Annotated in this window: 43 protein-coding genes (1 of these 43 running past the window's edge); 24 read left to right on the top strand and 19 right to left on the bottom strand. The window is 68.3% G+C overall.

All coding sequences use genetic code 11. From position 1 onward, the window contains the following. Positions 1–43, bottom strand: the 5' portion of a protein-coding gene (locus IE88_RS0111305; RefSeq protein ID WP_081871622.1) for a winged helix-turn-helix domain-containing protein. Its footprint begins 1,847 nt before the window's first position; 43 of the gene's 1,890 nt are visible here — the first part of the coding sequence; its start codon is at positions 41–43; the stop codon falls past the left edge of the window. A gap of 141 nt (positions 44–184) precedes the next feature. Here IE88_RS0111305 and IE88_RS0111300 point away from each other — a divergent pair, with 141 nt between their 5' ends. The 3 genes from IE88_RS0111300 (at position 185) to IE88_RS0111290 (ending at position 3,109) form a co-directional block, all read left to right on the top strand. Further along, on the top strand, positions 185–829 hold the full coding sequence (locus IE88_RS0111300; protein ID WP_031554520.1) for an exopolysaccharide biosynthesis protein: 645 nt from the start codon (positions 185–187) through the stop codon (positions 827–829). A 139-nt stretch (positions 830–968) separates the two neighbouring features. Next, entirely contained in the window at positions 969–1,838 is an 870-nt protein-coding gene (locus tag IE88_RS0111295; RefSeq protein ID WP_031554519.1) for a manganese catalase family protein, read from the top strand. Positions 1,839–1,933: 95 nt separating this feature from the next. Further along, positions 1,934–3,109 (top strand): putative manganese transporter, encoded by a 1,176-nt coding sequence (locus IE88_RS0111290; protein WP_081871621.1) that lies wholly within the window; start codon positions 1,934–1,936, stop codon positions 3,107–3,109. 7 nt (positions 3,110–3,116) lie between these two features. On the opposite strand, the gene IE88_RS0111285 is transcribed toward IE88_RS0111290, so the two are convergent. After that, complete coding sequence (locus IE88_RS0111285) at positions 3,117–3,707, bottom strand: TetR/AcrR family transcriptional regulator (RefSeq protein ID WP_051881996.1); 591 nt, start codon at positions 3,705–3,707, stop codon at positions 3,117–3,119. A 142-nt stretch (positions 3,708–3,849) separates the two neighbouring features. Here IE88_RS0111285 and IE88_RS0111280 point away from each other — a divergent pair, with 142 nt between their 5' ends. The 4 genes from IE88_RS0111280 (at position 3,850) to IE88_RS0111265 (ending at position 10,789) form a co-directional block, all read left to right on the top strand. Further along, positions 3,850–5,043 (top strand): efflux RND transporter periplasmic adaptor subunit, encoded by a 1,194-nt coding sequence (locus tag IE88_RS0111280; protein ID WP_036767132.1) that lies wholly within the window; start codon positions 3,850–3,852, stop codon positions 5,041–5,043. An 18-nt stretch (positions 5,044–5,061) separates the two neighbouring features. After that, on the top strand, positions 5,062–8,241 hold the full coding sequence (locus IE88_RS0111275) for an efflux RND transporter permease subunit (protein WP_031554513.1): 3,180 nt from the start codon (positions 5,062–5,064) through the stop codon (positions 8,239–8,241). A gap of 4 nt (positions 8,242–8,245) precedes the next feature. Further along, positions 8,246–9,742: an efflux transporter outer membrane subunit gene (locus tag IE88_RS0111270; RefSeq protein ID WP_051881994.1), complete on the top strand. Its 1,497-nt coding sequence runs from the start codon at positions 8,246–8,248 to the stop codon at positions 9,740–9,742. A 63-nt stretch (positions 9,743–9,805) separates the two neighbouring features. Beyond that, positions 9,806–10,789, top strand: a complete 984-nt coding sequence (locus IE88_RS0111265; RefSeq protein ID WP_031554509.1) for an aldo/keto reductase — start codon at positions 9,806–9,808, stop codon at positions 10,787–10,789. On the opposite strand, the gene IE88_RS0111260 is transcribed toward IE88_RS0111265, so the two are convergent. From IE88_RS0111260 to IE88_RS0111250, 3 genes are read right to left on the bottom strand one after another with little or no spacing between them, the layout of a single operon-like run. Then, positions 10,773–12,158: an efflux transporter outer membrane subunit gene (locus IE88_RS0111260; protein ID WP_202900494.1), complete on the bottom strand. Its 1,386-nt coding sequence runs from the start codon at positions 12,156–12,158 to the stop codon at positions 10,773–10,775. The genes IE88_RS0111265 and IE88_RS0111260 overlap by 17 nt on opposite strands. Next, the gene (locus IE88_RS0111255; RefSeq protein ID WP_031554504.1) at positions 12,155–15,244 is read right to left on the bottom strand and encodes an efflux RND transporter permease subunit; all 3,090 of its coding nucleotides are present in this window, start codon (positions 15,242–15,244) and stop codon (positions 12,155–12,157) included. Before IE88_RS0111255 ends, IE88_RS0111260 begins: the two co-directional genes overlap by 4 nt. Then, positions 15,244–16,329 carry an efflux RND transporter periplasmic adaptor subunit gene (locus IE88_RS0111250; RefSeq protein WP_031554502.1) on the bottom strand — a complete coding sequence of 362 codons (1,086 nt, stop codon included), beginning with the start codon at positions 16,327–16,329 and terminating at the stop codon, positions 15,244–15,246. The genes IE88_RS0111255 and IE88_RS0111250 overlap by 1 nt, the downstream gene beginning before the upstream one ends. Before the next feature lie 167 nt (positions 16,330–16,496). Between IE88_RS0111250 and IE88_RS0111245 the strand changes: the two genes are divergently transcribed. Continuing rightward, positions 16,497–17,456: a glutathione S-transferase family protein gene (locus IE88_RS0111245; protein WP_031554501.1), complete on the top strand. Its 960-nt coding sequence runs from the start codon at positions 16,497–16,499 to the stop codon at positions 17,454–17,456. Here IE88_RS0111245 and IE88_RS0111240 read toward each other — a convergent pair. Continuing rightward, positions 17,453–18,367: a sugar kinase gene (locus tag IE88_RS0111240; RefSeq protein ID WP_081871619.1), complete on the bottom strand. Its 915-nt coding sequence runs from the start codon at positions 18,365–18,367 to the stop codon at positions 17,453–17,455. The genes IE88_RS0111245 and IE88_RS0111240 overlap by 4 nt on opposite strands. Then, on the bottom strand, positions 18,355–19,605 hold the full coding sequence (manD, locus tag IE88_RS0111235; RefSeq protein WP_272945608.1) for a D-mannonate dehydratase ManD: 1,251 nt from the start codon (positions 19,603–19,605) through the stop codon (positions 18,355–18,357). Before manD ends, IE88_RS0111240 begins: the two co-directional genes overlap by 13 nt. 131 nt (positions 19,606–19,736) lie before the next feature. Between manD and uxaC the strand changes: the two genes are divergently transcribed. The 12 genes from uxaC (at position 19,737) to IE88_RS16625 (ending at position 35,189) form a co-directional block, all read left to right on the top strand. After that, positions 19,737–21,155, top strand: coding sequence for a glucuronate isomerase (uxaC, locus tag IE88_RS0111230; RefSeq protein ID WP_031554498.1), 1,419 nt, complete (start codon positions 19,737–19,739; stop codon positions 21,153–21,155). Beyond that, positions 21,155–22,141: a TRAP transporter substrate-binding protein gene (locus IE88_RS0111225; RefSeq protein ID WP_031554497.1), complete on the top strand. Its 987-nt coding sequence runs from the start codon at positions 21,155–21,157 to the stop codon at positions 22,139–22,141. The genes uxaC and IE88_RS0111225 overlap by 1 nt, the downstream gene beginning before the upstream one ends. Continuing rightward, on the top strand, positions 22,134–22,781 hold the full coding sequence (locus IE88_RS17430; protein WP_051881990.1) for a TRAP transporter small permease: 648 nt from the start codon (positions 22,134–22,136) through the stop codon (positions 22,779–22,781). Before IE88_RS0111225 ends, IE88_RS17430 begins: the two co-directional genes overlap by 8 nt. Further along, positions 22,772–24,052 (top strand): TRAP transporter large permease, encoded by a 1,281-nt coding sequence (locus tag IE88_RS0111210; RefSeq protein WP_031554494.1) that lies wholly within the window; start codon positions 22,772–22,774, stop codon positions 24,050–24,052. Before IE88_RS17430 ends, IE88_RS0111210 begins: the two co-directional genes overlap by 10 nt. Before the next feature lie 2 nt (positions 24,053–24,054). Continuing rightward, positions 24,055–25,545 carry a mannitol dehydrogenase family protein gene (locus IE88_RS0111205; RefSeq protein ID WP_036767109.1) on the top strand — a complete coding sequence of 497 codons (1,491 nt, stop codon included), beginning with the start codon at positions 24,055–24,057 and terminating at the stop codon, positions 25,543–25,545. Next, positions 25,542–27,689 carry an alpha-glucuronidase family glycosyl hydrolase gene (locus tag IE88_RS0111200; RefSeq protein WP_031554490.1) on the top strand — a complete coding sequence of 716 codons (2,148 nt, stop codon included), beginning with the start codon at positions 25,542–25,544 and terminating at the stop codon, positions 27,687–27,689. Before IE88_RS0111205 ends, IE88_RS0111200 begins: the two co-directional genes overlap by 4 nt. Before the next feature lie 123 nt (positions 27,690–27,812). Then, entirely contained in the window at positions 27,813–30,470 is a 2,658-nt protein-coding gene (locus tag IE88_RS0111195; RefSeq protein ID WP_051881988.1) for a glycoside hydrolase family 3 C-terminal domain-containing protein, read from the top strand. A 150-nt stretch (positions 30,471–30,620) separates the two neighbouring features. Then, positions 30,621–30,941 (top strand): four-helix bundle copper-binding protein, encoded by a 321-nt coding sequence (locus IE88_RS17425; protein WP_031554488.1) that lies wholly within the window; start codon positions 30,621–30,623, stop codon positions 30,939–30,941. A gap of 73 nt (positions 30,942–31,014) precedes the next feature. Then, positions 31,015–32,214, top strand: a complete 1,200-nt coding sequence (locus IE88_RS0111185) for a permease (protein ID WP_031554487.1) — start codon at positions 31,015–31,017, stop codon at positions 32,212–32,214. A gap of 63 nt (positions 32,215–32,277) precedes the next feature. Next, the gene (locus IE88_RS0111180; RefSeq protein ID WP_238319301.1) at positions 32,278–33,066 is read left to right on the top strand and encodes a glutaredoxin; all 789 of its coding nucleotides are present in this window, start codon (positions 32,278–32,280) and stop codon (positions 33,064–33,066) included. A 147-nt stretch (positions 33,067–33,213) separates the two neighbouring features. Beyond that, the gene (locus IE88_RS18390; protein WP_162178342.1) at positions 33,214–33,663 is read left to right on the top strand and encodes a TonB-dependent receptor; all 450 of its coding nucleotides are present in this window, start codon (positions 33,214–33,216) and stop codon (positions 33,661–33,663) included. Further along, positions 33,657–35,189 (top strand): TonB-dependent receptor, encoded by a 1,533-nt coding sequence (locus IE88_RS16625; RefSeq protein WP_051881984.1) that lies wholly within the window; start codon positions 33,657–33,659, stop codon positions 35,187–35,189. The genes IE88_RS18390 and IE88_RS16625 overlap by 7 nt, the downstream gene beginning before the upstream one ends. Before the next feature lie 3 nt (positions 35,190–35,192). Here IE88_RS16625 and argC read toward each other — a convergent pair whose 3' ends face one another. The 6 genes from argC to IE88_RS0111145 all read right to left on the bottom strand — a co-directional run bounded on the left by argC (position 35,193) and on the right by IE88_RS0111145 (position 41,132). Continuing rightward, positions 35,193–36,113, bottom strand: a complete 921-nt coding sequence (gene argC, locus IE88_RS0111170; protein WP_031554480.1) for an N-acetyl-gamma-glutamyl-phosphate reductase — start codon at positions 36,111–36,113, stop codon at positions 35,193–35,195. Beyond that, entirely contained in the window at positions 36,110–37,429 is a 1,320-nt protein-coding gene (locus IE88_RS0111165) for an acetylglutamate kinase (protein ID WP_051881982.1), read from the bottom strand. Before IE88_RS0111165 ends, argC begins: the two co-directional genes overlap by 4 nt. After that, positions 37,426–38,475 carry an acetylornithine deacetylase gene (locus tag IE88_RS0111160; protein ID WP_031554478.1) on the bottom strand — a complete coding sequence of 350 codons (1,050 nt, stop codon included), beginning with the start codon at positions 38,473–38,475 and terminating at the stop codon, positions 37,426–37,428. Before IE88_RS0111160 ends, IE88_RS0111165 begins: the two co-directional genes overlap by 4 nt. Continuing rightward, positions 38,472–38,828, bottom strand: a complete 357-nt coding sequence (locus IE88_RS0111155) for a hypothetical protein (RefSeq protein WP_031554477.1) — start codon at positions 38,826–38,828, stop codon at positions 38,472–38,474. The genes IE88_RS0111160 and IE88_RS0111155 overlap by 4 nt, the downstream gene beginning before the upstream one ends. Before the next feature lie 118 nt (positions 38,829–38,946). Next, positions 38,947–40,134 (bottom strand): argininosuccinate synthase domain-containing protein, encoded by a 1,188-nt coding sequence (locus IE88_RS0111150; protein ID WP_031554476.1) that lies wholly within the window; start codon positions 40,132–40,134, stop codon positions 38,947–38,949. After that, the gene (locus IE88_RS0111145; RefSeq protein WP_031554470.1) at positions 40,131–41,132 is read right to left on the bottom strand and encodes an N-acetylornithine carbamoyltransferase; all 1,002 of its coding nucleotides are present in this window, start codon (positions 41,130–41,132) and stop codon (positions 40,131–40,133) included. Before IE88_RS0111145 ends, IE88_RS0111150 begins: the two co-directional genes overlap by 4 nt. Positions 41,133–41,337: 205 nt before the next feature. On the opposite strand from IE88_RS0111145, the gene argH reads away from it, so the two are divergent. Then, the gene (gene argH / locus IE88_RS0111140) at positions 41,338–42,759 is read left to right on the top strand and encodes an argininosuccinate lyase (RefSeq protein WP_031554468.1); all 1,422 of its coding nucleotides are present in this window, start codon (positions 41,338–41,340) and stop codon (positions 42,757–42,759) included. Here argH and IE88_RS0111135 read toward each other — a convergent pair. From IE88_RS0111135 to IE88_RS0111125, 3 genes are all read right to left on the bottom strand, one after another. Then, positions 42,756–43,934: an aminotransferase class I/II-fold pyridoxal phosphate-dependent enzyme gene (locus IE88_RS0111135; RefSeq protein ID WP_031554465.1), complete on the bottom strand. Its 1,179-nt coding sequence runs from the start codon at positions 43,932–43,934 to the stop codon at positions 42,756–42,758. The genes argH and IE88_RS0111135 overlap by 4 nt on opposite strands. Before the next feature lie 76 nt (positions 43,935–44,010). After that, entirely contained in the window at positions 44,011–47,217 is a 3,207-nt protein-coding gene (locus IE88_RS0111130) for an efflux RND transporter permease subunit (RefSeq protein WP_051881980.1), read from the bottom strand. Beyond that, a complete protein-coding gene (locus IE88_RS0111125) occupies positions 47,214–48,467 on the bottom strand; it encodes an efflux RND transporter periplasmic adaptor subunit (RefSeq protein ID WP_162178341.1) in 1,254 nt (417 codons plus the stop codon). The genes IE88_RS0111130 and IE88_RS0111125 overlap by 4 nt, the downstream gene beginning before the upstream one ends. Positions 48,468–48,543: 76 nt before the next feature. Between IE88_RS0111125 and IE88_RS0111120 the strand changes: the two genes are divergently transcribed. Further along, complete coding sequence (locus IE88_RS0111120; protein ID WP_162178340.1) at positions 48,544–49,989, top strand: efflux transporter outer membrane subunit; 1,446 nt, start codon at positions 48,544–48,546, stop codon at positions 49,987–49,989. Positions 49,990–49,993: 4 nt separating this feature from the next. Here IE88_RS0111120 and IE88_RS0111115 read toward each other — a convergent pair whose 3' ends face one another. Further along, a complete protein-coding gene (locus IE88_RS0111115; protein WP_031554455.1) occupies positions 49,994–51,850 on the bottom strand; it encodes a mechanosensitive ion channel family protein in 1,857 nt (618 codons plus the stop codon). A 116-nt stretch (positions 51,851–51,966) separates the two neighbouring features. Here IE88_RS0111115 and IE88_RS0111110 point away from each other — a divergent pair, with 116 nt between their 5' ends. Further along, positions 51,967–53,085: an endo-1,4-beta-xylanase gene (locus IE88_RS0111110; RefSeq protein ID WP_031554453.1), complete on the top strand. Its 1,119-nt coding sequence runs from the start codon at positions 51,967–51,969 to the stop codon at positions 53,083–53,085. 3 nt (positions 53,086–53,088) lie between these two features. Beyond that, positions 53,089–54,585 carry a UxaA family hydrolase gene (locus IE88_RS0111105; protein ID WP_031554451.1) on the top strand — a complete coding sequence of 499 codons (1,497 nt, stop codon included), beginning with the start codon at positions 53,089–53,091 and terminating at the stop codon, positions 54,583–54,585. A gap of 42 nt (positions 54,586–54,627) precedes the next feature. Here IE88_RS0111105 and IE88_RS0111100 read toward each other — a convergent pair whose 3' ends face one another. Together IE88_RS0111100 and IE88_RS18385 are read right to left on the bottom strand one after the other, a co-directional pair. Beyond that, entirely contained in the window at positions 54,628–55,617 is a 990-nt protein-coding gene (locus IE88_RS0111100) for a glycoside hydrolase family 43 protein (RefSeq protein WP_031554449.1), read from the bottom strand. A 37-nt stretch (positions 55,618–55,654) separates the two neighbouring features. Further along, the coding region (locus IE88_RS18385; RefSeq protein ID WP_031554446.1) for a hypothetical protein at positions 55,655–57,671 on the bottom strand (2,017 nt) is incomplete at its 5' end.

The following is a 57,671-nucleotide window of genomic DNA, read 5'->3' as shown; positions in this document are numbered from 1 at the left end:
GCGCTCCCACCGGCGCCTCCCTGCGAAGTCCCTCGGCGCGCATCCTACTCCGATGCGCGGGCCTTGTAATCCGCGCCTGGCAGAAGGCGCCAGGGCAGGCGCACCGAAAGGCGCGTCCGGACCGAGCGGCAGCGCCATGTTCCGCCGGAAGGAACCAAGGCTCCCCGCCACCCGTTCATCGGTCATGTCCGAGACAGCGCAACGCGACCCAGACGAGACGACGACCGGCATCCTCGAAGAGGTGCTGCGGATTGCGCGGCGCGACGAGGACTCCGGCGGGAGCGCGGGCAAGGGCCGCTTCGCGGTGGGCGACGTCATCGAGACCTTCGGCGAGCGCGCCTTCGGGCCCTTCCTGATCGTGCTGCCCCTGATCGAGATGTCGCCCGTGGGCGGCATTCCGGGCATTCCCACCTTTCTCGCCCTGATGATCGGCCTCGTCGCCGCCCAGCTCGCCCTCGGCCGCGAATGCCTGTGGCTGCCGGGCTTCATCGAGAGGCGTTCGGTCAAGGCGGAGCGCGTGACCGGCGGGGCGCCGAAGCTTCGCCGGATCACCCGGTGGATCGACCGCCATACCAGCGCGCGCTGGCATCACCTCGTCGGCAAGGCTGGCACCAAGGCCGCCGCCACCATGATCATCGCGCTCTGCCTGACCGTCCCGCCGCTCGAACTCGTGCCGTTCGCCTCTACCGCGCCCATGGCGGCGATCCTCGCCTTCGGCGTGGGGCTGCTCGCCCGCGACGGACGCCTGATGGCGCTGGCCTTCGGTCTGAGCGCGCTGGCCCTCGGCGTCGTCTTCTACGTTGTCTTCGGCAAGCTCCTGGGGAGCTGAAGGCCGCCCGTCCACACGCCCTCGTGTCCGCAGTCCCGCCCCCGCAGGCGGAACATCCGTGGCCGGATTTCGTTGCGGAGGGGTCGTTGTCTTAAAATGGGACAACGACTTCTACAGAAGCGAAACCAGGAGTCGTGCGATGTATTTCCATGACAAGCGTCTTCAATACCCCGTGAAGGTCGACAATCCCGATCCCGTCTATGCCCGCGCCCTGCAACAGGCGATCGGCGGGATCGAGGGAGAGATCCGCGTCTGCCTCCAGTATTTCTTCCAGGCCTGGGGCGCGCGCGGACCTTCGAAATATCGCGACCTCCTGCTCGAGACGGCGACCGAGGAACTCGGCCATATCGAGATGCTGGCGACGGCGGTGGCCATGAACCTCGAAGGCGCGCCGATCTCGGAGAAGGAAGAGGTCGCCAAGGATCCGATCGACGGCGCGGTGCTCAACGGCATGAATTTCCGCCACATCCTCTCGACGGGCCTCGCCGCGCTGCCGGTCAATGCCGACGGCGTGCCCTTCGACACGAGCCACGTCTATGCGAGCGGCAATCTCGCAGCCGACATGTTCGCCAATGTCACTGCCGAATCGACCGGCCGCACGCTGGCCGTCCGGCTCTACAACATGACCGATGATCCGGGCATGAAGGACATGTGGAAGTTCCTGATCGCCCGCGACACCATGCACCAGCAGCAATGGCTGGCCGCGATCGAGGATATGGGCGGCATCGAGAAGATGATGCCGATCCCCAACAGTTTCGATCAGGCCGAGGAGAACCAGGACGTCAACTACACCTTCATGGGCACGTCCCGCGACGGCTCCGAGCCGGTGCAGGGCCGCTGGTCCTCGGGCAAGTCGATGGACGGCAGGGCCGAGTTCAAGTCCGAGGCGATGGAGCCCAAGGGCGAAGAGCCCAAGCTCTCCCCGCCCAAGCCCGGGGGCGGCGCGCAGAAAGAGCAGATGTCGATGGTCCAGCAGGGCGTCGAGATCGCCAAGAACGCGCTGAGCTGACCCGCGGCGCCGGGGCAGGTGCATGCCTGCCCCGAACCGACTACATTCTCCAAGCGTTCCTGCGGGACCGCCGATCCCTTCCGACGCGAGCCGCCATGTCATTGACGCCCCCCGCCCCCGCCTCGAGCGCCTGTCCCGGGCTGGCCGTCGGCTGTCCGGCCGAGCGGGCGCTCGAAGCCGGACCGGGCGGGCGGCGCCGCGGTTTGAGCCGATGGCTGTTCCTCGGCGGCCTTCTGGCGCTCGCCGCGCTCTGGCCAGAGGCGCGCCAGGTCGCCGCCGGGGCGCTGGCCGATGCCTATATCGCGGTCTCGGTCTTCGTCGCCGCCACCCTGCTCATCCTCTACGCGCTCGAGCGGCGGGCGGGCATTTCCCTCTCCGAAGTCCTGACGCGGCATGCGCGCTACGAGGTGCCGATCGCGGCGACGCTCGGCGCCCTGCCCGGTTGCGGGGGCGCGATCGCCGCCATCGCGCAATATACGCGGGGCCATCTGAGCTTTGGCGGGGTCGTCGCGGCGCTCACCGCTACCATGGGCGACGCGATGTTCGTGCTGCTCGCCGCGGAACCGGGCACGGCGGTCCTCGTCCTCGTCCTCTCGATGATCGTGGGCCTCGCTTCGGGCCTGGTCGTGAACGCGCTTCACGGCCCGGACTTCATGCGCCCGCCCCTGCGCGAGCCGGCGGAGACGTGCGGCTGCGAGACTGGATGGGGCCGGCTGGCCTTCGCCGACCGGCTATGGCTCGTTCTTCTGGTCCCCGGCCTGTTCCTCGGCGGCGCCAACGCGCTCCAGATCGAAGTGCCCTGGGCCCTTCCCTTCGGCGTCGCCGCAGGGCTCCTCGCCCTCGCGATGTGGGGCCGCAGGGGCGGCGGTCAGATGAATAGCGGCCGCACCGTGCGATCGGTGATCGACGATACGAACTTCGTCACCGTCTGGGTCTTCGCGGCCTTCCTGTCCTACGAGATCGCCGTGATCGGCTTCGAACTCGATCTCGGCGCGGCCTTCGCGGCGGCGGGCTGGCTCGTCCCGCTGATCGCGGTTCTCGTCGGCTTCATTCCGGGCTGCGGGCCGCAGATCGTGGTGACGACGCTCTATATTTCAGGCGCGGTCCCGCTTTCGGCGCAGCTCGGCAATGCGGTCTCGAACGATGGCGACGCGCTCTTCCCCGCGCTCGCGGTCGTCCCGCGCGCCGCGGCGCTGGCGACGCTCTACAGCGCGGTGCCCGCCCTGATCCTCGCCTATGGCTGGTGGGCCCTGGTGGAAGGCGGGGTCTGAAGACGGCTCACTCCGGCCGGAAGAGGTCCTCGGTGATCCGGCGGACCAGCGGCAGGATGGCGTCGCGGTCGAGATCGGGATTGCGGATCGCCCGGATGCCGAGCCCCTGGATGAGGGCGACGAAGACCTCGACGCGGTTGTCGAGGTCGGGAATGTGCCCGTCCTTGAGCAGAACGGCCTTGAAGTTCTCGTGCAGCGTGGCCTCGGCCTCGCGGATAATGCAGGCCACAGCGTCGTTCCGCGTCGCCTCGGCGGTGATCTCCAGCGTCAGGGACGACCAGAAGGGATCGGTCGTCGAGGCGATGCCCTCGGCCAGGCCGTTCACCACGCCGCTCGTTCCTTGCGCCTCTGCCTGATGGCGCTCGAACGCCGCCAGCTTCTCTTCGACATGGGCGCGGATGATCTCCGCGATCATCTGCTCCTTGCTTTCGAAGTAGTGATAGATGAGCCCCGGGCTCATCTTCGCCGCGCGCGCGATCTGGGCCATGCGCGCGCCGTGAAAGCCGCTCTCGACGAAACAGCGCTCGGCCGCGTGCAGCAGCTTGGTCCGCCTGTCATTCCCGTCCGCGCAGATGGCGCTCTGCGATCCCTGCCCCATCACATCCTCCCGACTGGATGACGCAGTGCAGCAAACGGACTTGCGCAGCGCGTCACTCTCTATTAGCTCCCGCCGTGTAGAACGAACGTTCAATCGAAACAAGTTCGCCGCCATGGGCGGCAAGAGGGGAAGGTCTTTCGCCATGACGAGCCGCAAGAGGAAGAGCCCGCTTCTGCTGGCCGCAGCCGCGCTGAGCCTGGTCGCCGCCTGCGCCGAAGGCGAAGGTCAGGCCCCCGAGCAGGCCGCGATGCAGGCGCCGCAGGCCCCCGTCGTGACCGCCGAAGCGGTGACGGCCGAGAAGGCCAGTTACCAGGTGACGCTGCCCGGCCGCGTCACGGCCTCGCGCGTCTCGCAGGTCCGCCCCCAGGTCTCTGGGATCGTGACGGAACGGTTGTTCGAAGAAGGCGAGAAGGTCGAGGCGGGCGCTCCGCTCTTCCGGATCGAGCCCGTGACCTATCAGGCCGCCTTCGACAGCGCGCAGGCGCAGCTCGCCCGCGCGGAAGCGGCCGTCGCCGCGGCGGAGGGGCGCGAGGAGCGCTTCTCCGGCCTCGTCGAGCGCGGCGGGGTGAGCCGCCAGGACTATGACGACGCCGTCGCCGCGGCCAAGGCGGCCCGGGCCGATGTCGCTCTGGCCCGCGCCGCGCGCGACCAGGCGCGGATCGACCTCGACCGCACCACCGTCAGCGCGCCCATTGCCGGGCATATCGGCCGGACCCTCGTCACCGAGGGGGCGCTGGTCAGCGCCGGCCAGGCCGAGCCACTCGCCGTGGTGACGGCGCTCGACCCGGTCTATGTCGACATCACCCAGTCGAGCGCGGCGCTTCTCGACTGGAAACGCCGCATCGCCGCCGGCGCCCTCGCGGCGGAGGAGAACGGCCGCCTGCCCGTCTCTCTCCAGCTCGAGGACGGCACGACCTACGAGCATCAGGGCGAGCTCGCCCTGACCGAGGTGAATGTCGATGCGGGATCGGGCTCCGTCACCCTGCGCGCGGTCTTCCCCAACCCGCAGGAGATTCTTCTGCCCGGCATGTTCGTGCGGGCGGTGATCGAGGAAGGCGTGGACGAGGATGCGATCCTCGTGCCCCAGGCCGCTCTGAGCCGCACGCCCGAAGGCGAGGGGCAGGTCATCGTCGTCGACGAGACCGGCCAGACCCGCCCCCAGACCGTCGCGACCCAGCGCGCGGTCGGCAATGAGTGGGTGGTGACCGGCCTTGAGCCCGGCACGATGATCGTGACCAGCGGCTTCCAGCATTTCCGCCCCGGCGACACGGTCTCCGTCCGAGGCCCGCAGTCGCAGCGCGCGCAGGGACGCGTCGCTTCGGCTGCCCTCTTCTAGATTTCCGGGAGCTCTTCCTTGGCCCAGTTCTTCATCCATCGCCCCGTCTTCGCGTGGGTCATCGCGATCGTGACCATGCTCGCGGGGGTTCTCGCCCTGCGCACGCTGGCGGTCGAGCAATATCCCGAGATCGCGCCGCCTTCGGTCACGCTGGCGGCGAATTATCCCGGCGCTTCGGCGCAGGCGGTGGAAGACGCGGTCACCCAGGTGATCGAACAGCAGATGACCGGCCTCGACGGCTTGCGCTATATCAGCGCCTCGTCGGGCGCGGACGGCACGATGAGCATGACGCTCACCTTCGAGTCCGGCACCGATCCCGACATCGCGCAGGTCCAGGTGCAGAACCGTCTCGCGCGCGCGACGCCCCTCCTTCCCGAGGCGGTGCAGCGCCAGGGCGTCACCGTCAGCAAGGCGCGCGCCGGCTTCCTCCTCATCCTCGCCCTGACGAGCGATGCTGAGGGCGTGACCTCCGGCGATCTGGCCGATGCGATGGCGAGCGACATCGAGGACGCCATCGCGCGGGTCGAGGGCGTGGGCACGACCCAGCTCTTCGGCGCGCAGCACGCCATGCGGATCTGGCTCGATCCCTACAAGCTCGCCGGATACGGCCTGTCGCCGCAGGACGTGGTCACCGCCATCCGGTCCCAGAACGTTCAGGTCACGGGCGGCCAGATCGGCGCCGGCCCGAGCATGTCCGGCCAGCAGATCAACGCCTCGGTCACGGTGCAGTCCCTGATGGAGACGCCGGAAGAATTCCGCGCCATCCCCCTTCGGACTGCCGAGAGCGGCGCGCAGGTCACCGTCGGCGACGTCGCGCGGGTCGAGATCGGCTCCGAGAACTACAATTCCGTTGTCCGCCTCAACGGCAAGCCGGTCGCCGGCATGGGCGTCAATCTCGCCACGGGCGCCAACGCCCTGCGCACCGCGGAACTGGTGCGCGAGCGCGCGGCGGAACTCTCCGAATTCCTTCCCGCCGAATACGATCTCGTCTTCCCGGTGGACACGACGCCCTTCATCGAGGAGTCGATCCACGAAGTGGTGAAGACGCTGTTCGAGGCGGCGTTCTTCGTCTTCCTGATCATGTTCCTCTTCCTGCAGAAGGTCCGCGCCACGCTGATCGTGATGATCACCGTGCCGGTGGTCCTGCTCGGCACCTTCGCCGTGCTGCTGGCGCTCGGCTTCACCATCAACACGCTGACCATGCTCGCCATGGTCCTGGGCATCGGCCTTCTCGTCGACGACGCCATCGTGGTCATCGAGAACGTCGACCGCCTGATGGAGGAGAAGGGCCTGTCGCCGCGACGGGCCACCGAGGAGGCGATGGCCGAGATCACCTCGGCCCTCGTCGGCATCGGCGTGGTGCTGTCGGCCGTCTTCGTGCCCATGGCCTTCTTCGGCGGCACGGCGGGCGTGATCTATCGCCAGTTCGCCGTGACCATCGTCACGGTGATGGCGCTGTCCGTTCTGTTCGCGCTGGTCCTCACCCCGGCGCTCTGCGCCACCCTGCTTCGCCCCGCCGCCAAGGAGCGGGGGCTTGCGCCCGGCAGCTGGGCCTGGCGCGCCGCCCTGCCCCTGCGCCTGTTCAACAGGGCTTTCGGCGCCACCGCGCGCGGCCATGAGCGGGGCGTCCGCGCCGTGATCGCCCGCTCGGGCCGCTTCGCGCTCCTCTTCGTGGCGCTTGCGGGAGTGACGGCCTTCGCGCTCGCGCGCCTCGAAAACGCGTTCCTGCCCGATGAGGACCAGGGCCAGATCTTCGTTCAGGTGACGCTGCCCGCCGGCGCCACCTTCGAGCGGACCCATGCCGTCCTCACCCGGGTCTCGGAGCATTTGCGGACAGAGGAGGCCGAAGCGGTCGAGGCGGTGTTCACCGTTGCGGGCTTCAACTTCTCCGGCAACGGCCAGAATGCCGGCCTCGCCTTCGTCCGCCTGAAGGACTGGGAGGAGCGCGAGGAGGACCATCTCTCCGCGCAGGCCGTCGCGGGCCGTGCCATGGCCGCCTTCTCGCAGATCCAGGAAGCGCAGGTCTTCGCGATCACGCCGCCCTCGGTGCCGGGCCTCGGCCAGTCGAGCGGCTTCGACCTCTATCTCCAGGACCGGGGCGGGCGCGGCCACGAAGCGCTGACGGGCGCGCAGATGCAGCTGATCGGCGCGGCCAATTCCGACCCGCAGCTCGTCGCCGTGCGTCCGAACGGCCTTCAGGACGTGCCCCAGCTCGACGTCGACATCGACTACAATCAGGCGCTGGCGAGCGGTCTCGATCCGGATGCGATCAACACCACGCTCGCGACCGCGCTCGGCGGCGTCTATGTCAACGACTTCCTCGAGGAGGGCCGGATCAAGCGCGTCTATGTCGCCGCCGACGCGCCCTATCGGGGCAGCCCGGAGGATATCCTGGTCTGGCGCGTCCCGGGACCGAACGGCTCGCTCGTGCCCTTTTCCAGCTTCGCGCAGGTGGGCTGGACCTATGGCTCGCCGCTCCTGCAGCGTTATAACGGCGTCCCCTCCGTCGGCATCACAGGCAGTGCCGCGCCGGGCGTGAGCTCCGGCGTCGCGCTGGATAGGATCGAGGAGCTCGCGGACGCCTTGCCCCCCGGCTTCGATGTGGCCTGGACAGGGCTTTCGGCCGAGGAGCGCGAGGTCAGCGGCCAGGCCCCGCTCCTCTATGCGCTGTCGCTGCTCGTCGTATTCCTCAGCCTCGCTGCTCTCTATGAGAGCTGGAGCGTGCCGGTCTCGGTCATGCTGATCGTTCCGCTGGGCGTCCTCGGCGCGGTGGCGGCGGTCTATCTGGCGGGGCTGTCCAACGACATCTTCCTGCAGGTCGGCCTTCTCGCCGTGATCGGCCTGTCGGCGAAGAACGCCATTCTGATCGTCGAATTCGCTAAGGCGATCGAAGAAGACGAGGGCAGGACGCCCGCCGAAGCGGCCATCGAGGCGGCGCGCCTGCGCCTGCGGCCGATCCTGATGACCTCCTTCGCCTTCGGCCTCGGCGTCGTGCCCCTCGCGCTGAGTTCCGGCGCGGGCGCGGGCGGGCGGTCGGCGATCGGCATCTCCGTCTTAGGCGGCACGATCGCGGCCTCCGCTCTCGGCGTCTTCTTCACGCCGCTCTTCTATGTCCTGGTGCGGAAAGTCTTCGGCCGGAAGCGGAGCGGGCAAGCTCCCGCCTCCGATGCGCCGACCCTCGCACCGGCCGGAGTCTGACCCCATGCGCAAGACCTTCGCACTCCTCCTCTCCTGCAGCGCGCTGACCGCCTGCGTGAGCCTCGACCCCGACTATGAGCGGGGCGCGATGCCGGTGCCGGCGGCCGCGGGCTATGAGGACATCGCGCCGGGCGAGGTCGCGGACCGGCCCGCCCTCGCCTGGGAGACCGTGTTCGAGGACGAGACGCTGGCGCGCCTCATCGTTATCGCCCTTAAGAACAATCGCGACCTGCGGGCCGCCGCGCTCAATGCCGAGCGCGTGGCCGCGCTCTACCGCGTGCAACGCGCCGAGCTCGTGCCGAACCTCGCAGCCGGGGGCAGCTATGGCTATGACCGCTTCGGCCCCGATGCCGCAGCGGGCCGCTTCGGCGCAGGCGCGGTCGCGAGCGAGGAAGGCGAAATCGTCGAACCCGACGCCGTGACCATCGAGCAGTTCGGCCTGACCGCAGGGGTCAGCGCCTATGAACTCGACCTTTTCGGCCGGGTGCGCAGCCTCAGCCGCCAGGCTCTGGCGCAGTACTTCTCGACCGAAGCCGCGCAGCGTTCCGTGCGCGTCTCGCTGATCGGAGAAGTCGCGAACACCTATCTGCAGCTCGCCGCCGACCGGGAGCTGCTGCGCATCGCGCTGGAGACGGTGGACAATCAGGAAGAGGCGCTGGAGCTCACCGAGATGCGGCTTGAAGGCGGCGTCGGCACGGCCGTCGATGTCGGGCGGGTCCGCACCTCGATCGAGCGGGCGCGCGCGGATGCGGCCGAACTCGCCGCGCAGGTGCGCCAGGACGAGAACGCGCTGCGCCTGCTTCTGGGCACGCGGACCCTGCCCGATCTGGATCCGGCGGGCGTGAGAGAGGTCGCGCTGCGCAGGGACCTTCCCGAAGCGGTGCCCTCGGAATTGCTGCTCGCGCGGCCGGATGTCGTCTCGGCCGAATACGACCTTCTCGCGGCCAATGCGAATATCGGCGCGGCGCGAGCGGCGTTCTTTCCGCGCATCCAGCTGACCGGCAGCGGCGGCGTTGCGAGCACAGAGCTCGACAGCCTCTTTTCGGGCGATACGGGCGTGTGGAGCTTCGCGCCGCAGATCAGCCTGCCGATCTTCACCGGCGGCGCGCTGCGCGGCAATCTCGCCGCGGCGCGCTATGACCGCGAGGCGGCGCAGGCCCGCTACGAAGGCACGATCCAGACCGCCTTCCGCGAAGTGGCCGACGCCCTCGCCGTGCGCGCCACCATCGATGAGCGTCTCGCGGCGAGCGAGCGGCAGGCCCAGGCGGCGGCCGATGTCTTCGCGCTGGCCGAAGACCGCTTCGAGGCGGGCATCACGGATTACTTCGCCGTGCTCGATGCGCAGCGGGAGGACTATACCGCCCGCCGGGCCCTCGTCGCGGCGCGCCTCGCCGAAGCGACCAATACGGTGGCGGTCTACAGGACGCTCGGCGGCGCCCTCGATGCGCCGGCACGGACCGGCGATGCGCCCGCTCCCATGGCCGTGAGCAGCCTGCGGTAGAGAGGCGCACCGCGCCGCTCTACATCCTCTCTGAACGCGCATGCGACAGAGAAAGGATACGGCATGAAGACGAGGACGCTTGGAAAGACCGGCTACGCCGTCAGCGAGATCGGCCTTGGCTGCTGGCAGCTCGGCGGCGAGTTCGGTCCGGTCAGCGAGGATCAGGGCCGGGACATCCTCAAGGCGGCGAGCGAAGCGGATATCACCTTCTTCGATACCGCCGATGTCTATGGCGACGGGCGGTCGGAACGGCTGGTCGGCGAGCATGCCGGAAGCCTGCCCGAGCGGCCGGTGGTGGCCACGAAGGTCGGACGAAGCCCCGACCTCTACCCGGACGGCTACGGCTCGGCGGACGCGATCGCCGACCACCTCAAGCAGTCGGCGGACAGGCTGAGGACGGATACGCTCGACCTCGTCCAGCTTCACTGCGTGCCGCCGCGCGAGCTCGAGCGGGGCGCGATCTTCGAGACCATGAACCGCCTCCAGCAGGACAGGCTGTGCCGGTTCTGGGGCGCGAGCGTCGAGACGCTGGACGAGGCGCGCACCTGCCTGTCCGAGCCCGGCTGCGCGAGCCTGCAGCTTATCTTCAACATCTTCCGGCAGGATGCGGCGGACGAGGTGCTGCCGCGCGCGCATGAGGGCGATGTCGGCATCATCGTCCGCCTGCCGCTGGCGAGCGGCCTTCTGACCGGCAAGTTCACCAAAAGCTCGTCCTTCGATGAGAGCGACCACCGCAATTTCAACCGCGACGGCGAGGCGTTTTCGGTCGGCGAGACCTTTTCGGGCCTGCCCTTCGAGCGCGGCGTGACGCTGGCGGAGACGGTGCGGAGCATGCTGCCCGAGGGGCCTTCAATGGCGCAGTCGGCGCTGCGCTGGATCCTCGATCACCCGGCGGTCAGCTCAGTCATCGCAGGCGCCTCGAAGCCCGAACAGGCCAGGAGCAATGCCGCCGCATCGACGCTCGAGCCGCTGACGCCCGAGACGCACGAGGCGCTCCGCCGCCTCTATGACGAAGAGGTCCGCGAGCTGATCAAGGTGCCGGTGTGACGGGATCGGGCACAGCCGTTCCGAGGCTGCGGTAGAGGTCGGCCACGGAAGAGGCGAGTTCCGCCTCCGAGTTCACGAAGGCCTCCCTGCTCGCGATCAGCTGGCGCTGGGCGTCCAGCACCTCGATCAGGGTGGATAGGCCTTCGGTATAAAGCGCCTGGAGCTGGGTGAAGGCGCGCTCGCTGGCCTCGACCGCCACGGCGAGATCGTCGCGGCGCTCCCGCGCGCTTTCGATGGAAACGAGGGAGACCTCGACCTCCCGCAGGGCATCGAGCAGGACCTGCCGGTAGATGAGCAGCGCGGCATCGGCGCGCGCCTCGGCCGCCCGCACCTCGGCCCGCCTGCGGCCGGCATCGAAGAAGGGCACGTCCAGGACGGCGCCGATCGCGGCGATGACGCCGTCGGCCGCGCCGCCCGACCCGCCGAGATCCGCCGTGATGCTGCCCGGCAGGCTGAGCGAGGGGTAGAGGTCCGAGATTTCCGCGCCCACGAGCGCCGTCGCCTGCAGGAGCTGCGCCTCTGCGACCCGCAGGTCGGGCCGCGCGCGCAGGAGGTCGGCAGGCACGCCTGCGCCCGGCCCCTCGCCATAGCTCGGGATCGTCGCCTCCGCATTGGGTTCGACCAGCACGCCTCGGGGCTGGCGCCCGGTCAGCACCGCCAGGGCGGCGTCGGCCTGCACCCGGGAGGCGGCGAGAGGCCCCCTCTGGGCCCGCGTCTGGGCGAGGTCGGCGAGCGCGCGCTGCACGTCGAGATCGGCGGCGAGGCCCGCTTCGGCCCGCAGGCGGACGATTTCCAGCGTGCGGTTCTGAAGCTCGAGCGAGGTTTCGAGAAGCGCGAGCCGCGCATCGGTGCGGCGCAGCTCGAGATAGGTGTTCGCGACCTGCGCCGCGATGAGGCGCCGGGCATCGGCGACGCCGAAGGCCTGCGCCGCCGCCGCGGCGCGCGCGGCCTGAAGCTCTCGGCGGAGACCGCCGAAGAGGTCGGGCACGAAGCCGAAGGCGAGGCCGCCCTGAGCGCTTTCGCTGTCGGGCGCGTCGCCGGACAGGGCCGTGCTGGCCGCGCCTTCGGCAAAACCGTCGAGATCGGGAAAGAGATCGGAGCGTTCGGCCCGCACGAGCGCGGCGGCCTCTTCGAGCCGCTGCTCGGCGATGCGGATATCGAGATTGCCCGTGAGGGCCTCCTCGATCAGCTCGGCGAGGCGCGGGTCCTCGAAGCCGGTCCACCAGGGATCGGTCGCCTCGGAGGCATAGGCGAGCTCGGACTGATAGCGTTCCGGCAGTTCGAACTCAGGCAGGCGCGGCTCGGGGCCCACGGCGCAAGCGGCGAGGCCGGCGCAGCCGGCAAGGAGTGCGAACGCCGCCAGCCTCACTCCGCCGGCGCTCCTTCGGCGGCGCGCAGCTCTTTTTCGAGGCGCTGGCCGCTTTCGGCCTTGGGACTGCTGAAGCGGGCGAGACCCAGATAGATGATCGGCGTCAGGAACAGGGTGAAGATCCCGGCAAGGCCCAGTCCGCCGAAGACGATCCAGCCGATCGACGCCCGCGCCTCGGCCCCCGCGCCGCTCGACAGGATGAGCGGCAGCGCGCCGAGCACGGTGGAGATCAGCGTCATCACGATGGGACGCAGCCGGATCGATGCGGCCTCGGCCACCGCATCGCGCACGGAACGCCCTTCGCCGCGAAGCTGGTCGGCGAATTCGACGATGAGAATGCCGTTCTTGGCCATCAGGCCGATCAGCATGACAAGGCCGATCTGCGAGAAGATGTTGAGCGACACGCCGGTCAGGAACAGCGCGTAGACGGCGGCTGCGAGCCCGAAGGGCACGGTGAAGAGGACGACCAGCGCCGAAGTCACGCTCTCGAACTGCGCGATCAGGACCAGGAGCACGATGACGAAGGCGAAGCCATAGGTCAGCAGCAGGTCGTGCGAGGTCTCCTCGAGGCTCGCCGCCTCGCCCTGAAGGAGCATGTCGATCCCCTCTTCGGGGAGGACCGCATCGGCGAGGCGCTCCATCTCGGCGACCGCTGCTTCGAGCGGAGTGCCCGTCGCGATGTCGGCCTCGACCTCGATCGCCCGGCGCTGCTCGGTCCGGTCGAGTTCGGCCGCCACGCCCTCCTCGACCAGCGTGGTGAGGCTGGACAGCGGCACCAGTTCGCCGGTGTCGGCGCGGACATAGAGATTGCGCAGGTCGGACGGATCGGTGACGGCCCCGGTCTCGGCCTCGAGGAAGATGGGGATGGCCTGGTCGTCGACATTGAGGTCGACGAGGTCCTCGCCGCCGACCATGGCGCGCAGGGTCACCGACAGCTCGTCGAGCGGCACGCGCAGATCCGCCGCCCGCTGCCGGTCGATGCGGATCGACAGCTGCGGCTGGGTCGGCTGATAGGAGATTTCGGGGTTGGACAGGATGTCCGACTGCGTATCGATAGCGTCCGACAGGGCGCGGGCGGATTTGTAGATCGTGTCGTAGTCGCCGCCCGTCAGCGCGACTTCGATGCCGCTGCGCCCGCCCCCGACATCGAGGCTGCCCCGGCCGAACACGCTGACCCGAGCGCCGGGAATGCGGCTCATCGGCTCTTCCAGAGCCTCGATCAGCTCCTGCTGGGAGATGTCGCGCTCGTCCCACGGCGCGAGCGGCGCGGTCATGCCGATGCGGTTGGGATCGTAGCGGCCGACGATGGTGAAGAGGCTCTCGATCGTTCCGTCCTCGACATAAGGCCGCAAGACCGCCTCGATGGCGTCTGACTGGCGCTCCATATAGTCGAGGCCGACGCCGTCGGGGCCGGTCGCGAAGACATAGATCGTGCCGCGATCCTCTTCGGGGACGAGCTCCGCTTCGAGCTGGGGATAGAGGAGAACCGCGCCCCCGGCCGCGAGCAGCGCGACCCCCAGCGTGACGAGCGGCCGCCCGAGGCAGGCGCCGAGCGCCCTGTCATAGGCGGATTGCCCCCACCCGCCGACGCGCGCCAGCGGGCGCGGCAGCGCCTTGCCGCTGACGTCGAGGCGCGAGGAGAGCGCGGGCACCAGCGTCAGCGCGACGAAGGAGGAAATGATGACGGCGAGCGCGAGCACGAAGCCGAATTCGCGGAACAGCCTTCCCGCCTCGGAGGGCAGGAAGGAGATCGGCACGAAGACCGAGACGAGGACGGCCGTCGTCGCGACCACGGCGAAGAAGACCTGGCGCGTGCCGATCACGGCCGCCGCCCGCTCTCCCATGCCTTCGGCCCGCTTCCGCTGCACGTTTTCCAGCACCACGATGGCATCGTCGACGATCAGGCCGGTGGCGAGGACGAGAGCCAGAAGGGTGAGGAGGTTCACCGAAAAGCCCAGGAGGTAGATGCCTGCCAGCGTGCCGATCAGGGCGACGGGAATGGTGGTCGAGGGAATGAGCGTCGCCTTGGCCGAGGCGAAGAAGAGATAGATCGTGGCGACGACGACGCAGACCGTGATGGTCAGGCTGGTCAGCACCTCCCGCACCGAGCCGCGGATGAATTCGGAGTCGTCGCTGGTCACCAGGATGTCGAGGTCGTCGAAGCGGGCATTGAGCTGCCGGACCTCGGCCCGCACCGCATCGGCGATTTCGATCGTGTTGGAGCTGGCCTGGCGGACGACGCCGAGCCCGATCACCGACTGTCCGTCGAGCCGGACGAAATTCGTCGCATCGGCGGGCGCGAAATAGGCCTCCGCCACATCGCCCACTTCGATCTGGTCGCGGATCACCACCGCCTTGACGAGTTCGGGCGTCGCCGCCGTCGCCTCGGCGCGGACGAGGAGCTGCTGGTCCTCGGACAGGAAGCTGCCCACCGGCACGTCGAAGGGCGCCTGGCGCAGGGCATCGGCCACGTCCGAGACGGTCAGGCCGAAGCGGCTGAGGCGAAGGGGATCCAGCACGACGCGTAGCTGGCGTTCGCGCGCGCCGAACTGGCCGACGCTGGCGACGCCTTCGATGGCGAGGATCTCGGGCACGATGTCGTTGTCGATGACCCGCGTCAGCTGCTCGGTATCGAGGGCATCCGACAGGACGGCGAGCTGGATGATGGGGCTGGCATCGTCATCGGCCTTGCTGATCGTCAGCTGCTCGACCCGGTCGGGCAGCTCGCGCTGCACGCGGCTCACGGCCTCGCGCACATCGCTGGCGGCCGTGTCGAGATCGACGCCGGGGCGGAATTCCACCCGGATGCGGGAATTGTTCTCTTCGGAGGAGGAGCGGATTTCCCGCACGCCCTCGACCCGGGCGGCGGCGCCTTCGAGGATGCTGGTGACCTCGGAATCGACGGTTTCGGGAGCGGCGCCTGGATAGGTGGCATTCACGCCGACCACCGGGCGGTCGACATCGGGCAGCTCGCGCACCTCGACGCCGAAGAGCGCGGCGATGCCGCCGATCACGATGAGCAGGTTCAGAACGGTCGCAAGAAGCGGCCGTTCGACGGCGATCTGAGGAAGCCCCTGCCCGCGCATCAGCCGCCCGCAGCCGCGCCGGACGCGCCCGCGGAGGATGCGGGTTCGCGCGCGACCGTCCCGTCCAGAAGCTCGACCGCGCTGCCCTCGCGCACCTTCTGCACGCCTTCGGCGACGACGAGCGAGCCTTCGGGCAGGGGAGCATCGACGAGGACCGTGCCCTCGCGGCGGGAGACGATCGCGACCGGAACGCGGCGGGCCTGCCCGTCCTCGACCGCCCAGAGATAGGCGCCGTCGCTGCCCCAGACGATGGAGGCCTCGGGAATGGCCGGATAGCGCGCGCCGGGGGCGGCGAAGGCGACGCGGAAGCTCATGCCCGGACGCAGGCCGTCATCGCCGTTGTCGATCGCGGCCCTCGCGGTGAAACTGCGGCTGACGGCGTCGATGCGGCTGTCGAGGCCGATCACTTCGGCCGAGCGGGCTTCGCTTTCCGCGCCGAAGGGCCGCACCTGGACGGCATCGCCGACCGAGAGCCGGCCGAACAGCTCTTCGGGAACGGGAAAATCGACGAAGAGGACGCGGCGGTCATCGAGGCGGGTGATCTCCGTCTCGGGCGTGATCCGGGCGCCCGGATCGATGTCGGTGAGGCCGAGATAGCCCGCGAAAGGCGCTCTGACCGTTCGGCGTTCGAGCGCCAGCTCGGCCTGCTGAAGCTCGATCCGCGCGGCTTCGAGCGTGGTCCGGGCTTCGCTGATCGCGCTGTCGGAGACCGCACCCGTATCTTCGATGCGGCGGTAGCGCTCGAGAAGCTGCTCGGCCTCCTGCGCTGCGACGCGCGCGAGGTTCACGGCGAGCTGCTCCTCGTCGCGTTCGAGCCGGAGAAGCGGCGCGCCCGCCTCGACGAAATCGCCGGTCTCGAACAGGACCTCCTCGACCTCGCCGCCCGTCTCGGCATTGACGATGGCCGAGGCCCGCGCGCGCGCCGTGCCGACCGCCTCGACCTGCCGCGCATCGGCGGCGTAGCGCACCGCATGCGGGACGATCCTGGTGGCCTCAGGCTCAGGGCGCTCGGCCGCCTCCTCTCCGCCGCCGCAGGCAGCGAGACCGAGCGCGAGGAGCGCGAGAAAGGTTCGTTGAAGACTCATCGAAACAAGACCTAGTGCAAGCATCCCCCACTGGCCACGGGACAGCCGCCTTCCTCTCAAATCGGTACAGGAGACGGCAGAGGAGTCTCTGCGTCACGGGTGCGCAGGGGGGAACTCGAAGCCCCTTCCGGCCGTCTCCGCCGGGACTGCGATAACGGAGAGCCAGAATGGGCGGCGTTCTTCAGGACGGAGAGTGGAAGACCGAGGAAAGCTTTGCCGGAGAGGATGGCCGCTATGACCGTCAGCCGAGCCGGTTCCGGGACTGGGTGACCAAGGATGGCAGCCCCGGCCCGGATGGGCAGAAGGGATATCAGGCCGAAGTGGGCCGCTATCACCTTTACGTGTCCTATGCCTGCCCCTGGGCCCATCGGGCGCTGATCCTGCGGGCGCTCAAGGGCCTCGAGAAGATGATTCCGATCTCGGTCGTCAACTGGCTGATGCGCGGGGATGGCTGGACCTTCAAGGATGGACCCGGCGTCAGTCCCGACCCGATGGGCCATGAGAAACTTCACCAGATCTATCAGAAGGCCGATCCCAACGTGTCGGGCAAGGCGACCGTGCCGGTCCTGTGGGACAAGAAGACCGGGACGATCGTCAACAACGAGTCCTCAGAGATCATCCGCATGCTCACCCGCGCCTTCGACGATCTCGGCGCGAAGCCGCTCGACACCTATCCGGAGGCACTCAGGGACGAGATCGACGAGGTCAATGACCGCGTCTACTCCACCGTCAATAACGGCGTCTACAAGGCCGGCTTCGCGGAGACCCAGTCCGCCTATGAAGACGAGGTCGGCCCCCTCTTCGACAGCCTCGACTGGCTGGAAGACCGCCTGAAAGGACAGATCTATCTCGTCGGCGGGCAGCTGACCGAGGCGGATATCCGCCTGCTGACCACGCTGCTGCGCTTCGACGCGGTCTATTACAGCCACTTCAAGTGCAATATCCGACGCATCGCGGATTACGAGAACCTGCACGCATATGTGCTGCGCCTCGCCGCCTTCCCGGAAATCAGGGACACGATCCACATGGACCACATCAAGGGCCATTATTACGGCAGCCATCGGAGCATCAATCCGACCGGCATCGTGCCGGTGGGTCCGGACCTCGATTTCGAGACGGCGTCCTAGGAGGCATCCTTCGGCAGGATCGCGCCGGGCACGAGCAGAACGGCGCCGGCCTGGGCGTGTCCCGCGAGCGCCGCCGCCTCCGGGGCTTCTCCGCGCAGGCGGGCGGCGAGATAGGCGCCGTTGAAGCTGTCGCCCGCGCCGGTCGTGTCGAGCGGCGCGATCCGCTCGGGCGGCGGGCACCAGCCGCCTTCGAGCAGCACGCCGTCGGGGCCGCGCTTCACCGCGACTTCGTCTGCGCCCCAGCCGACCCAGCGCTCGAGAGTGGCTTCGGGCGCCGCGTCACCGAAGAGCGCGGCGTCGTCCTCGAAAGTGGGGAGGGCGAGAGACACGTAAGGGGCAAGCGTCCGCATGGCCCGCTCGGCCTCGGCGCGGGCGGACCATCCTGCGGGCCGGTAATTGGTGTCGAAGGCGACCGCCCCGCCCTCCTCGCGGACGGCGCGGGCGAAGCTGACGAGGCGCGTTCGGTCGGCCTCGGAGAACAAGGACAGGGTAATGCCGGACAGATAGAGGAGCGGCGTACGCTCGGCCGTCCGCAGGGCCTCGTCGCAGCCCGGCGTGCCGAAGAAGCCGCGCACCGCGCTTGCCGAACGCCAATAGGTGAAGGCCCGCTCGCCGTGCTCGTCCAGCGTCACGGCATAAAGGCCGGGCACCCCGCCCTTGCGCCGCAGGACATAGCGTCCAGCCAGCCCCTCGGCCCTGAGCGCCTCGGAGATCCGGTCGCTGAAGGCCTCGTCGCCGAGGCAGGTCATGTAGGACGTGGCCGCCCCGTTGCGGGCGAGATAGACGGCGGTGTTGAAGGTGTCGCCGGCGACGCCGAGGCGGCAGCTCGCCGCCTCGACGCCCGAAAGCTCGATCATCGCCTCGCCGAAGACGACGGCCGGGTTCTGCGGGGTCGGCGCTACCAGTTCCAAAGCGTGCCGTCCTTGAGCCGCGCGACGGGCAGCTGCTTGGGCTCGTAGGGGTATTTCGCAGCGAGGCTCTCATCGAGGGTGACCCCGTGCCCGGGCGTCTCGCCGCAATAGAGATAGCCCTTCTCGAAGCGGTAGTCGTGCGGGAAGACCTCGTCCGTCGCCTCCGTGTGCCGCATATATTCCTGAATGCCGAAATTGGGCACCCAGCTGTCGAAATGCAGCGCCGCGCCCATGCAGACGGGCGAGAGGTCCGTCGCGCCATGGCTGCCGGTGCGGACCTGGTAGAGCCCCGCCAGATCGGCGATCCGGCGCAGATGGGTGATCCCGCCGGCATGGACCACGGTGGCGCGGATATAGTCGATCAGCTGCTCTTCGATCAGCGTGCGGCAGTCGTGGATCGTGTTGAAGATCTCGCCGACGGCCAGCGGCGTCGTCGTATGCGAGCGGATCAGGCGGAAGGCTTCCTGGTTCTCCGCAGGCGTCGCATCCTCGAGCCAGAACAGGTCATAGGGTTCGAGCGCGCGGCCGAGCTTGGCTGCTTCCTGCGGGGTCATGCGGTGATGGCCGTCATGCAAGAGCGCGACCTCAGGCCCCACGGCCTCGCGCGCCTTCTCGAACAGTTCGGGCACGAAGCGCAGATAGGCGCGCGTGTCCCAGATCTGCTCCTCGGGCAGGGCGTCGCCCGCGGGCTCGTAGAACATGCTGTCCTTGGAGACGCCGTAAGCCGTATCGAGGCCAGGCACCCCCGCCTGCAGGCGGACCGCCTCATAGCCCATCTCGCGATAACGGGCGAGCTCTTCGAGGGTGGCCGGAATATCGCTGCCGTTGGCGTGGCCGTAGACGAGCACGCCGTCCCGGCTGCGTCCGCCCAGGAGCTGGTAGAGCGGCATGTCCGCCATCTTGGCCTTGATGTCCCAGAGCGCGGTGTCGACGGCGGCGATGGCGGACATCGTCACCGGGCCGCGCCGCCAATAGGCGCCGCGATAGAGGAACTGCCAGATATCCTCGATCCTTCCTGCATCCCGGCCGATCAGGTTCGGGCAGACATGGTCCTCGAGATAGCTCGCCACCGCGAGTTCGCGGCCGTTCAAGGTGGCGTCGCCGATGCCCGTCACCCCGCCCCTGGTCTCGATGACCAGGGTGACGAAGTTCCGCCCCGGCGAGCAGACGACGACGCGCGCTCCCGTGATGGTGCGTTCGCCCGCATGTCCTTCCGAAATGTCGCCTTGGCTGGGCACGGTCCGCTCCCTTCGGTTGACAGGTGATGTTAGCGCTCACTTAAGTGGGCGAGACGTCGCAGCCGGACCGGGTCCGGTCAAGCGCCGCACCTGCCGAGGCCGCAGAAGCCAAACGACACGAGGAGATGCCGATGACCACCCCACTCCGGCTGCACCCCGACCGGCTCTTTCCGGCCGAGGAGACCCAGCGCGGCATCGCCAGGCGCCTTTACGGCGAGGTCGCCGAGCTGCCGATCATCTCGCCCCACGGGCATACCGATCCCGCCTGGTTCGCGAAGAACGAGGCCTTTCCCGATCCAGCGCAGCTCCTGATCGTGCCCGATCACTATGTCTTCCGCATGCTCTACAGCCAGGGCGTGCCGCTCGAGGCGCTGGGCGTGCCGAGCGAGGACGGAACGCAGGTCGAAACGGACGGGCGCAAGATCTGGCGCCTCTTCGCCGAGCGTTACGACCTCTTCCGCGGGACGCCTTCGCGCATGTGGCTCGACTGGGTCTTCGCCGAGGCCTTCGGCATCGACGTGCGCCTGACGGCCGAAACCGCCGATCACTATTACGAGGTCATGGACGCGGCGCTGAAGACGGACGCCTTCCGGCCGCGCGCCCTGTTCGACCGCTACCGCATCGAGGCGCTGGCGACGACCGAAGGCGCGCTCGACCCGCTGGAGCATCACCGCGCGATCTCGGACAGCGGCTGGAAGGGCCGGGTCATCACGACCTACAGGCCCGACAGCGTCATCGACCCGGACCAGGACGGCTTCGCGGACAACCTCCGCGCTTTCGGCGAGGTGACGGGCAAGGACACGCAGAGCTGGCAGGGCTATCTCGCCGCGCACCGCAAGCGGCGCGCCTATTTCAAGGAAGTGGGCGGCGCGACGGCGACCGATCACGGCCACCCCACCGCCTTCACCGCCGACCTGCCGCAGGCCGATGCCGAGGCGCTGTTCGGCCGCGTCGCCTCCGGCAAGATGAAGGAAGGCGACGCCGAGCTCTTCCGTGGGCAGATGCTGACCGAGATGGCGCGGATGAGCCTCGATGACGGGCTCGTCATGCAGATCCATCCCGGCGCCTTCCGCAACCACAACAAGGCCGTCCTCTCCCGCTTCGGCAGAGACAAGGGTGCGGACATCCCGGCGCAGACGGACTATGTCACGGCGCTGCGGCCCCTGCTGAATGCCGTCGGCAACGAGCCGGACCTCAACATCGTGCTGTTCACGCTGGACGAGGACACCTATGCGCGCGAGCTCGCGCCGCTGGCGGGCCACTATCCCGCGCTGACCCTCGGGCCGCCCTGGTGGTTCCATGACAGCCCCGAGGGCATGCGCCGCTTCCGCGAGCGCACGACCGAGACGGCCGGCTTCTACAACACGGCCGGCTTCAACGACGACACCCGCGCCTTCCTGTCCATCCCCGCCCGGCACGACGTCGCGCGGCGCATGGACTGCGTCTTCCTTGCGCGGCTGGTCGCCGAGCACAGGCTGGGAGAGGACGAAGCGGCGGAGGTCGCGCGCGACCTCGCGCATGGCCTCGCCAAGCGCGCCTACAAGCTCTGATGCTCACGCGCAGAGCGGTTCTCGCGACCGGCGCGGCCTCGGCCGGCCTGGCGGCCTGCGGGCAGGCGGACCGCCCGCTCTATGCCGCGGACGCGCAGGCGGTCGACTATCCCACGACCAAGGCGGTCGAGGAGATGGGCCGCCTTCTGGATGAGCGCACGGGCGGCCGCATCCGCTTCAAGGTCTTCGGGGGCGGCCAGCTCGGCCCCGAGCGCGACACGCTCGAGATGACGATGTTCGGCGGGCTGGACCTCAACAGGATCAACACCGCCCCCCTCAACCCGATCGCGCCCGAGACGCTGGTTCCCGCCTTGCCCTTCGTCTTCCGCTCGGTCGCCCATATGCGCGCGGCGATGGATGGCGAGGCGGGGAAGCGCATCCTCGAGAGCCTTGAGCCGCACGGGCTCAAGGGCCTCTGCTATTACGACTCCGGCGCGCGCAGCTTCTATAATGGCCGCCGACCGGTCGCGGAACCCGGCGACCTCCGCGGATTGAAGATCCGGGTGCAGAACTCCGACCTCTATGTCTCGATGGTGGAGGCGCTGGGCGCCAATGCCACCCCGATGAGCTTCTCGGAGGTCTATGGCGCCATCGCCAAGCGCGTCGTGGACGGGGCGGAGAACAACTGGCCCTCCTATTACACGACGCGCCATTTCGAGGTCGCGCCCTATTACACCCTGACCGAGCACGTCATGGCGCCGGAGGTTCTGGTCATGTCCATGCGCCGCTGGCGGAAGCTTTCGGACGCGGACAAGGCGCTCGTCCAGCAGGCGGCCCTCGACAGCGTGCCCTTCATGCGGAACCTCTGGGACGCGCGCGTGGCGGAGGCGAAGGCCGCGGTCGCTGCGGCGGGGAACGAAGTGATCGAGATCGCGGACAAGACGCCCTTCCAGGCCCGGATGGAACCCGTCTATGACCGCTTCGTCACCCCAAAGCTGCGCCCTCTCGTCGAGGCCATCCAGGCGACCGAGGTGCCGCTTGCCTGACGGAGAGCCCCACAAGGCCCGCGAGCCCGCAGGCGCGCGGCGGCACGACGCCGCCTCCCTGGCGGGCCAGTCGAGCCCCGCGACCGAGAGCGCCGGGCATTCCGTTCCGCTCGGCCATGACGACCGGCATCCGGGCCCCTACACGACCGGCCCCGCCGCCCGCGCCTCGCGCCTCGCCTCGCTTGCCTGCCTCTGGCTGGCGGGCATCGGGCTCTGCATGATAACGCTGATCATCATCTACCAGGTCTTCATGCGCTACGTGCTCTCGGCCAGCCCCGCCTGGTCAGAGCAGCTTGCCCTCTACGTCCTTGTCTGGACCGTGCTGGTCGCGGCGGCGGCGGGCGTGCGCGAGCAGTTCCATATCCGCATCCAGGCGGGGCAGGACGCGCTCTCTCCCAGGCGGCGCAAGATCGCCCTGAACGCCGCCCACCTCGTCACCGCGATGATCGGCGTCTTCCTCGCGATCTACGGCTTCCAGCTCGTCGGCGCGCTCTGGGGCTACGCCATCCCGACCCTGGGCCTGCCGCGCGGTTCGGCCTTCCTGCCGCTGCCGCTGGGCGGCATCCTCATCGCGGCCTTCTCGCTCGAACACGTCCTGGCGCTCCGCCACGGCAAGGAGGTCGAACCCCTATGGCGCTGACCATCCTCCTCGTCTCGCTCGGCCTCTTCCTGGCGCTCGGCGTGCCGGTGGCCTTCGCGCTCTTGGGCGCCTCGGTCCTGACCTTCTTCTTCCTCGACGTCGCGCCGGTCATCGCGGTCCAGCAGCTCGCCTCGGGCATCAACGTCTTCACGCTGATGGCGATCCCCTTCTTCGTCTTCGCGGGCGACCTGATGTACCGCGCAGGGATCGCCGAGCGGCTGGTCCGCCTCGCCGATGCCGGGCTCGGCCGCACCCAAGGGGGCCTCGGCCAGGTCGATGTCGGCGCCTCCATGCTGTTCGGCGCGATCTCGGGCTCTGCCGTGGCCTCCGTCTCCGCGCTCGGTTCGACCCTGATGCCGATGATGGAGGAGAAGGGCTATGACCGCGACTATGCGGTGAACGTGACCTCCACGGCGGCCATTCTCGGCCTGATCATCCCGCCCAGCCACAACATGATCATCTATGCCGCGGCCTCCGGCATCGGCGTGTCGATCGGCGACCTCTTCGTCGCCGGCATCGTGCCGGGCCTGATGGCGGGCGCGCTGCTCGGCACGGCGGCCTGGCTCGTCGCGAAGAAGCGCGGCTATCCGCGCGGCGCTTTTCCCGGCTGGCGCGCCTTCGGCCTCGCCGCCATCGCGGCGATCCCCGGCCTTCTGACCGCGCTCATCATCGTGGTCGGCATCCTCGCCGGCGTCTTCACACCGACCGAAAGCGCTGCGGTGGCGGTGGGCTACACCGTCCTCGTGGCCACGCTCGGCTACCGAACGCTGGGCCGGGAGGGTTTCGCCCTCGCCGTGACCGGGGCGGTGCGCACCACGGCCATGATCATGTTCATCATCGGCTCGGCCGCCGCCTTCGGCTGGCTCCTCGCCCTTCTGGAAGGGCCGACGCGCCTCGCCGAGCTCGTGACCACGATCACGGACGAGCCCGCCCTCGTCCTCCTCCTCGTCCTCGTCGTTCTCCTGATCCTCGGCACCTTCATGGACATGGCGCCGCTCATCATCATCACGACACCGATCTTCCTCCCGCTCATGATCGGCTTCGGCATGGACCCGGTGCATTTCGGCATCGTGCTCATGCTCGCGCTCGGGATCGGCCTCGTCACACCGCCTGTCGGGGCGGTGCTCTTCGTCGGGGCGGCCATCGGCAAGCTTCGCATCGAGAGCGCGGTCAAGACGATCTGGCCCTTCTATCTCGCCCTGATCGTCGCGCTCCTCCTCACCGCCTACGTTCCCGCCCTGTCCCTCTCGCTTCCGGCATTGTTGAACTGATCATGCGCCTTTCCGACGACACGCTCTCCGCCCTGCCCGATCGGGTCCAGCGGCCCGGCTATGACCGATCCGCGCTGCGCCCGCGCATGGTCCACCTAGGCGTCGGCGCCTTCCACAGAGCCCATCAGGCGGTCTTCACCGACGAGGCCATCGCGGCCGAGGGCGGCGAGTGGGGCGTCACCGGCATCAGCCTGAGGAGCCGCACGGCGGAGGAACAGCTCGGCCCCCAGGACGGGCTCTTCACCGTCGGCACGCGGGAAGGCGAAGACGAGCGCTTCCGCCTGATCGGCAACCTTCTGGGCATCGTCACCGCGCCTGACGCGCCCGAGGCGGCGCGCGGGGCCCTTGCCGATCCGGAAGTCACCGTCGTCACGCTGACGATCACCGAGAAAGGCTACGGCATCGATCCTGCGACGGGCGCGCTCCTGACCGCGCAGGACGATATCGCCGCCGACCTTCGAAGCCCGCGCACGCCGCGCTCGGCCATCGGCTATCTCGTCGAGGCCTATCGCGCGCGGCGGGAGGCGGGGCATGCGCCCTTCACCGCGATCTCCTGCGACAACCTGCCTTCGAACGGCGAGCGCCTGCGCCAGGCGGTGCTGCAATTCGCAAAAGCGGTCGATCCGGATCTCGCGGCCTGGATCGAGCGGGAAGCGGCCTTCCCCGAGACCATGGTCGACCGCATCGTGCCCGCCACCGCGCCCGACGACCTCGACCGCGCCGAAGCTGCGCTCGGCATGCGCGACGAGGGATACGTGAAGACCGAGCCCTTCCTGCAATGGGTGATCGAGGACCGCTTCTGCGGGCCGCGCCCGGCCTGGGATGCGGGCGGCGCGCGCATCGTGTCCGAGGTCGCGCCCTTCGAACTCGCCAAGCTGCGCCTTCTGAACGGGCCGCATTCGGCCATTGCCTATCTCGGCTATCTGTCCGGGCACGACTTCGTTCACCAGGTCATGGCCGATCCGGCGCTCGGCCCCTTCGTGCGGGACCTCATGGAAGAAGAGATCGCGCCGACCCTCTCAGCGCCGGATGGCATGCCGCTCGGCCCCTATATGGGAGCGCTGCGCGAGCGCTTCGAGAACTCCGCCCTCCAGCACCGCACATGGCAGATCGCCATGGACGGCAGCCAGAAGCTGCCCCAGCGCCTTCTGAACACGATCAGGGACCGGCGCGCAGCCGGCGCGCCCTATGACCGCCTGGCGCTCGCGGTCGCGGGCTGGATTGTCTACGCGACGGGGCGCGATCTCCGCGGCGAGGAGATCGACGTGCGCGATCCGCTCAGTGAACGGACGGCGAAGATCGGCGCCGAGGCGGGGCGCGACCCTCAGAAGCTGCTGGAGGGCTTCCTCGAGCTGGGCGGCGTCTTCGGGACGGATCTGCCCGAGGACGAGGCGTTCCGCGCGGCCATACTCTCGAAGCTGAAGACGCTGCTTGAGAGCGGAGAAGATCCGGTGCAGCGCGCCTGCGCCGAAGTTTCGGGAGGAAAACGATGACCATCATGCAGAAGCTTCGGCGCCCTTCCCTCATTGCCGCCGCCCTCGCCGCGCTGGCGGGGCAGGCCGCCGCGGAGGACGGATACGATCTGTGGCTGCGCTATGCGCCCGAAGGCGTGGCGGAAGGCGTCTCGGCGCCCAAGGGTCTCGCTTTCGCCTGCGAGGCACCGGGCATGCTGCTCGAAACCGCCGCGGATGAGCTGTCGCGCGGAATGGGGGACCTGTTCGGCGAGGACCTGATGCGCCTCGATGCGCCAGCCCCCGGGGCGCTCCTGCTCGCGAGCGAGAACTGCTCGGACCGGTTCGCCGGAGAGCTGCCGGCTGAAGCGGCGGTCGGCACCGAGGGCTATGTCCTGCGCGCGGCCGAGGGCGGCGGCGCGCTGATCGCGGCGCGCGGCGATGCGGGCGTCCTCTACGGCGCCTTCTCGCTTCTGCGCCGGATCGCCTCGGGCGAAGAGATGGCGGGCCTCGACGTCACCGAACGGCCGGGCACGCAGCTCAGGGTCCTCAACCACTGGGACAATCTCGACCGCACCGTCGAGCGGGGCTATGCCGGGTTCTCCCTTTGGGACTGGCACAAGCTGCCGGACTACAAGGATCCGCGCTATACCGATTATGCCCGCGCCAATGCCTCGATCGGCATCAACGGCACGGTGCTGACCAACGTCAATGCCGACGCCACCGTGCTGACCGCGCCCTATATCGAGAAGGTGGCGGCGCTCGCCGAGGTCTTCCGGCCCTACGGCCTCAAGGTCTATCTGACCGCCCGCTTCTCCGCCCCCGTCGAGATCGGCGGGCTCAAGACGGCCGACCCCCTGGACCCGGAGGTGCGGGCGTTCTGGAGCGAGAAGGCGGACGAGATCTATGGCGCCCTGCCCGATTTCGGCGGCTTCCTCGTCAAGGCGAATTCCGAGGGCCAGCCGGGCCCGCAGGATTACGGCCGCAGCCATGCCGAAGGCGCCAACATGCTGGCCGAGGCCGTCGCGCCCCATGGCGGCGTCGTCATGTGGCGGGCCTTCGTCTATGCCGCAGAAGAGCCCGAGGACCGGGTCAAGCAGGCCTATACCGAGTTCACGCCGCTCGACGGTCAGTTTGCGGACAATGTCCTGGTCCAGGTCAAGAACGGCCCACTCGACTTCCAGCCGCGCGAACCCTTCCACCCCCTCTTCGGCGCCATGCCGGAAACGCCGCTCATGCTCGAGCTGCAGATCACCAAGGAATATCTGGGTTTCGCGACGCACCTCGCTTATCTCGGCCCGCTCTGGAAGGAGGTGCTGGCCGCCGACACCTATGCCAAGGGCGAAGGCTCGCCCGTGCGCGTCGTGGTCGATGGCAGCCTTCACGACTATCCCCTGACGGGCATGGCGGGGGTGTCGAATATCGGCACGGACCGCAACTGGTCCGGCTCGATCTTCGATCAGGCGAACTGGTACGCCTTCGGACGACTGGCCTGGAACCCCGGGGCCTCGGCCGAAGCCATCGCGAAGGAATGGCTGGCGCTGACCTTTTCCGCCGGTGAAGAGTTCCAGCGGACCGCGCTCGACATGATGATGGGCTCGCGAGAGGCGGTGACCGATTACATGACGCCGCTCGGCCTGACCCACCTCATGGCGACGGGGCATCATTACGGCCCCGGGCCCTGGGTGGACGATCTCGGACGCGCGGACTGGACGCCCTATTACTATCACCGGGCGACCGAGGAGGCCGTCGGCTTCGACCGGACCGGGAGCGGTTCGGACGCTGCCTCGCAATATGCCGATCCGCTGGAGGAGCGCTTCTCGGATGTCGGGACGACGCCCGAAGAGCTGCTCCTGTGGTTCCACCGCCTGCCCTGGGACCACGAGATGGAGTCCGGCCGCACGCTCTGGGAAGAGCTGGTCGTCCATTACGACCGGGGCGTCGCAGAGGTCGAGGAGATGCAGCAACAATGGGCGAGCCTCGTAGGGAAGATCGACGAGGAGCGCTACGAGCAGACGGCGGACTTCCTCGCGATCCAGCGGGACGAGGCGCAATGGTGGCGCGATGCCTCCCTCGCCTATTGGCAGTCGGTGAACGGGCTCGATCTGCCCGCAGGCGCCGAGCCGCCGGAGCATTCGCTCGAATACTATCAGGCGCTGTCCTTCCCCAACGCGCCGGGACACTGACAGCGGCGTGATGGCGTCCGCAGCGCAAAGGCGTTGCGGACAGGCCTGTTACCGCTACCATCCTTCCATATCGCCGCCGGAGCCAACCGGCGGCAGGACGAGGAAACGTTCCGGAGGGATATCATGACGGCGACCAGACTTCTCTTGGGCGGCACGGCCGCGCTCGCGCTCCTTTGCGGCGGCATGCAGCCTGCGGCGGCGCAGGACGAAGGGGCCGAGGCAGCGTCCGAGCGGCCCGCCTATCTCGATACGTCGCTCTCGCCGGAGGAACGCGCCCGCGACCTCGTCTCCCGCATGACCCTCGAGGAGAAGGCGGCGCAGATGTATGACAAGGCGCCCGCGATCGAGCGCCTGGGCGTGCCGGAATATAATTGGTGGAACGAGGCGCTGCACGGCGTCGCGCGGGCGGGCCACGCCACGGTCTTTCCGCAGGCGATCGGCATGGCCGCGACCTTCGACGAGGACCTGATGCTCGACATCGCCTCGACCATCTCGGATGAGGGCCGTGCGAAATACCACCACTATATCGGCGAGGACGTGCGGGCCATGTATGGCGGGCTGACCTTCTGGTCGCCCAATATCAACATCTTCCGCGATCCGCGCTGGGGCCGGGGCCAGGAGACCTATGGCGAGGACCCCTTCCTGACCGGCCGCATGGCGGTGAACTTCGTCAACGGCTTACAGGGCGACGATGACGAGCACCTCAAGACGGTGGCGACGGTCAAGCACTACGCGGTTCATTCCGGCCCCGAACCGAGCCGTCACCGCGACGATTATTCGGCCTCGGACGCCGACCTTCACGAGACCTATCTACCGGCCTTCAAAATGGCGTTCGACGAGACCGAGGTCGAATCCGTCATGTGCGCCTATAACGCCGTCTGGGGCGCGCCGGCCTGCGGGTCCGAGCGGCTGATGGTCGACCTTCTGCGCGACGATCTCGGCTTTGACGGCTATGTCGTCTCGGATTGCGGCGCGATCGGCGACTTCTATTACGACGAGGCGCACGACTATGTCGAAACCGAGGAAGAGGCCGCCGCCCTCGCCGTGAAGATGGGCACCGACCTCAATTGCGGCGACTGGAACGGCTCCAAGTTCGACGCCCTTCCGGCCGCCGTCGAGCAGGGCCTGATCGACGAGGAGACCATCGACCAGGCGGTCACGCGCCTGTTCACCGCCCGCATGAAGCTCGGCATGTTCGACGATCAGGCCGACGTCCCCTTCGCGGACATCCCCTTCGAGGAGGTGGCGAGCGAGGAGAACCTGGCGCTCTCGGAGGACGCCGCGAGAGCGTCTCTCGTGCTCCTCAAGAATGACGGCATCCTGCCGCTCGACCCCGGCACGCGGGTCGCGGTGATCGGTCCCAATGCCGATAACGAGCAGGTGCTGCTCGCCAATTACAACGGCATCCCCACCCAGCCCGTCACCGCGCTCGAAGGCGTGCGGGAGAAGGCCGGCCAGCAGAACGTTACATATGCTGCCGGCTCGGCGCTCGCCGGCGATGTCCTGACGACCTACGAGCCCGTTCCGCCCAGCGTCTTCTTCCATGAAGGCGCGGACGGCGAGATGCAGCCCGGCCTCGCGGCGGCCTATTACGCCAGTCCCGACCGCTCGGGCGAGCCGGCGGTGGAGCGGATCGACGGGAACATCGACTTCTACTGGGAGCGCTCGCCGGTCACGGACGGAATCAATGACGAGTTCGGCGCGAGCTGGAGCGGCGTCATCGTGCCCGAAGAGGATGGCGAGTACCGCTTCAAGGTGTCCCGCTGGGCCGAGGCGACGGTGGATGGCGAGCCTGCGGACGGAGAGACCTTCTCGCTGGAGGCCGGGGAGCGTTATCCCTTCGAGATGACGTTCGGCCTCGACAGCGGTTGGACCCGCGACGCACTCGAAAAGTTCGCGCATCTCGAATGGACCCGGACCGATACCGACCTTCGCGCGGAAGCGATGGCGGCGGCGGAACAGGCCGATGTCATCCTGTTCTTCGGCGGGATCGACGCGAATCTCGAAGGCGAGGAGATGGACGTCCAGATCGACGGCTTCCTCGGCGGCGACCGGACCAGCCTCGACCTGCCCGCGTCGCAGCAGGAGCTGCTCGAAGAGCTGGAGGATACGGGCAAGCCGCTCGTCCTCGTCAATTTCTCGGGCAGCGCCATGGCGCTCAACTGGGCGGAGGAGAATGCGGACGCGATCGTCCAGGCCTTCTATCCCGGCGAGAAGGCGGGCACGGCGATCGCCGACCTCCTCTGGGGCGAGTTCTCGCCTTCGGGCCGCCTGCCGGTCACGTTCTACAGCTCGGTCGACGACCTGCCGGCCTTCGGCGACTATTCGATGCGGAACCGGACCTATAAATACTATACCGGCGAGCCGCTCTACCCCTTCGGCTACGGGCTGAGCTACACCTCCTTCGACTATGACGACCTGGAGGTGCCGCGCCGACCCGATGCCAGCGGCACCGTGCCGGTCTCGGTCGAGGTCACCAATACCGGCGAGCGGGCCGGCCGCGAGGTGGTGCAGCTCTATATCGAGCATCAGGACCGGGCGAACCCTTCCGTTCCCATGCGCGAACTCGTCGCCTTCGACGTTGTCGAGCTTGCGCCGGGCGAGAGCCGGACGGTTGACTTCGAGCTGTCGGCGGACCGCCTCGGCTGGTTCGCCGAGGATGGCAGCTTCGTCACCCCGGACGGCACGCGGGCCCGCCTGACCGCGGGCGGCGGCCAGCCCGGCACCGAAAGCACGAGCGGCAGCGCCTCGAAGCGCATCCGCTTCGCCAGGCAGGACTGACACCGCTCCGCCTCCGCACCGAAAGGCCCCGGATCCAGGAAATCCGGGGCCTTTTCATATCCAGATATTGACGCCTTCGCCGGAGCCGGAGCGGAACCCCTGCCGCTCCCATGTGTCGGCGAGACTCCCGCCTGCGACAAGGAGTCCCTCATGGATAAGTACAAAGCCGCGATCGACGCCTGCACGGACTGCATGACCGCCTGCTCCTGGTGCCTCGACGAATGCATCGGCCAGCCGAAGATGGAGCGCTGCGGCAAGACCTCGCGCGACAGCATGCTGTCCAATGCGCTCACCGCCCAGCTCCTCGCCGTCGATGCGCCGGGCCTGCAGCCGCAGGTGAAGGCCTGCATCGAGATCTGCAAAATCTGCCTCGCCGACTGCGAGAAATTCGAGGACGAGCACGATCACTGCCGCGCCTGCGCGGAAAGCTGCCGCCGCTGCATCGAGGCGCTGCAGAAAGTCGCCGCATAAGCGGCCCGCCCCGCACCCGAAGACCGGCCAGGAGCTCTTTCCGGCCGGTCACTGCTTCTGAGCCGGAGGGCCGATGGAGACCGGATTCCTGCAAACCTGGCACAGCGCTGCGCTGACGGCGATGGGCCTTTTCTGGACCGCGTTCTGGGCCTTCGGCCTCGGCTACGTCATCTCCTCGATGATCCAGGTCTTCGTGACGCGAGAGCGCATGCAGAAGACCATGGGCGAGGACGGCCCCAAATCGGTCGCGCTCGGCACCTTCTTCGGCTTCGTCTCCTCCTCCTGCAGCTTCGCGGCCCTGTCCGGCACGCGCGCCCTCTTCGCCAAGGGGGCCGGGCTCGTGCCCTCCCTCGCCTTCCTCCTCTCCTCGACCAATCTCGTCATCGAACTCGGCATCATCATCGCCATCTTCCTCGGCTGGCAGTTCGTGGTCGGCGAATATGTCGGCGGGATCCTGCTGATCCTCCTGATGTGGCTCGTCGTCCGCTTCACGCGGAAGCTCGCGCCGATCGAAGAGGCACGAAAGAGCGCACAGGAAAGCGAGGGCGACGAGGAGGAGGACGGCGACGAGCCCTCCTGGAAGGAAAAGATCCGCTCGAAGGATGGCTGGCGGATGGTCGCGAACCGCTACTTCATGGAATGGGCGATGGTGTGGAAGGACGTCACTGTCGGCTTCACCATCGCGGGCGTCATCGCGGCCTTCGTTCCGCGCAGCTTCTTCGAGACCCTCTTCATCGGGGGCGAGGATCCGGGCTTCTTCGCCCTCCTCGCGCAGGCGCTGGTGGGGCCGGTCGCGGCCTTCTTCACCTTCATCGGCTCGATGGGGAACATCCCGCTGGCGGCCGTCCTCTACGGGAACGGCGTCGCCTTCGCCGGCATCATGGCCTTCATCTTCTCCGACCTCGTCGTGGTGCCCGTCCTGCGGGTGAACGCGAAATATTACGGGTGGAGAATGGCGCTCTATATTCTGGGCGTATTCCTGGTGGTGCTGGTCGCGACCGCCCTCCTCCTCCATTACGGCTTCAGCCTTCTGGGCCTCCTGCCCTCGGCGGAGGACGTGCGGGCGGTGACCGAGCGGGAATTCTTCTCGATCGACTACACCTTCTGGCTGAACATGGCCTTCCTCGCCGTCACGGCTCTCTTCTTCGCGTGGAAGATCAAGTCGAAGGGCGTGAAGCTGACCACGGGCGACGGGATCACCGAAACCGTGCTCTTCTGGCTCGCAATGCTGTCCTATGCCTGGCTGGCGGGTGGCCTACTGGTCGGCGGCTGAGGCGCCCCCCTTCGGGTGCGGGGGCAGCGCGCCTACATCCCTTTCAGAGATCAGGAGGCTTTCATGTCGACCACGATGAACAGGACCGATGCCCCCGCAAAGGCAGCGGAGGGCAAGACGGCCGTCCTCTACCGCATGGTGATGGAGAAGCATCTCTGTCCCTATGGCCTGAAATCCAAGGCGCTCCTCGAACGCAAGGGCTATACGGTCGAGGACCATCATCTGCGCACGCGCGAGGAGACCGACGCGTTCAAGGAGAAGCATGGCGTGAAGACCACGCCGCAGACCTTCATCGGCGGCGAGCGCATCGGCGGCTATGACGCGCTGCGCGAACATTTTGGCTCGCCGGTCCGGGACAAGGACAAGCCGACCTATACGCCCGTCCTCGTCATCTTCGGGGTCTGCGCCCTGATGGCGGGCGCGGTGTCGTGGGCGGCCTTCGGAGAGCTGGTCACCGTCCGCGGAATCGAATGGTTCGCTGCCTTCTCGATGTGCGTCCTCGCGATCCAGAAGCTGCGCGATGTCGAGAGCTTCTCGACCATGTTCCTCAATTACGACCTCCTGGCGCAGCGCTGGGTCGGTTACGGCTATGTCTATCCCTTCGCCGAGATGCTGGCGGGCGTTCTGATGATCGCGGGTGCCCTTGTCTGGATCGGCGCACCCCTCGCGCTCTTCATCGGCACGGTCGGCGCGATCTCGGTCTTCAAGGCGATCTACATCGACAAGCGGGAGCTGAAATGCGCCTGCGTGGGCGGACATTCGAACGTGCCCCTTGGCTTCGTGTCGCTGTCGGAGAACCTCGTCATGATCGCCATGGGGATCTGGATGGGGCTCAAGCACCTGATTTTCTGAGCCCTACTTCGGTATGGCGGTGCTGCGGACCCGCTGCGGCGCCGCCTCCCCGGGTAGAACCTTCGGCACTACCGGCGAGGAAGGGCGGTTTTCGATGGGCACCCTCACGCTTTGCCCTAAGTGACGGGCGAGCCGAGGCAGGTCTTCATGAAACGCTTTCCGATTGGCGCCGCATGCGCCCTCTTCCCGCTTTCCGCCATCGCGCAGGAGGACGTGCTCGTCGTCACAGCCGACCGCCGGGCCGCGCCCCTGTCGGACGTTCCGGCCGCGATTTCGGTGCTCCTCGAAGAGGAAGTCCGCCTCGTCTCTCCGCGCGCGCCCGCAGAGCTCCTGAACCGGGCCGCCGGCGTCTTCGTGCAGTCGGGCTCGGGGCGCGAGCATCTGACGGCGATCCGCTCGCCCGTCCTGACCGGCGGCGCCGGGGCGGGGTCGTTCCTGTACCTGCAGGACGGCATTCCCCTGCGCGCGGCGGGCTTCGCCAATGTGAACGGCCTGTTCGACGCGCAGCTGCCCTTCGCCGAAGCCGTCGAGATCGTCCGGGGCCGGGCGATGTCGCCTATGGCTCCAATGCGCTGCATGGCGCGGTCAACGTGCTGACGCCGGAACCGGGCGATCCGGGCGGGCGCTTTCGCCTCTCCGCGGGCAGCTTCGACCGCTATTCGGCGACCCTCGAAGGCGGCAATGGCACTGCGCGGGGCGGGCTGCACGTGCTCGACGATGGCGGTTACCGCGAAGATTCGGGCGCGCTGCAGGTCAAGGGCTTCGGCAAGGTGAAGCTTGGCGAAACGACGCTGCGCATTGCGGGCCAGCATCTCGAGCAGGAGACGGCGGGCTATATTCTCGGTGACGAAGCCTATGCGGACGACGCGCTGCGCCGCTCGAACCCGAACCCAGAAGCCTTCCGCGACCTCGACCACCTCCTCCTGAGCGCGGAGATTCCCTTCGCGGCGGCAGGCTGGGAAGGCACGATCACGCCCTTCGCGCGCTATACGCAGATGGATTTCCTGCTCCACTTCTTTCCGGGCGATCCGCTGGAGGAAAACGAGCACGGCTCGATCGGCTTTCAGAGCACGGCGAGCCGATCCCTGTCCGCCGAAGTCGAGCTGCTGGCGGGCCTCGACCTCGATCTCACCCGCGGCAGCCTGCGCGAGTTCCAGGAGAACGAGACCGTCTTCAGCTTCACGCAGGGGCTTCATTACGACTACACGGTCGATGCCGTGGAGGCCGCGCCCTTCGCGCGCCTGTCCTGGCAGGCGGCGGACAATCTGACCCTGCAGGCGGGCGGGCGGGTCACGGTGACGCGCTATGATTACGAGACCGATGCGGAGGCCGGCGTCTTCGGCCGCTATTTCCGGCCCGAAGACCGCACGGACGAGTTCGGGGTCGTCACCGGCAAGCTTGCCGCCCTCTACGAACTGGGTCCGAACGGCACCGTCTATGCGAGCCTCGCCCGCGGGGCCCGGCCGCCCCAGACGAGCGAGCTCTACCGCCTGCAATCCGCGCAGACGCCGGACGGTATCGATCCCGAGAGGATGGACGCCATCGAGCTCGGCTGGCGCAAGGCGAGCGAGCGGGGGCGCATCGCGGTCACCGGCTTTGCCATGCGCAAGGAGAATGTCTTTTTCCGCGATGCGGACGGTTTCAACGTCACCGATGGCGAGACCACCCATGTCGGGATCGAGGCGGAGGGCCTGTTGCGCCTGACCGATACGCTGTCCCTGTCCGGCGCGGGGACATGGGCGGCGCACGAATACGGTTTCGACAGGATCGTCAGCGACGCCTCCGAGATCATCCGGGACGGCGACAGAGTCGATACCGCGCCGAAAACGCTGGGCAGTGCGCAGCTTCGCTGGACGCCGGTTCCGGAGCTGACCCTGGAGGCGGCCTATACCCATGTCGCCAGCTATTACACCAATGCCGCCAACACGCAGGACTACGAAGGCCACGACCTCCTCGACCTGCGCGCCTCATGGTCGCCGGCGGAGAGGCTCACCATTCTCGGCATCGTGCGCAACGTCACCGATGAGCGCTATGCGCGGCGTGCGGATTATGCGTTCGGAAATGCCCGCTACTTCCCCGGCGAGGAACGGGCCTATGAGGTGAACCTGACCGTCGCCTTCTGAAGGTCAGGCCTCGCCGAAGGCCAGGCGCAGGTTTTCCATCGCCTGGCTCGCCGCGCCCTTGAGGAGGTTGTCGAGCGCGCAGGACAGGGTCAGCACGCCGCTGTCCTCATGATAGGCGATGCCGCCCAGAACGGCGGCTGCGGTTCCGGCGACGGCGCGCGGCTCGGGCGGCTCGTCCTGCATGCGCACGACATCGCTGTCGGCATAGGCAGCGGCATAGCGCGCGCGGAGCGACGAGAGCGCATAAGCCTTGTCCACGGGTGCGGTGCAGGTGACGATCAGCCCGCGGAAGAAGCTCGCCACATGGGGCGCGAAGGCGACGGGAGCGCCGATATTGGCCGCGACCTCGTCCTGATGGTTATGCCCCCCGAAGCCGTAGGGCAGGATATTGTCCCGGAGCCGCTCGGGGTCGTTCTTGGGCCCCGGCGTCGTGCCCGCGCCCGAATAGCCCGATATGCCGAAGGCGGAGGGGATGCCGGTCAGGATGTCCCTGACCGGCCAGAGGGCGAGCGTCGCCGCCGTCGCGTAGCAGCCCGGATTGGCGATGCGCCGCGCGCCCCGGATCGGCATGCGGCCAAGCTCTGGCAGGCCGTAGACCCAGCCCTCGCGGTGACGGTAATCGGCGCTCAGATCGAGGATCGCGCTGTTCGGACTTGCCGCCTCGATGGCTTCGACGAAGGGGGCGGCGAGGCCGTTGGGCAGGCCGAGGACATAGGCATCGCAACCGCGCGCCGCCGCCTCTTCCGGCCCCAGCTGCTCGATCGCAAGGTCGCCTTGCGCGCCTTCGAACGCCTCGCCGAGCGTCTTCCCCGCCAACTCTCGCGAGGTGGCGAGGGTGAGCTCGAAGCGCGGATCGGCCTCGACGAGCCGCACCACTTCGCGTCCGACATAGCCGCGCGCGCCGATCAGGCCGATCGTCCTCATGCCGCCTCCTCGAAATCCGCAGGACGCGCGGCCAGCTCGGCCGCGTGCCGCAGCGCCGCTTCGTCCGTATCCTGCCCGTACCAGAAGATGTGCCAGGGTCCGCGGCGCAGGAAACCGTCGGCATGGGCGGTATAGAATGCATTGAACGGGTTCTGCGCCCGGCTGCGCCAGACGAGGCGCGGCGAGCGGTAGCGCAGCACGCTCCACACCGCCTTGGCGAGACCTTCGCCGCGCGCTTCGGGATCGACCGCGAACTTGTCGAGGCAGTGAAGGCCGTCTTCGTCCTCCACCCGCGTGACGACAGCGGCGGCGCGCGTATTCTCCGTCCGCACGATATAGGCGGGGTCTACATCCCGCCAGTAATCATCGCGCAGCCGCCGCCCGAAGGCCCGCTCGATCAGGCGGGTCAGCCGGACCTCGTCCGCCTCCGTCTCGGTCAGGATCGACTCGCCCCGGCGGATCAGCGTGCCCGCGCCGCCATGGGTGAAAAGCTCGCGCAGAAGGCTCTTGGCATCGGTCATCGAGACCGAACTCGACAGCGGCAGCTCGCCGAGGAGGCTGGCGATCCGGTCGATCTTGAGCGCCATGCCGCCATGCAGCCACTCCGCCTCGCGCAGCGCGGGCAGATCGGTGGCGAGGTTGATCGAGTCGATGACCTTGTCCTCGCCGTCGAGCATGCCGCCCGTTCCGGTCAGGAAGACGATCTTCTGAGGGCGGAGGGTCAGCGCCACCTGACGCGCCACGTCATCGGCGTTGATGTTGAGAAGGCGCCCCTCGTCGTCGAGATGCGCGCAGCCGATCAGGGGCACGACGCCTGTGGCGAGAAGGCCCGTAAGGGCCGCCGCGTCGATATGGGAGACCTGTCCCACGCGGCCATAGCGGTCCTCGTCCAGAAGCTTCGCGGTAATCGTGCCCGGCGGGGTGAGGACGGCATGGCCGCCGCGCGCCCGCAGCGCCCGCGCGAGGGCGAGGCCGGTGCGCGCGGTCTCGGCTGCGACGAGCGGCATGGCCTCTGGCGGCGTGACGCGAAGGCCGTCGCGGCGTTCCTGGCCGAGGCCCGCCTTTTCGAGCCTTGCATCGAGCTGCGGCCCCGCGCCGAAGACGACGACCGGGCGGAGGTCGAGCGCCTGGAGCACGGCGAGGCGATCGGCGAGCGCCGGCAGCTCCTGCGCCATCAGCGCGCCGCCGACCTTGACGACGGCGAAGCACCCTTCCCCGGCGGACGAGAACTGGTCGAGATAGGCGCGGACCTCCCGCCCCTCGCGCAGATTGGCGAGGAGGAGGCTGGCCTTGTCGCGGAAGCTGAGCTCGGTCATCCGTTCACGATCCGTGCATAGGCGTCATAGGTGGCAAGGAGGCTGTCATAGGCCACCCACTCATCCGCCGCATGGGCCTGCGCGATATGGCCCGGCCCCAGCACCATGGCCGGCACGCCCGCGGCGGCGAAGAGGCTCGCCTCGGTCCAGAAATCAACGGGGTCGCCGAGCGTCAGGCCGCGCGCCTCCGCCGCCTCCCGCGCGCGCTTCTGCGCCGCCTTGGCCTCGTCCGAGGACGGCAGAGCGGGGCCGATGAAGCGGTCGGCATGGTCCGCGAAGGGGGCATGGCCGCGCAGCTCTTTGAGGACCGGCGCATGGTCGAGCCCCGGGCGCGGACGGAAGCCGTAAAGGACTTCCGCGCTGGCCGCGACCATGTTGGGCTTCACCCCGCCCTCGATCCGCCCGAAATTGAGGCGCACCTCGGCAGCCGTGTCGCTGTCGAGGCATTTCGCCATCCAGCGCACCGCCGCATGGACGGCCGAGCGGCCGGGGCCCTGCGAAGCGTGCCCGCTCTCCCCGCCGAAGCGGGCCGTGCCGCTGACGATGCCCCGATGCTGGGTCACCGCGCGGCCTTCGGTCGGCTCGGCGATGACGGCGAGATCGGCGCTAAGCGGGGCTTCGAGGAAGCTGCGCACGCAGGTGCTCTGCCCCGCCTCTTCATCCGTCGTCAGAACGAGGCGCATGGGCGCGTCCGTCTCGCCTGCCAGCGCGAAGAGCACGGCCGCCGCGCCCTTGATGTCGCAGGCGCCGAGCCCGGTCGCCCGGTCCTCACCCCGATGCAGCTCATGCGGGTCTCGGCTCCACCCTTCGGCCACCGGCACCGTGTCCATGTGGACGTTGAAGAGGATAGAGGGCGCGCCGCGCTTCGCGTCGATGATCAGCGAGCCGCCGCCGAGATCGGTCACGTCGATCTCGAAACCCGGCAGCCCCTTCCGGATCGCCGCGAGCAGCGGATGGTCCTGCGTGATCTCCCGCGGCGGGTTCTGCGTGTCCGCCGCGACGAGCGGGGCGAGGTGGTCGAGAATGGTGTCGAGGCGGTCGGTCATTCTGCCATCCCGAAGCTGTAGATCACACGCTCGACTGCTCCCCCCGTTATGCCGACCACGACCGGACGCCTTTCGGTTGGACAGCTCCTGCCGAGGGCTCCGCCTTGCACGAGCAGGGTTCCGTCATCAGCAAAGTAGCTGATGTCGTATCTTGTCGTATGGGGGAAGTAGCAAGGCTCCACCATGTACCAACTGATTGCGGAGAGTTCCCGATGCTCTTCTGCATCCAATTCTCTTCTGGTCAGCGCATAGAAGTCTGTCTCTTCAACGCCTCCACGCTTCACCGCATCAAGATTGACCTCCGGAACAAGCACAATGTCCGCGGGACGCGCCTTCTCGGCCAGCTTGGCCATTGTGAGAGGGCCTGCCGAATAAGTGCTGCAACGAAGCCGTTCGTGCTCAGACGATTCCCCTCGGGCCTCGGAGAGCAACAGCGCAGTGCAAGATATAGCGAACCAAGATAGTGCAGCTTTATTCACCGGCACGTCTCCAGAGCACGGTCGACTGACCGAAGAGATCCGTGAACCCTTCCGCGACCTCTCCGGACCATGCGGCTTTCTGCGCATAGACCGCGCCTGCGCGCTTGGGGATCGGGGCGCCGCGCACGGCGACGGCGTGGATCGCGCCGCCGCCGGTGCGCAGCTCGACTTCGCCGTTCGTCCGCCTGCGTGAGCTGTCCAGATAGGCTTCGAGGTCATCGCGCAGCGGATCCTCGTAGCGGCCGTCATAGACGAGGTCGCACCAGCGCTCGCCGACCGTGCGGCGGAAGGCGTTCTGTTCCCGGCTGGAAACCGCTTCGCAGAGCGCCGTGTGCGCTGCTTCGAGCGCGGTCAGGCCCGGAGCCTCGAAGACGATGCGGCCCTTGAGGCCGACCAGCGTGTCGCCGGTATAGATCTCGTAGCCGACGCCGTAAGGGCCGAGGCGGTCGTTTAGGGCTTTCAAGAGCGCCGCGCCCTCGGTCTTCTCGCCGTCCAGCGCCACGGGCACGCCATTTTCGAAGGAGAGCCGCATGGAGAGGGGTTCGCGCGGCCAGTCCGCGGGCTTCGCCGTCAGGACGCGCGCATCCTCGCCCGGCACTTCCCACTCGTCGATGGGCCCGCCGGACAGGGTCGCGCCGAGAAGGTTCTCGTTGACCGAATATTTCGACGCCCGCTCGGGCACCCCGAAGCCGCGCTCGCGCAGGAAGGCCATCTCGTATTCGCGGACATTCTCCTTGTCCTGAATGTCGCGGATCGGCGCGAGGACGGGCTTGTCGGTCAGGGCCGAGAGCGTGACGTCGAAGCGGACCTGATCATTGCCCATGCCCGTGCAGCCATGGCCGAGAGCGTCCGCGCCGACCTCTTCGGCCAGTTCCACCCCCATGCGGGCGATCACGTAGCGGTCGGCGCAGAGGACGGGATAGCGCCCCTGCCGCCGCGCGCCGCCCCAGAGGAAGGGGAGGACGATCTCGGACCACAGCGCCGGCCCGGCATTGAGCGTGCGGTGCTCGTCCGCGCCGAGTTCTTCGGCCCGGGCGGCGATGCTTTCCTCCGCCTTCGGATCGGCCGAGCCCGAATGCACGTAATAGGTGACGACGCGATAACCCTCTTCGCGCAGCGCGGCCACGCAATAGGAGGTGTCGAGGCCACCGGAAAAAGCGAGTACGACGGTCTTGGTCATGAGGCCCCCAGAAGTTGAGACATGACGGCTTTCTGGACATGGAGGCGGTTCGCCGCCTCCTCGATGATGAGGCTGCGCGGGCTGTCGGCGACGGCGTCGGTCACCTTCACGTTGCGGCGCATGGGCAGGCAGTGGCTGAAGGTCGCGTTGTTGGTCAGGGCCATCTTCTCTTCATCGACGATGAAGCGGCGATAGTCCTCCGGCGTCAGGCGCTGTTCCATCGGCAGGCCGATCTGGTCGAGACGCCCCCATGACTTGGCATAGACGGCGTCGGCGCCGTCATAGGCCTCCCCGATGTCCGTCGTGACGGTGAGCGAAGTGCCCGCCTCTTCCGTGAACCGCTCGCCCGCCTCCATGAAGCGGGGATCGAGGCGGTAGGCCTCATCCGGGATCAGCAGGCGGACATTCATGCCCATCTTGGTCGCCGCGAGAAGCGCCGAGTTCGGCACGGCGGTGTTCAGGGGCTTGGGATGGAACGTCCAGGTCAGGGTGAAGGTCTTGCCCGAAAGATCGCCATGCGTGTCCTGAAGCGCCATCAGCATGGCGAGCTCCTGACAGGGATGAACGATCGTTTCCATGTTCACGATCGGTACGCTTGCGTGTTCGACGAAGGCCGAGAGCAGCGGATCGTGGCGCTCGGCCTCCCAGTCCTGGAATTTCGGGAAGGCGCGGATGCCGATCAGGTCGACATAGGCCGACAGGACGCGCGCGGCCTCTTTCGCGTGCTCTTCGGGTTCGCCGTCCATCACCGCGCCCTCGACATATTCGAGCGGCCAGGTTCCGGCAGCGTCCAGCACGACCGGCGTACCGCCGAGCTGGGAAAAGCCGATCTGGAAGGAGCTCCGCGTCCGCAGGGACGGGTTGAAGAAGACGAAGGCCGCCGTCTTGCCCGAGACGCGGTCCTGTCGCGGACGCTCGCGCAACAGGCGCGCATCGTCGAGCAGCGCCGAGATCTCGGCACGGGACCAGTCTTCGGTACTCAGGAAATGTCGGGGCAAGGGGGGTACTCCAGATACGAAAAAGCCCGGCACGGGGGCCGGGCGCGACGAATCGAAAACGATGCTGCTCTCAGCGAGCGGTCGCGCGGCCCATGGTCATCGTTCGGCGTCGGAGAAGCGGCACGGCGGGTCCTTTCGGTTGACGGGACGCTAGAGGCGTAAGATGCCCTTGCCAAGCACGAAGCTGCGCAAAACCGAGGCCGCCATGACGAATGATGCGAAAACCGGAGCGCCCGCGAAGAGCGGCGGCACCAATGCCATGTGGGGCGGGCGGTTCCGCGCCGGGCCGGCCGAGGCGATGACCCGCTTCAATGCCTGCCTCGAAGACGACAAGCGCCTGGCGCTCGAGGATATCGCGGGCTCGATCGCCCATGCGCGCATGCTGGCGCGGCAGGACATGCTGTCGGGCGACGAGGCGGACCAGATCGTGGACGGCCTGGCGCGCGTGCGCGAGGAGATCGTCTCGGAAAGCTTCGTCTGGTCCGAGGCGCTCGAAGACGTTCACATGAACGTGGAGAGCCGCTTGCGCGAGTTGATCGGCGATGTCGCGGGCAAGCTTCACACCGGCCGCTCGCGCAACGATCAGGTGGCGACCGACATGCGTTTGTGGACCCGCGCGGCGCTCGACCGGATCTCGGGCGCCCTCCGCGATGCGCAGGCCGCCTTCCTCTCCCAAGCCGAGGGCCATGAGGAGAGCGTGATGCCGGGCTTCACGCATCTGCAGATCGCGCAGCCCATTTCCTATGCGCAATGGTGCCTCGCCTATGTCGAGATGCTGGGCCGGGATGGCGGGCGCATCGCCGATGCGCGCGCGCGGCTGAACGAGAGCCCGCTCGGCGCTGCGGCGCTGGCGGGAACGCCGCACCCGATCGACCGGCCCTCGACGGCAGAGGCGCTGCATTTCGAGCGGCCCATGCGCAATTCCCTCGACGCGGTTTCGGCCCGCGACTTCGCGCTCGAAGCGGTGGGCGCGGCGAGCATCTGCGCGGGCCATCTCTCGCGTCTCGCAGAAGAGCTCGTCATCTTCGCGACGCCGCAATTCGGCTATCTGCGCATGTCGGACGAATATTCGACCGGCAGCTCGATCATGCCGCAAAAGCGAAACCCCGACGCCGCCGAGCTCCTGCGCTCCAAGGTCGGCGCGATCGGCGGCGCGCTCGTCGCGCTGACCATGCAGACCAAGGGCCTGCCGCTCGCCTATTCCAAGGACCTTCAGGAAACCAAGCGCCCGCTCATGGATGCGCTGGACAGCCTCGAGGAGTGCCTCGAGATCACCGCCGGAATGATCCGTACCATGACACCGAATCCGGAAGCGATGGCGCGCGATGCGGGCGAAGGCTTCGCCACGGCGACCGACGTGGCCGACATGCTCGCCGCGCGGGGCATGCCCTTCCGGGACGCCCACCACGTGGTGGGCGCGCTCGTCGCTGCCTGCGAGGAACGCGGCTGCAAGCTGCACGAGCTGCCGCTGAACGATGCGCAGGGCATCTCGCCCGCGATCACGCAGGACATGCTCGACAGCCTGACGCCGCTCGAAAGCCTGAAGCGCCGAACGAGCGAGGGCGGCACCTCGCCCGGCAGCGTCCGGGGGCAGATCGAATACTGGCGAGGGGCGCTTTCGGGCTAGGCCGCCTCTTTCAGGCGCAGCGCTTCGCCGATGCGCCGGGCGGCGGCCCTGATCTGGGCCTCGTCGTCGACCAGCGCGATGCGGACATGCCCTTCCCCACCTTCGCCGAAACCGGTGCCGGGGCTGAGCGCAACGCCCGCCTCGCGCACCATGCGCTTGGAGAATTCGAGGCTGTCCTCGCCTTCGCCCTCGGGCAGCTTCGCCCAGACGAACATGCTTGCCTCGGGGCGCGGCAGCTCCCAGCCCGCGTCCGCGAAGCTGTCCAGCAAAACGTCCAGGCGGCGGGCATAGGCGGCGCGGACCTCGGCCGAGATGTCCTCGGCATTGTCGAGCGCGACGGCCGCCGCATGCTGGATCGGTGCGAAAGATCCGTAGTCGAGATAAGCCTTCACGCGCGTCATCGCCGCGATCAGCCGCTCGTTCCCGACCGCGAAGCCGACGCGCCACCCCGCCATGGAGAAGCTCTTGGAGGCCGAGGTGAATTCGATCGCGACATCCATCGCGCCCGGCACTTCGAGGATCGAGGGCGGCGGGTCGCCGAAATAGACCTCGGCATAGGCGAGGTCCGACAGGATGAAGAGGTCGTGCTTCTTCGCAAAGCGCACCGCCTCGCGGTAGAAGTCGAGGCTGGCGCATTCCGTGGTCGGATTGGCCGGATAGTTGAGCACCATGGCGATGGGCCGGGGCACGCAATAGCGCAGCGCCCGCTCGGCCGCACGGAAGATGCCGTCATCGGCCTTGGTCGGGATCGGCCGGACGACGCCGCCCGCCATGACGAAGCCGAAGGCGTGGATCGGGTAGGACGGGTTCGGCACCAGCACCACGTCGCCCGGCGCGGTGATCGCGGTGGCGAGATTGGCGAAGGCGTTCTTGGAGCCGAGGGTGGCGACGACCTGGCGATCGGGATCGACCTTCACCCCGAACCGGCGGCCGTAATAGCGCGCCTGCGCCTCGCGCAGGGACTGGACACCGCGCGAGTCCGAATAGCGGTGGCTCGCAGGATCGAGCACGGCCTCGCGCAGCACTTCGACGATGGACGAAGGCGTGGGCAGGTCGGGATTGCCCATGGAAAGGTCCGTGACCTCCCGCCCCTGCGCTCGTGCGTCCGCCACGATCTCTGCGACCTGCGCGAAGACGTAAGGGGGGAGCCGGCGAATGGCGTAGAAGTCGTCCATGGAGGCGATCCTGCTGCAAGAGCGAAGGAGACTGAACGAAGACAGGCGCCGATGAAAGGGCGAAAGCGCGATTCGGTCAGGCCTCCTGTTCTTTTTGCGCGCCGTCACCGGATGGCGAGAGCTTCGAGGCCCAGCGCTTCGCCCGTTCGCGGCCCGCAAGGTGCAGGCTCGCCACGGCCGGGACCAGCACCATCAGGATGATCGTGCCGAAGAGAATGCCGAAGCCGAGCGAGATCGCCGTGGGCACGAGGAAGGCGGCCTGCACGGATTGTTCGAGGATCAGCGGCGTCACGCCGAGGAAGGTCGTCAGCGTCGTCAGCAGGATCGGGCGGAAGCGGCTGACGGCGGCATCGGTGATCGCCTTTTCGCGCGGCTTTCCGTTCTCCAGCCCTTCATTGATGTAGTCCACCATCAGAAGGGCATCGTTGATGATGACGCCGGCGAGGCCGATCACGCCGAACAGGCTGAGAAGGCTGAGCGCATAGCCGAAGATCGCATGGCCGATCAGCGCGCCGATCAGGCCGAAGGGAATGATCGACATGACGACGAAGGGCTGGCTGTAGGAGCGGAAGGCGAGCGCGAGGAGGGCATAGATCGCGAAGAGCGATAGCGCGAAGCCCGAGACCAGGACCGGAATGGCTCTCGCCTGTTCTTCCTGGTCGCCGCCCGCCTCGACGGTGACCTCGGGATAATCGGACGCCATGGAGGGCCAGATCTCCTCGAGCACGCGCGTGGTGGCCGCGCCCGCTGTGATGCGGTTGAGGTCGTTGTCGGCGCTGATCACGAAGGTCCGCTGGCCGTCCTGCCGCGTGATGGCCGCAGGGGCATCGCCGATCGACAGCTCTGCGACCTGGCCGATGGGGACATAGACGCGGCGGCCCTCCTCGGTCGTGACCGCGATGCGCTGGTTCTTGAGGACGGACAGGCTCTGGCGCTCCGCCTCGGGCAGGCGGACGCGCACCTCGATCTCCTCGCGGTCGCGCTGGATGCGGACGGCCTCGGCGCCGAAGAAATTGGCGCGGATCTGGGCTGCGACCTCCTGGAGGGTCAGGCCGTAGGCGCGCGCGGCCGGCAGCAGGGCGACCTGCACCTCATCGGTCGTGCGGAAGCGGTCGTCGCGCACGTCGAAGACGCCGCTTATGCTCTCGATCTCGCGGCGCAGCGCGGCCGTCGCCTCCCGGGCGGCCGTCTCGTCCGTGCTCAGGACCTCGATCTGGATCGGCGCGCCGCTGCCGACGAGGTTCGAGGAGAAGGCGAGGGTCTGCGCGCCCGGAATGGCGCCGACAGCTTCGCGCCAGGCGTTCTCGAAGGCGACGGCGGTGAAGTCGCGTTCGGCGGCATCCTGGATCTTCACCGTGACGAAGGCGGCATTGGCGGCCGCCCCGCCCGAGACCACGACCTGCTCATTGCCGGTCCCGACATTCTCGCCGAGGCTCCAGAAGACGCCGTCGATCACCATGTCGGGGTCGACATCGGCAGTCTCGGCGACCGCCTCGGCCGCGGCCTGCGCCGCGTCGGCGATGCGGCGGGCCGACTTGATCGTCTGCCGCTCGGAGGCCGCCTCGGCCAGCTGCAATTCGGCAGTGACGAAATTGCCCTCGACCTCGGGGAAGAAGACCGACTTCACGACCCCGCCCGCCAGAAGGCCCACCGAGGCGATCAGCACGCCGACCATGCCGAGAATGACGGCGAGAGGCCGGGTCACGGCAAGCGCGATGACGGGGCGCAGCCGCTTTTGCGAGAAGCTGTCGAGCGTGGAGGCGACTCTGTCCCGCAGAGGGTCGAGCACGCGCCGCGGCGAGAACCGCCGCGGCGGCGCATCGCGAAGATGGCTGAGATGCTTTGGCAGGATCGTGAAGCTCTCGATCAGGGACAGTGTGAGGACGAAGATCACCACGGCGGCGATCGCCGAGAGGAACTGGCCGAACTGCCCCGGCAGGAAGATCAGCGGCACGAAGACGACGATGGTCGTCGAGACCGAGAAGAGCACCGGCTTGAGGACGCGGAGCGTTCCCTTGCGCGCCGCCTCCTTGCTGTTCTCGGCGCCCTCCTCGCGCGTTGCGTAGATGTTCTCTCCCACCACGATGGCGTCGTCGACAACGATGCCGATGGCGAGGATGAAGCCGAACAAGGACAGCTGATTGATCGAGAGGCCCAGAAGGCTCATCGGGATGAAGGCGCCGAGGAAGCTGATCCCGACACCGATGGCCACCCAGAAGGCGATGCGCACATCGAGGAAGAGGAGAAGCAGGACCAGGACGAGCGACAGGCCGATGATCGCGTTCCGGGTCAGAAGGTCGATCCGGTCGCCCAGACTTTCGGATTCGTCGCGCCACAGGGTGACGTCGACGCTTGCGGGAAGGTCCTCCTCCATCGCCGCGATCTCGGCCCTGACGGAGTCGATGATGCCGAACACGGTCTCGTCGCCCGACCGGAAGACGCTGATCGACACGGCGGGCCGGCCGTCGAGCCGGGCGAGGATCGGCGTGTCATCCAGCGCATCGGAGATGTCCGCGATCTGGCCGAGGCGGACCGGCGTGCCCTCCGCGCTCGTCGTCACCACGATGTCGGCGAAGGCTTCGCCCGTCTCCGCCTCGCCCACCGTGCGGACCAGCGTGCGGCGGCGCTCGCCCTCGATCTCGCCGGCCGACAGCTCGAGGCTGCTCTCGCCCACGGTGCGGGCGATGCCGGGAAGGGTCAGGCCGAGCGCCTGCAGCTGCCCCTCGCTGACCGCGATATCGATGAGATAGTCCGGAACCCCGGCGAGCCGCGCCTGGCTGATCTCAGGTGTGTTGGCGAGGCGGGTGCGCAGGTCCTGCGCGAGCCGCTTGAGCGTGACGGGGTCGGCGTCCCCCGCCAGCACGATCTGGGCGATCAGCTCCTCGACCTCGAAATCGGTGACCTGCGGCTCCTCGGCCTGTTCGGGAAAGACCGTGATCTGGCTGATCTCGGTACGGACCTCGTTCACCTTTTCCTGGGTGTCCTGGCCCTCGTAGAGCTCGACCAGAACGTTGGCGACGTTCTCGGCGGCAAGGCTCGTGATCTTGCGCACGCCCTCGAGGCCCTCGAGCTGCTCTTCGATGGGTTCGACGATGCCCTCCTCGACCTCGGAGGGCGATGCGCCCGGATAGGACACCGTGATCGAGACCGTGTAGGGATTGATCTCGGGGAAGAGGCGGATGGTCAGGGACTGCATCGCGAAGATGCCGACCACGATGAGGAGGAGCGCCAGCAGGTTGGCGGCGACCCGGCTGTCGAGGAAGAAGGAGACGAGGCCTCTCACTGCGACGATCCGCTCTCTCGCTGACGATCCGCGAGGCGCTGCTCTGCGTCCGCAGGCGCGATCCGCACTCGCAATCCGTCCACTTCCTCGGTCAGCGCGGTCAGGAGGAGCGGCGCATCGGCGAGGTCTCCTTCGGAGGAGAAGACGACGCGGTCTTCCTGCTGCTTGATCGGGGTGACCTCGACCCGGGACAGCGCGCCGCGGCCATCGCCGCCCGCCTCCACCGTCCAGACATAGGCGTCCTTGCGCAACACGCCCGACGGCGCCGCATAGAGCGCGATCGGCGACAGCGCCGGCAGCGTCGCCGCCACGAAATCATTGGCGTAGACGAGGCCCGCATTCTCTTCCGCGAAGGCGTCCTCCACCCTGACGGTGACGGTGACGGTGCGCGCCTGCGGATCGAGGGCCGTGCCGATCTCCTCCACCGTGCCGATCAGCGTCAGGGTCGAGGCGCTCGCTGCGGTGGGCGAGACGGCGACCTCGAGCGGCGCGTCCGAAGCCCTCTGGGCGCGGCGCACCGCCCCGGCATCGTCCGGGCTCATGCCGAGCTTCACCCTGGCCGCCGTGTTGTCGTAGATCCGCGCCACCACCTCGCCCGGCGTGACATAGGAGCCCACGGAGAGGCTCTCCGATTGCACCGTCGCAGAGAACGGCGCGCGCACCACCGTGTCGTCCAGCCGCTCGCGCGCGATCTCGAGCTGCGCCTCGGCCTGCGACACGCCCGCGCGGGCGCCGGCGAGATCCGAGCGCGCCTGTTCGGCCCGCGAGACCGGCGCAGCGCCGATCTCGGCCAGGCGTTCCTGCCGGCTGGCGTCGGATTCGATCCTGGAAAGCTGCGCGCGCGCGCTCTGGAGGTCGGCCTCGGCCTGCTGGAGCTGCGCACGGACTTCGCGGTCGTCGAGGCGGAAGAGCGGCTCGCCCTCCTCGATGCGTCCGCCCGCGACCAGGGCTTCGGAGACCTCCTCCACCCGCCCGGCCATCTCGGCGGTGACGGCGATCTCGGCGAGCGGGCGCAGGAAGCCTTCCTCGCTCACCGTATAGCGCCGCCCTTCGGCCTCGGCGGCGACGACCTCGACCATTGGCACGGTCTCCTCGGTCTGTCCGCCCTCGGGCGCCCCGCCGAGCATGCGCAGGCCGAAGAAGACGCCGACGCCGAGAAGAAGCACGACGGCGCCGCCGATCGTCCACATCTTGGACGGCTTGCGGCCGTCTGCGTCCGCCTTGTCGTTCCGTTCGGAGTGTTCGGTCATTCGCTTGCCGCCCGAGCCTTGCATTGTAGGTTCCGCGGGGGGTGCCCCTCGGCCCCCGCACAGGGAGAATGCGCGTTTGCGTTACTTAGGTTCCGTTTCGATTTTGTCGCTGGCCGCCTGTGCGGCGCTCGGTCCCGGCTACGAGCCGCCCGATCCGGCGGGCGTGCAGGACGCTTTCGTGGCCAGCGGCGAGGCTGTCTTCGAGCGGGCGGAGCGGGACGAAACGCCGTGGTGGTGGGCCTTCGAGGACCCCGTCCTCAACCAGCTCGTCGCGCTCGCGCGGTCGGATAATCGCGATCTTTTGGAGGCCGCGGCGCGGCTCGAAGCCGCTGCGGCCCGGACGCGCGCCGCCTATCGGGGCCTTTTGCCGCAGGGCTCGGTCTCCGGCTCGGCGCAGCGCCAGAAACAGAGCCAGGGCGCCTTCGCGCAGATCTTCGGGCCGGACGGCCCGCCGGGCGATGGCGAAGGCGCGCCGGGGCTGGGCGAGAGCGATCCCTTCACGCTCTACACGGCCGCAGCCGACCTCTCCTGGGAGCTCGACCTGTTCGGCCGCATCCGGAACCAGGCGCGCCGACAGCGCGCCAGCGCACAGGCGCAGGCCGCTCTGGCGCGCGACACCGACCGGCTGGTCACCGCCCGCACCGCCGAGGCCTATCTCACCTATCTCGAAGCGGCGGCGCGGACGGATGTGGCGCGGCGCAACCTCGCCGCGCAGGAAGAGGCGCTGGCGCTGACGGAGTCCCTGTTCGAACTCGGCGAGATCTCGGAATTCGACCTCGCCAGGCAGCGGACCATCACCCGCACGACGGCGGCGCAGGTCGAGCAGCTGCGCGCCTCGCGGGCCCAGGCCGTCTCCGCCCTCGCCCTCCTGACCGGGAATACCGTGCCGTCGCTCGCCCGGGAGGTCCCGGCGCTCGCGGATGCGCCGCCTTTGCCGCGTCCGCCAGAAGCGCTCGCCCTCGCCGACCCGACCGCCGTCCTGCGCCGCCGCCCCGACATCGCGCAGGCCGAGCGCCAGCTCGCCGCCGCGACCTACGGCGTGGGGGTGCAGACCGCCGAGCTGTTCCCGCAGGTCACGCTGACAGGCAATGCCACGCTGACCGCGCTCGACCCCGAAGGGCTGACGGATGACGGCGCGCTCGGCTGGTCCTATGGCCCCCGCCTGTCCTGGCCGATCTTCTCCTATCCCACGCTGCTCGCGCAGGTCGACGCGGCGGATGCCGAGGCGCGCGCGGCGCTCTATGCCTATCAGCGCGTGGTGCTGACGGCGCTGACCGAGACTGACGAGGCGCTGATCGGCTATGCTCGGTCCCTCGACCGGGCGGCGCTACTCGAAGAGGCGCAGGAGAGCGCAGCGCGTTCGCTCTTCCTCGCCGAGGTCCGCTATCGCGAGGGCGCCGACAGCCTTCTGACCTTCCTCGACGCGCAGCGCACCGCGCTTCAGACCGAGGACCAGTTCGTCACCGGCCGTGCCGCCGCCCTGCGCGCGCGGGTGGCGGTGCACAGGGCGCTGGCGGACTGACTACTCAGGCCCGGTCGTCGCCGCGGATGAGCTCGATCGTCTGGGTCGGGAAGGCGAATTCGATGTTCCGTTCGCCGAAGAGATCGACGATCTTGCGGTTCACGAGCGAGCAGTGGTCGAGATAGGTGAACCAGCCGCGCTGCGTATCGCGCTGCGCCTCGTCGTTCTGCCCCATGAAGTACCAGTGATAGCCCCGGATGATCAGCCAGCCTTCGCCGAATTCAGGGAAGCTGACATGCGGCTCGTCCTCCCGGCCCTCCATGCCGGCATCCTCCACCACCTCCTCGTCGCAGAAGACGTCGCGCAGCGCCTGCATCGCCCGTTCGACCTCGCGCGCGTCGGGGCGGTAGGGAAGAGTGAGGTTCACCTCGCGGCGGATATATCCGCGGGCGGACAGGTTCTCGACCTCGCGGTCGATGAACAGCATGTTGGGCAGGGTGATGTAATTGCCGTTGAGGTCGCGCAGCTTGGTCGCCTGCAGCTTGATGTCCTCGACCGTGCCCCAATAGGTCGCCCACTGGCCCTTGAACCTGATCCAGTCGCCGATCATGAAGGGGCGGTTCACATAGATCGATACGGCTCCGAACAGGTTCTTGACCGAGTCCTGCGCGGCGAGGGAGAGCGCGAGGCCGATCACGCCGAAGCCGACGATCAGCGCACCGATATTGAAGCCGAGCATGTTCTGCAGAACGAAGAGCAGGACCAGGACGACGATGAAGGTGCGCAGGATCCGGCGCACGATCAGGACCAGCATGTGGTCGTAATGCCCGGACCCCTCCTTGTCGATGTGGCGGCGGATGAAGGCCGCGGCGACGTCGATCAGCGAGATGACGAGGAGCGCGACGGCGATCACGAGCAGGAATTTCGGCACGGAGAAGCGAAGAGGCCGCAGCACGGGACCGAGCGAGAGGAAGCCGATCGCGACCGTGAAGGCGATGGTGAAGAGGACGAGGCCGCCCGATGCGCCGAGGCCCCGCAGGGTCGAGGCGGCGAGGCTGTGATCGTTCTCCTCGATCCGCGCGGCGAGCCGCCCCATCAGCTTGTAGAAAAGATAGCCCAGGGCGATCCCCAGCACTGTCACGGCGACGAAGCCGAGCCAGCCTGCGGGCCCCGTCTCCTCGACGAGCGGCGCGAAGACCTTGAGGAAATATTGTCCCCCGTCATTGTCGCCGAAGCGGGGCGGCAGAGACGCCATCGCCTCGTAGAGATCGTCCGCGCCCGCGATCGTGCGCTCGGAGAACAGCCAATGGCCGCCGGGCTGGCGGAGAACGGCGATCTCGCCGCGCGGCGAGGTTTCCACCGCCTGCCACACCCAGAGATGATCGGTGCCGCGCGGAAAGAACTCGTAGCGCGTGTCTCCCGTCTCCTCGATCTGCTCGGGTCCCGGCAGCGTGGCGGGCGAGACGGGGCCGAGGCGCAGGAAGACCTCGTAGAGCGTGTCGGCATCCTCGCGCGAGGCGCCGGCCGGCAGGCTGGCCAGTGCCCGCTGATAGCCGAGCTCCTCATAGCCGCGCCCGACGAGGTCCATGGCCTCGGTGAAGGTCATGATGGCGGCGCGGGGGCTTTCCTGGGAATTGAAGCGCGGGTTTTCGACCCGGTCCCGCGCCTCGCCGGGCTGCATCTTCTCGATCAGGAGGCGGCTGCCCGACTCCACCGCCTCGAGCAGGCTCGAAAAGGCGCCGCCGCTGCCCTCCTCGGGATTGGCGGTGTCCCGCACCGGAGCGCCGCCCGGGGGCGCGGGCTGCGCCGCCGCCCCTCCGAGCGCGAGGAAGAGGAAGAGGAGAACCGAAAGACCCGTCAGACGCATGGAAGCCCCGCTGCCGATGGGAAAGGCGTAATGGGCCCATCGCCGTTCGTCCATGCCGGGAAGCGGTGCGGATGCGCGACCCATCAGTCTTGGATTGTGGGCACTCAGTCGACAATGTGCGACAGTCAATGCTAGGCGGGACGGCATGCTGCGCCCGGGAGACAATCGCCATGACGAGACTTGATCGCCGCAGAATGCTGCAGCTCATGGCAGCGGGAAGCGCCGGCCTCGCCCTCGCCCGGCCCGGCGCGCGCGCAGCGCAAGCTCCTGAGGAAAGCCTCGCCGCCCTCGCGGCGAAGCGCGGCCTGATCTTCGGCAGCGCGGTCAGCACGCCGCAGCTGGACGATCCCGCCTATCTCGGCCTCGTCAGGCAGGAATGCGCGGCCGTGGTCGCGGAGAATGCGCAGAAGATGTACGCCATCCTGCCCGAGCCGGAGGCCTGGGATTTCGGCGGGGCGGACGCCTTGGCGGAGTTCGCGGCGAGGAACGGCCTCGACCTGCGCGGCCACGCCCTCCTGTGGAACCACCCGGACTATCTGCCGGATTGGGTGATGGAGACGGAGTTCGGGACTGCGGCGGCCGCGGAGGATTTCCTGCGCGGCTATATCGGCCGCGTCGCGGGCCGCTACGCGCCGCAAATCTATGCCTGGGACGTCGTCAACGAGACGCTGGATCCCGAAACCGGAGAGCTGCGCGACACGCCCTTCACGAAGGCGCTGGGCCCGCAGGTCATCGACATCGCCTTCGATGCCGCGAAGGCGGCAGCCCCCGGCGCCAAGCTCGCCTATAACGACTATATGAGCTGGGAGGACGGCCACGAGACCCACAGGACCGCCGTCCTGCGCCTCCTCGAGCGTCTCCTGGCGCAGGACGCGCCGGTGACCGGCCTCGGCATTCAGGGGCATGCCAGATGGACCGACCGGGAGGCCGAGTTCTCTCCTGCGCGGCAGAAAGCGTGGCGCGGGTTCCTGGACGAGGTGACGGGAATGGGCCTCGATCTCTACGTGACCGAGCTGGACGTCAATGACGGCGACGCCACGGGCCCGGACGCGGTCCGCGATGCCGAGATCGCGGCTTATACGAAGGACTATCTCGGCCTCATGCTCGACTATCCCCAGACCAAGGAAGTCCTGACCTGGGGCCTCGCCGACCATGACAGCTGGATCCAGGCTTTCGTGGACGAGGGCGAGCTTGTCCGGCGGCCCCTGCCCTTCGACGATGAATACCGCCCCAAGCCGATGCGCGAAGCCATGGCCGCCGCCTTTCGCGCCGCGCCGCAGAGGAGCTGAACCATGCCCCCGGCCGTTCTGCGCGTTCATCCCGAAGACAGCGTCGCGGTGGCGCTGCGGCCGGTCTCGACCGGCGAGCGCCTGCCCATGGGGGAGGATGAGCTGGTCGCGGCGCAGGACATTCCGCAGGGGCACAAGATCGCGCTGCGGCCGCACGGGCCGGGCGATGCCGTGATCCGCTACGGCCATCCGATCGGGCGCGCCGAGACCGGAATTGCGCCCGGCGAGCATGTCCATTCGCACAATCTGCGCACGGCGCTGGGCACAGGCGAGTCCTATTCCTACGAGCCCGCCTCGGCGCCTCCTGCTCCCGCCCCGCGCGAGGGGGGCACGTTCGAGGGCTATCGCAGGGCCGATGGCCGCGTGGGAACGCGCAATGAGATCTGGGTGCTGAACACCGTCGGCTGCGTGAACACGGCGGCCGCCCGGATCGCTCGCAACGGCGACGCGCTGGTCCGGGCGCAAGGCGGGGCGGACGGGGTCCATGCCTTCTCCCACCCCTTCGGCTGCTCGCAGCTCGGCGACGATCTCGGCCAGACCCGGGACATCGTCGCGGGCCTCGCCCGGCACCCCAATGCCGGGGGCGTGGTGCTGATCGGGCTCGGCTGCGAGAACAACCGGCTCGACGCCCTGCTCGAAACGCTCCCCGAGGCCGCGCGGGACCGGATCGTCTCCTTCACGGCGCAGGGGGTCGAGGACGAGGAGGAAGCCGGGACCGCCGCCATCGAGACCCTGCTCGAACGGATGGCGGGCGACCGCCGCGAGACCTGCCCTGCCTCCGCGCTCACGCTCGGCATGAAATGCGGCGGCTCGGATGCCTTGTCGGGGCTCACGGCCAATCCACTCGTCGGCCGCATGACCGACCGGGTGACGGCGGCGGGCGGCCGCTCCCTCCTGACCGAGGTGCCGGAGATGTTCGGCGCGGAGCGCCAGCTGATGAACCGGGCCGTCGACGAAGAGGTGTTCGAGCGGCTCGTGACGATGATCGAGGGCTTCAAGTCCTACTTCGTCCGGCACGACCAACCGGTCTACGAGAACCCCTCCCCCGGCAACAAGGATGGAGGGCTGACGACGCTCGAGGAGAAATCGCTCGGCGCGATCCAGAAAGGCGGCGCCTCGCGCGTGGCCGATGTCCTCGATTACGCCCAGCCTGCGCGACGGCCCGGCCTGTCGCTGATCAACGCGCCGGGCAATGACGCGGTCTCCTCGACAGCCCTCACCGTGAGCGGCGCGACCGTGATCCTGTTCACGACCGGCCGCGGAACGCCGCTCGGCTTTCCGGTCCCCACGCTGAAGATCGCATCGAATTCGGGACTGGCGGAGCGCAAGCCGCGCTGGATCGACTTCGACGCAGGGCCCGTCGCCAGCGGCACCGGCATGGAGGAGATGGCGGACGCGCTGTGGGACAAGATCCTCCGCACCGCCTCCGGCGAGCCCGCGCGCAACGAAGAGAACGATTACCGCGAAATCGCCATCTGGAAGACGGGCGTGACTCTCTAGGCTCTCGGGAGGAGGACGCATCGCCCTCCTCCCTCGCGGGCTTCACTCTTCGTAGGCGGAGAGCATGCCTTCCAGCCTCTCCCGCGTGATCGGCAGGACCGTGCCGTGGCGCGTGCCCTCGGGGAAGGAGAGCTCATCGGTGATGTCCTCCCAGTGGACGAGGTCGTCGGACCGCGCGCCCATCATCCGGTGCTCCATATAGGCGTCGTAATAGACGTGGAATTCGCCGTCGATCTTCACCCCGGTCGGCCCCTCGACCCAGACGCCTTCGGGCGAGAAGGGCGGCGAGGCCGGGCCCCACGGCCCCTGCGGGTCCGCGGCGATCGCGATCCGGATATTCTTCTCCGGCTCCGGGCGCTTGGTCTCGTCCTTCAGGAACATGACATAGCGCTCACCGTCCCGCACGATGTTCGCGTCGATCGAGACGAAGCCGCCATCGTAGAAGAGCGCGGTCGGCGTGTAGCTCTCGAAATCCTTCGTCGTCGTATAGTAGACGCGGTGATTGATTCCGATGCCCAGGGTCGAGCGGATATCGCCGCGATCCTCGGTTTCCGGGAACCGTCCGGGCACCGCAGAGGACCAGAAGATGAGGTATTCTCCGGCGTCCTCGTCATAGAAGATCTCGGGCGCCCAGCTGTTCAGGACGCCTTCGGCGTCGCGCATGACGGGCAGCATCTTCTGCTCGGACCAGTTCACGAGGTCGTCCGAATGGGCGATGCCGATATTGTCCTCCCACCAGCCCGTGGTCCAGACCATGTGGTAGCGCCCATCCGGCCCCTGAATGATGCAGGGATCGCGCATCAGCTTGGACCCGACGGTCGGCATCAGAACCGACTCCCCGTCATTGATCGCGTTCCAGGTCAGGCCGTCTTCGGACCAGGCGAGGTGGAGGCCCGTCTCCCCGTCATTGCGGAAGGAGGAGAAGAGATAGACCTCCTCCGCATCCGCCGACGGTGCGGCATCCTGCGCCTGGCCGGTGCTTGCCAAGGCGGCGAGCGCGGCGAGCGCGCCCAGAACCAGTTTCGACGTCATCCTTGTCCTCCCGTTCATCTGCTTGTGTCGCGCCGCCTCAGGGCAGCGGGCGAAGCCCTTCGGCGCGCACCGACCATCCGTCCTGCGGAAAGCCCGGCGCCTCGCCTTCCGCGCCGTCCCATCCCGCCGCCATCAGCGCGACGGCGGCCAGAAGAGAGGCATTGGACGGAAAATAGGTGTCCGCATTCCGCTCATAACCTTCCGGGGTCAGATGGAAGCGCGGGGTCATGCCGGTGATCCCGTACTGGTTGTTCGCGGCATCCATCATCAGATAGTCGACCGCCTGTCCGGGCTCGCCGAGCCGTGCCGCCGTCATCGCCATCATCGGAAAGTCCCAGCCCCAGGTCTGGCGGAAATCCCATGCTTGGTTCGTCCGCGCCATCGTGGCCGCCATGACCTCCCGGTCGGCGTCATCGCCGGGAAGGAAGCCCATGGCCATGAGGAAGGAAGGGTGGTCGCGGTTGAAGCAGTCCTCTGCCGGCGCGCCGCCTTCGGCCTCCGCGCCGCCGGTCGTGCCGAGCCCTCCGGCGCATTCGGGCCGGTTAATCCCGGACCAGAAGCCTTCGGCGTTGCGGACCGGCAGATAGAGGCCGTCTTCCTGCGGAAGCTCGGGCAGCCGGTCGAGCGCCTCCGCCCAGCCTTCGTCCGGCGCGAGGCCGAGGCGCTCGCGCCAGCGCTGCGCCGTCCTCAGGCCATAGGCCCAGTAAGCGAGTTCGAAGGCCGGATCAGCCGTGGCTCCTGGCGCCCAGACTTCCTGCACCGGCACGACCGGCGGGCCGAGCGCGAGATCGCCGTCCCCGGTCCCGCTCAGAAACGAGGCCAGAAGATCCGCCGTCGCGAAGACGACCTCGGAATGCTGGCGCAGCGTCTCCTCGCTCGGCGCCGCCCGGTAGAGAAGCTCGGCGAGATAGATCGGATGGGGCTGCTGCCACATGATGAAGGGATTGATCGTGCTGGGGCTCTCCACCGCGTCCGGCCCCGTCATCTTCGGCCACCATGCGCCCTCGCGGCGGTAATGCGCCGCCCGCGCCCGGGCCTGCGGCAGCGTATCGGCGTACCAGTCGAGGGCGGGGGCGGTCAGCTCGTCGCGGCCCCACAGCGTGAAATGCGCCGCATGCCACCAATGCATCTCGTGGTGGAACTTGCCGTTCCAGCTGTTCGAATAGAGGCCCTCTTCCTGCAGGATCAGCCTCGTCCCGCCATTGACGCGGGTAAGGTACTGGGACAGCACGACACGGCGTTCGAGCTCCTCCGCACGCGGATCCGTGCTGCCGGAGAAGTCGATCATGCCTCCCCTTTTCCAGAAGGCCTGCCAGCCCTCTTCGGCTTCGCGGGCGATAGCGGCCTGGGCTTGCGCATCGGGCAGGGCCGCCTCGTCCGGCGCGAAGGCGATCATCGCCCGCAGCGTGTCGCCCTGCCCGGACGGCATGGCCGTGACGACGTGCCGATCCGACAATCGTGGCGCCTCCGCCCCCCCGAAGCTGGCAGCCACGCTGTAGCGGGCCTCGTCGAGCCGCCGGTCGATCCGGACGGTATCCCGATCATCCGTTTCGCGCAGCTCGGTGCGGTGACGGTCCGGCGAAGACCAGTCGGCGGGATCCGGATTGAGCGCGTCGGAGACATAGGGGAAAGAGAGATCCAGCCCGAGGCGCCTCTCCTCCACGAGGGGCGAGGTGATCTCGACCAGGACGAGGTCCTCGTCCGGATGGACCTGCGTTCGCACCGCGACCGGCTCGCCTTCGAGCGTGAAGCGGCTATGCGCCGTCCCCGTCCACAGGTCGAGGCGCTGCTCGGTCGCCGAGATGTCCTCGGCTGCGAGGGCGCGGCCGCCCTCCCCGTCCGCGAGCCGGAAGCTCAGCCGGCCAAGCGAATAGCGGTGAGGATTGCGCCGCAGCCATTGCAGCGCCGGGTCCGCTTCGACCTGCGACCAGTCGCTGACATAAGGGTACTCATAGGCCTCTCCCCGCGCATCGATCGGGCGCATGGCGTCGTCGAGCGTAAAGCCCTCGGGATTGGGGAAGCTGTGCCATGCCCATTGGGCCTGGGTGATCAGC

It is taken from the genome of Parvularcula oceani, assembly GCF_000733125.1.
In the GTDB taxonomy this organism is placed as follows: Bacteria; Pseudomonadota; Alphaproteobacteria; order Caulobacterales; family Parvularculaceae; genus Parvularcula; species Parvularcula oceani.
This window is presented reverse-complemented; position numbering and strand designations above follow the sequence as displayed.

Excerpts from the sequence above, each read along its gene's own strand:
- IE88_RS0111165 (WP_051881982.1), bottom strand. The coding sequence starts at position 37,429 with ATGACCGAGCTCAGCTTCCGCGACAAGGCCAGCCTCCTCCTCGCCAAT.
- IE88_RS0111225 (WP_031554497.1), top strand. The coding sequence starts at position 21,155 with ATGCTCACGCGCAGAGCGGTTCTCGCGACCGGCGCGGCCTCGGCCGGC.
- IE88_RS0111185 (WP_031554487.1), top strand. The coding sequence starts at position 31,015 with ATGGAGACCGGATTCCTGCAAACCTGGCACAGCGCTGCGCTGACGGCG.
- IE88_RS0111105 (WP_031554451.1), top strand. The coding sequence starts at position 53,089 with ATGCCCCCGGCCGTTCTGCGCGTTCATCCCGAAGACAGCGTCGCGGTG.
- IE88_RS0111270 (WP_051881994.1), top strand. The coding sequence starts at position 8,246 with ATGCGCAAGACCTTCGCACTCCTCCTCTCCTGCAGCGCGCTGACCGCC.
- IE88_RS0111280 (WP_036767132.1), top strand. The coding sequence starts at position 3,850 with ATGACGAGCCGCAAGAGGAAGAGCCCGCTTCTGCTGGCCGCAGCCGCG.
- IE88_RS0111245 (WP_031554501.1), top strand. The coding sequence starts at position 16,497 with ATGGGCGGCGTTCTTCAGGACGGAGAGTGGAAGACCGAGGAAAGCTTT.
- IE88_RS0111135 (WP_031554465.1), bottom strand. The coding sequence starts at position 43,934 with ATGGACGACTTCTACGCCATTCGCCGGCTCCCCCCTTACGTCTTCGCG.
- argC (WP_031554480.1), bottom strand. The coding sequence starts at position 36,113 with ATGAGGACGATCGGCCTGATCGGCGCGCGCGGCTATGTCGGACGCGAA.
- IE88_RS0111265 (WP_031554509.1), top strand. The coding sequence starts at position 9,806 with ATGAAGACGAGGACGCTTGGAAAGACCGGCTACGCCGTCAGCGAGATC.
- IE88_RS0111285 (WP_051881996.1), bottom strand. The coding sequence starts at position 3,707 with ATGGGGCAGGGATCGCAGAGCGCCATCTGCGCGGACGGGAATGACAGG.
- IE88_RS0111180 (WP_238319301.1), top strand. The coding sequence starts at position 32,278 with ATGTCGACCACGATGAACAGGACCGATGCCCCCGCAAAGGCAGCGGAG.
- IE88_RS0111115 (WP_031554455.1), bottom strand. The coding sequence starts at position 51,850 with ATGGACGAACGGCGATGGGCCCATTACGCCTTTCCCATCGGCAGCGGG.
- IE88_RS0111295 (WP_031554519.1), top strand. The coding sequence starts at position 969 with ATGTATTTCCATGACAAGCGTCTTCAATACCCCGTGAAGGTCGACAAT.
- IE88_RS0111160 (WP_031554478.1), bottom strand. The coding sequence starts at position 38,475 with ATGACCGACCGCCTCGACACCATTCTCGACCACCTCGCCCCGCTCGTC.
- IE88_RS0111250 (WP_031554502.1), bottom strand. The coding sequence starts at position 16,329 with ATGAGTCTTCAACGAACCTTTCTCGCGCTCCTCGCGCTCGGTCTCGCT.
- argH (WP_031554468.1), top strand. The coding sequence starts at position 41,338 with ATGACGAATGATGCGAAAACCGGAGCGCCCGCGAAGAGCGGCGGCACC.
- IE88_RS0111290 (WP_081871621.1), top strand. The coding sequence starts at position 1,934 with ATGTCATTGACGCCCCCCGCCCCCGCCTCGAGCGCCTGTCCCGGGCTG.
- IE88_RS0111125 (WP_162178341.1), bottom strand. The coding sequence starts at position 48,467 with ATGACCGAACACTCCGAACGGAACGACAAGGCGGACGCAGACGGCCGC.
- IE88_RS0111200 (WP_031554490.1), top strand. The coding sequence starts at position 25,542 with ATGACCATCATGCAGAAGCTTCGGCGCCCTTCCCTCATTGCCGCCGCC.
- uxaC (WP_031554498.1), top strand. The coding sequence starts at position 19,737 with ATGACCACCCCACTCCGGCTGCACCCCGACCGGCTCTTTCCGGCCGAG.
- IE88_RS0111110 (WP_031554453.1), top strand. The coding sequence starts at position 51,967 with ATGACGAGACTTGATCGCCGCAGAATGCTGCAGCTCATGGCAGCGGGA.
- IE88_RS0111155 (WP_031554477.1), bottom strand. The coding sequence starts at position 38,828 with ATGGCCAAGCTGGCCGAGAAGGCGCGTCCCGCGGACATTGTGCTTGTT.
- IE88_RS0111300 (WP_031554520.1), top strand. The coding sequence starts at position 185 with ATGTCCGAGACAGCGCAACGCGACCCAGACGAGACGACGACCGGCATC.
- IE88_RS18390 (WP_162178342.1), top strand. The coding sequence starts at position 33,214 with ATGAAACGCTTTCCGATTGGCGCCGCATGCGCCCTCTTCCCGCTTTCC.
- IE88_RS0111255 (WP_031554504.1), bottom strand. The coding sequence starts at position 15,244 with ATGCGCGGGCAGGGGCTTCCTCAGATCGCCGTCGAACGGCCGCTTCTT.
- IE88_RS0111100 (WP_031554449.1), bottom strand. The coding sequence starts at position 55,617 with ATGACGTCGAAACTGGTTCTGGGCGCGCTCGCCGCGCTCGCCGCCTTG.
- IE88_RS0111150 (WP_031554476.1), bottom strand. The coding sequence starts at position 40,134 with ATGACCAAGACCGTCGTACTCGCTTTTTCCGGTGGCCTCGACACCTCC.
- IE88_RS0111210 (WP_031554494.1), top strand. The coding sequence starts at position 22,772 with ATGGCGCTGACCATCCTCCTCGTCTCGCTCGGCCTCTTCCTGGCGCTC.
- IE88_RS17425 (WP_031554488.1), top strand. The coding sequence starts at position 30,621 with ATGGATAAGTACAAAGCCGCGATCGACGCCTGCACGGACTGCATGACC.
- IE88_RS0111205 (WP_036767109.1), top strand. The coding sequence starts at position 24,055 with ATGCGCCTTTCCGACGACACGCTCTCCGCCCTGCCCGATCGGGTCCAG.
- IE88_RS0111195 (WP_051881988.1), top strand. The coding sequence starts at position 27,813 with ATGACGGCGACCAGACTTCTCTTGGGCGGCACGGCCGCGCTCGCGCTC.